The organism is Levilactobacillus fujinensis (assembly GCF_003946335.1).
GTDB classification, from domain to species: domain Bacteria; phylum Bacillota; class Bacilli; order Lactobacillales; family Lactobacillaceae; genus Levilactobacillus; species Levilactobacillus fujinensis.
Genome location: NZ_RHNX01000005.1, coordinates 1 through 57671 on the forward strand (window position 1 = coordinate 1; position 57671 = coordinate 57671).

Consider the following 57671-nt stretch of genomic DNA (forward strand, 5'->3'; position numbering starts at 1 on the left):
TCATTCTCACTTTCAATTAGTTTTGGTCGACGATGTTGATGTGGGGCAGTGTGCCCCTTTTATTATACAGAAAATGGCGTCGACAGATTTCTCTATCAACACCAAATATCATAGAACCAATAAAAGTTGCTCCTTTCAGAGTCGTTATATTCTGAAAGGAGCAATTTTTTTTGAGTTATGGCCCAGTCTCTTTCGTGCTGAAGCTGGAGCAATATTTGCCAAAGTATCAAGCATACATGGCGGTTTCTACCAACTAGACCCAAAGCCGGCATCCAGGTCTTGAATGTAGTGTGGCGACCGATTTGGTTGGAGGTAAGGTTGGAGCTCTGCTGGTTGGAAATCAATCTGGGCTAACCGTTCCGGTGTTTGCCAGAGTAGATGGTCGCCGTTACAGGTGGCTTCCGGTAGCGTTGACGTCGTTTCAACTTGAAATAAAAGCACGATTTGTTGCCACGTTTCTCCCGGAATCGTCACCTGATGATCAGCCGCCGCCAGTAGGTGTATCGGCGTCACAGAAACACCGAGCTCCTCTTGAAATTCACGGGTGATGGCCGCTGCGGCTGACTCATGTAATTTGACGCGACCACCGATCAGGACGGCAGCAGCTGTGGTCGATGTGGTGACAAGAATGCGGCCGGTCGAGTCAAAAATGGTACCGGCTGCGCGATAGTTGAAATTTCCGTTGGCGGTTTCTAGTGTGATATCATTTGGTTCGTGTTCCATGAGTTCTCCTTAGTTGGCCGAGACGTACTTGAGTAGGCCGCGTTGCCATTCAACGTATGAGATAACTAATAGTAAACCAGTGACTAGTGTTGTCCAGAGTAGTAGCCATGTGGGCCGATTGTGGCCGAACTGAGCCGGAACGTTAGTAATAGCCAGTGAGGGGATGACCCACAGAAATAATTGCTGAATCACGCGTGGGTAAATTTTAGCCGGTCTAGCGGAGGCACTCATCAGGTCTTCTGGCAGACCATTGAGTGCGGTCAAGCCGTCAACCCAAAAGGCAAGTGTTACCATGATTTGATTGAGAGTGAAGACAAAGGCGATTCCGACAATCACTGCTACTAAGTAGAGCAGTAGGTTGAGTGGTGTCGGATGTAGTCGAGCTAAGATGACCCCCTCGATGATTCCGGTTAGAAGCAACGTGACTAGTGAGGGAAAGTCTACCCGGTAACAAGCATGGAACCAATAGGAATTTACTGGCCGTAACAGGGAGTAATCCAAGTTACCCGACAAGATTTGGTCGGTGAGGTCCTCATGAGCGGCGACAAATAAGAATTGGTAGCCATAACTGATGAGGTTGGCCGTTGTGATGAGATTTAAGTAATCTAGGAAGCTCCAGCCATAAATAGTTGGTGTAAAGGAAAAGTAGACGCCGCCGGTGATCAATTCAATGACATAGAATAAGATTCCGAACAGTGCGGTCAAAACGGTTGTTACACGGTAGGTCATGGTTTCTGCAAGACTTTGTGTGACTAACACGCGATAAATTTTGAACATTAGCTCCCCACCCCCTCATAGGAACGAATTCCGCGATGCCAGGTTAATTTGAGCAGAGCCAAAGTAACGACGGTCCACAGCATGGCCCAGCTCCCAGCAGTCGCTACTTGACGGAGGGAAAGCTTTCCTAAAAGCAGTAAGGTTAGCTGGTTACCGGCTAAGGAAAAGGGATTATAGATTAACCAGGAAAATGCTGGTGGCAGGACTTGTAACGGAAAGGCTTGACCACCCAAAAGCAAGAAGAGTGCACTTAAAACGGGGCGTAGCGGCCAGACCTGCACTAACCAAAAGGTGCAAAGGCTAATGGCAGTGACTAATAAGAAGAACATGCCATAGGTGATGACCATGAGCAAGAAACTACTGAGGCCGTACAATAGACCCCGGTGAAAGACGGGACTGACAATGGCGGTCGCAAGCCCATAGACGAATAGGTAGGGGATGGCGCGCCCCAGGTAGTCCCAGAAACTTTGAATGAAATAGTTGATCGGTCGCATGAGGACGACTGAGAGGTTACCACTGCGAACCAGACCGCTAAACTTAAAGATTGGCTCCGCGGAGAAAATCAAAGCCAAGACGTTGACGACAATCAGGTAGAGCACCATTTGGTTGGGACGAATACCAGCAATGTCGGAACGTCCACTAAAATTGTAAACGGCTAACCACATAAAAATTGTAACTAAGACATTGATAGCAGTGGTCAACAGGTGTAAAAATAGGTTGCCCCGATAAGCCAATGTCGTCATCAGGGCATTTTGACAAGTTACCCAGTATTTCATCGCTTTGGCGCCTCCTCAGAAAAGAGCTGCGTGAGGATGGCATCCAAATCGCTGTTGCGGCGGTTGACACTCAAAATTTGTCGCGGGTCGATCGGTAAAGTAGCCAGTGTGGTAGCGTCGACTTCGTAATGGGTCGGATCCACTTGGCGGACGTGCACAGGGATGTGTGTCAGGGGACCATCTGTCACGATTTCTAGGATTGGTACAGTAGCATAGCGACTGATCAGACCGGTTGTAGTACCTTCGAAAATCTTTTTGCCATGGTTAACGACGGCCACGCGTTGCGCCAGCGCCTCGATATCCTTGGTATTGTGGCTAGTCAAGATAATCGTCATTTGGGTGTCATGATTCAGCTGTTTCAAGAAACGGTAGATATTGGCTTGACTACTGACATCGATTCCAATCGTGGGTTCGTCCAAGAAGAGAATCTCTGGCCGATGGATTAGCGCGCAAATCAGTTCGAACTTGATGCGCTGGCCTAAAGATAATTTGCGAACCGGAACGTGTAACTGAGGTGTGACTGCCAATTCTTTGGTGAGAAAGGCCAGCCAATTGTTGAACTGGTCGTGGGGAATATGATAGATCTCTCGCAGTAACACCAGGGTATCCAAGGCTGGCAGGTCCCAGGCCAACTGACTCTTTTGACTGAGCATGACGCCAATCCGTTGTAAAAAGGCGGGTTGCTTGCGAAAGGGTACTTGGTCGGTGAAAAGGCGAACGTCACCGGTATTAGCTGGGAGAATGCCAGTCATGAGCTTGATGAGGGTCGTTTTACCTGCACCATTGGCCCCTAGTAGGCCGAGAATTTCGCCCCGGTTCACTTGTAAGGAGATATCTTGAACGGCGGCAACGGTGCTTTTTTGGCGGTGAAATAGGTCGTGCCAAGCACCACTGAAACCGGATTGCTTGGTAAAGGTCACGTAGCTGAAGTTGGCGTGATCAATGGAAATGATGGGTGAGGACATAAATATCGCTTCCCTACTTATGAAATTGTTATGTAATTCTAATCTTTTTTTAATTATATCACTGATTGGGCAACCTGTTTACTTGAAAACAAGTAGAGTGGGCGAAATGGTGAAAGGAAACACCAGGCTTGCAAAACGGTTAGAAAATGGGTAAACTAAGCAATACTGGATTTATGCGACCTTCAAATCGTAGATTCTCCAGAATCTGAGAGAAATGATGGTGATATCATGCAGGACAACAGCCAAACACGGGTTGTCGTTGGTATGAGTGGCGGGGTCGATTCCTCCGTTGTCGCTTTGCGCTTAAAGCAGCAAGGCTATGACGTGATCGGCGTCTTCATGAAGAATTGGGACGATACGGATGAAAATGGTGTCTGTACCGCCACAGAAGACTATAAAGATGTAGCAAAGGTTGCCTCCCAAATTGGCATTCCTTACTACTCCGTCAACTTTGAAAAGGAATACTGGGACCGCGTGTTCACGTACTTCTTGGATGAGTACAAAAAGGGTCGGACGCCGAATCCCGATGTGATCTGCAACAAGGAGATCAAGTTCAAGGCGTTTTTGGACTACGCATTGGAGCTGGGTGCTGACTACATCGCTACGGGTCATTATGCACAGTTGACTCGTGACGAAAACGGCGACGCGCACTTAATGCGGGCCGTAGATCAGAACAAGGATCAGACTTACTTCTTGAGTCAGCTCTCAACTGAGCAGCTGGACCGCGTCATGTTCCCAATCGGGGACTTGGTTAAGCCTCAGGTTCGTGAGATTGCTAAGGCTGCTGGTTTGGCAACTGCTGACAAGAAGGACTCCATGGGTATCTGCTTTATCGGTGAGAAGGGTCATTTCAAGGACTTCTTAAACACCTACCTGCCAGCTAAGCCTGGAAAAATGATGACGGTTGATGGTGAGGTCAAGGGTGACCATGCTGGCTTAATGTACTATACAATCGGTCAGCGTCGGGGCTTAGGCATCGGTGGTGACGGTGAGGATAACGAGCCATGGTTTGTTATCGGCAAGGACTTGACAAAGAACGTCCTGTACGTGGGTAAGGGCTATCATAATGAGCATTTATACGCGACACATTTGTCTGCTTCGGACATTCACTGGGTAAATACCATTGATCGCGGCAGTGATTTCCACTGCACGGCAAAGTTCCGCTACCGGCAAAAGGACACTGGCGTTACCGTTCATCTGAGCGAGGACGGCCAGCAGGTCACAGTTGCATTTGATGACCCAGCTCGGGCGATTACCCCCGGTCAGGCCGTTGTCTTCTACAACGGTGATGAGTGCCTGGGAAGTGCCATTATTGACGCCGCTTACAACAAGGATCGTGAGCTACAGTTGATCTAAACAGGTAAGGGCTTCCCCACTGTAAATGTTGGGGAAGCCCTTTTTGTGGATAACAACTAGCTTCTGGGAGCTAGCAATCATGAGAAAATTGTATTTTCTGGCAGAGTTTCTTTGAAATGAATCACAAAACTGGCATAATATATAGGATGTGTAGTGATGGTTCCTTCACCTTACCGGCCAGAAAATATGGGCTGGAACGGTGCCAACATAATTTGAAATTTCGAAAATGCCAAGCCTACAAGCTTGTTTTCTACTAAGCCAGTGAAGAAAACACCCACTGACTTAGTAGAATGTCGCGCCTAAGTCCATATCTGCTGTCGACCTCTCGGCTTACGTGGCTGTTCTGAGACAGCATATACTTAGGTTCTAGCAACTATTTGGGATTTAGCGCTTGAAATTGACGTGCACAATTTGAGCCAGCGGAGTCTCTGGCGGCCGGAGTGCGGCTGTTTTCACTAAGCTGGCTTTCAATTTTTAGTTTTTAACCTTTACGCAGTAACCAAATAACCAGTGCAAAGTAGTAATGAAGAGAGTGGAGAAGGGAAGATTACACGTTGAAATTATACTTTATTCGTCACGGGAAGACCCAGTGGAACCTGGAAGGTCGTTTCCAAGGTGCCGGGGGAGATTCGCCGCTGTTGACCGAAAGCTATCAACAAATGGTACAGGTCGGCCATTTCTTGCGAGATACATCATTTACGCACGCGTATGCGAGTCCCATCAAGCGGGCACGGGTAACTGCTCGCCGCGTCGTTCGTGAACTTCATCAACGGGTGCCATTGACATTGATGAGCCGACTGGAAGAGTTTCATCTTGGACAAATGGAGGGGATGGCTTTTGAAGACGTCCGGAAACAATTTCCAGCTGAGCTGGATGCCTTCCGTAATCATCCGGATCGGTACGACGCGGCGAGCATTGGTGGGGAAACCTTTACCGAGGTGATCGCGCGAATGACACCTGCGATTCAAACCATTGTGGCAGCCAATTCTCGGCCAACAGATAATGTGTTGGTCGTCAGTCATGGGGCGGCCCTGAACGCTGAAATTAATGCGCTCTTGGGTACGCCGCTCACTGATCTGCGGAAACGCGGTGGCATTCGGAACACCAGTGTGACCATTTTGGAGACCACTGATGGGCAACACTTTGACTTGATTGATTGGAATGATACGAGTTTTCTAACGGCCGCGGCAACGCCGACCGATACAATTTAGGTGATAAATAATGACAGATAAAAATAAAAAGAGCCGTGACGCAGATAAACAGCGTTCAGAACGATTGGTCCACCAATTAGTTCAGAAAATCAATACCAACCCCGGAGACGCCGATGCCTATTATGATTTGGCTACAGTGCTGGTTGATCTCAATTCTTTTGCTCAGGCTGAAGAGCTGCTAATGAAGGCGCTTGGGCTATTCGCCGCTCAAAAGGATGTGGTAGAGAAGCTACGGTATGGTTTGGGTAACGTCTATTATGCTGCTCAAGACTACACCAAGGCGATTCAACAGTTTGACCAGTTAGGTAATCAGTGGAAGGGTGCCGGCTACCTTATGTTGGCCCAGAGTTACATGGCAAATGGGGACCATAAACGGGCATTAGCGTTTGCATTAACGGCACTAACTAGTCAACCACAGGACACGGCAACCATACAAATCGTAGCCGACAACTTGCTGGCATTGGGAAATATGGCGCAAGCAGCACAGTACTATGATCAAGTGTTGGCGTTAGATCCTGAGAACGGTCGAGCAAACTTTGACCGGGGGTTAGTGGCGATGGTTCAAGGTGAGTCCTACGGCACCTACTTTGATTTGGCCAAACGACAGGACCCCACCTACTTTGAGAAGGGGCAGCAGCGGCTGGCTGATATTGAACGGTTTGTGCAGACGCAACAAGGTAAGCCGGATAAATAGCGGAGGGAGGCAAGCAGATGGCAACCGAATCACTGGATTTATTTGCGGCAGATAGTGCTGGACAAGCCGATTATGTGGTCGGCACCGTCAGTGCAGTCTTCTTTGCCAGTAACGATAGTTTTTACAAGGTCATGTTGGTCAAGGTCTCAGAGACGAGCTTGGATTGGCATGAGGACGAAATCGTTGTGACCGGAAATTTCGCGGACATTAAGGATGACGTCACGTACCGATTCACCGGGAAACGGGTTGAGCATCCGAAATACGGTGTACAGTTTCAGGCAGATAATTATCAAAATGAGACGCCGACCTCTCGTAGTGGGCTCATTGCTTATTTGAGTGGCGACGATTTTCCTGGGCTAGGTAAGAAAACGGCGGAGAAAATTGTCGATAGTCTTGGGACGAACGCCATTGAGAAAATTTTAAACGACAGCAGTGTTTTGACACCACTCAGTCTGTCGCCAAAGGTTGTGGCCACACTGGTTAACCAGCTTCAGACCAATAACGGGATGGAACAGATTATCATTGGTCTCAATGGATATGGTTTCGGAAGTACCTTGGCGGCGGCTATTTATAATCGGTACCAGGAAAAAACATTGGACGTGATTCACAACGATCCCTATCAATTGGCCGAGGATATTACTGGGGTCAGTTTCAAGCGGGCCGATCAGATTGCCACGCAGTTAGGCTATGCGGCAGATCGACCAGAACGACTACGGGCGGGACTCTTGCAGACGCTTAATGACTTATCGGTTGCAAATGGGGACACTTACACGACAGCCAAGCCGCTGTTGAACAATGCCTTGAGTCTGCTTGAGAACTCGCGGAATGTGCGGTTAAATCCACAGAGCCTTGCGGACCAATTACTTGAATTAGCCAAGCAGCAGAAGGTCGTTGGTGACGAACAACGAATCTATTTGAAGTCATTGTATGATGCAGAATGGCAGATTGCTGAGCATTTACAGCGATTGCTGCAAGCCGATGATCACCGACCGGAATTTAGCGAGGCGGCCATTAAGAAGCAGCTCCGTATCGTGGAAAAACAGGAGGATATTGTGTACGATGATTCGCAAACTTCTGCTTTAACGGCGGCAATTCGGGCCAAAATGCTGCTCTTAACTGGGGGACCTGGTACCGGCAAGACCACGATTATTCGTGGCCTGGTCAACCTTTATGCCCGCTTGTACGATGTGTCATTGGATATTAACGACTACAAGGACAAACCCTTTCCGATTCTGCTAGCCGCACCGACTGGCCGAGCTGCCAAACGAATGAGCGAATCGACGGGATTACCCGCCAGTACCATTCACCGCTTGTTAGGATTGACTGGTCGTGAAAATGATTTAGATGCCGCGGCAACCAAGGACCTTGAAGGTGGATTGCTGATTGTCGATGAAGTCTCGATGGTCGACGTTTACCTGATGAAGACATTGTTGCGTGCCGTGCCAGATAGCATGCAGGTCATTCTGGTGGGGGATAAGGATCAGCTGCCATCGGTTGGTCCCGGACAGGTTTTCCATGACTTACTGGACAGTGACCACTTGGACAAAATTCAGCTGGATACGATTTACCGACAGGGAGATGGCTCGTCGATCATTCCACTCGCACATGCTATTAAGCAGGGGCAACTCCCAGCCGATTTTACCAAAAATCAACCAGATAGGTCGTTTATTGCATGTCATGCGGGTCAAGTGCCAGATGTGATCGACCAAATCGTTGCGAAGGCCCACGCCAAGGGATTCTCTGCCGCAGATATTCAGGTGTTGGCACCAATGTACCGGGGAACTGCCGGCATTGACCGCTTGAACGTCGTTTTGCAGGACATTTTAAATCCTAAGAAAAGTGAACGGTCCAAGGAAGTTGAGTTCCGTAATCAACATTTTCGGATTGGTGATAAGGTCTTACATCTTGTGAATAGTCCCGAAAATAACGTCTTTAATGGCGATATCGGGACCATCACAGGTATCGAGTTGGCTAGTGACAAGCACAGCGAGGTTAAAACTGACGCGTTGACGATTGCGTTTGAGCAGACCGAAGTGACCTATTCACGGAATGATTGGAACCGGTTGACGTTGGCCTACTGTATGTCGATCCATAAGTCGCAGGGGTCGGAATTCAAGCTAGTCATCTTGCCGATGGTCAATCAGTACAGTCGAATGTTGCAGCGGAACTTACTCTATACGGCAGTGACGCGGGCAGCAGACATGCTGATCTTGATTGGAGAGTCCCAGGCGTTTGAGACTTGTGTCACTAATCTATCGGTCAATCGACATACCACGTTGACCTTACGAATTCAGTCGGTGATTGCACCGGATGAAAAGACAACTGGGAAAGTGCCAGCAACTGAGAAAACTGATGAGGTGACAAGGGCGCCGGTAGTGGCGACACCACAAGTCGTTGAAACCGTTGAAACGCCGTCTGCTGAGGAAACACCGGCTGCTGGGGTGGACGCAAAACCAACCGAGCCACAGAATTATCGGTTGACACCGGCACTCGTTTTGGCGGGAGGTATCGATCCCATGATTGGTATGCAAGGCGTTACCCCACAACAATTTATGCCATCAGACCAAAATAGCTAGCTCAGACGTTGCGTTTCGCGACAAAGATTGCGATAATATAGACAGTAAAAATTAACGAATTGTGGGTAACCCCCACTGGGAGGCTGTTATGGCAGAACACGTCGAAGCTGGTAGAATGAAAGTCTTTGCCTTGAACTCAAACCGACCACTCGCAGACAAGATTGCGAAGGCCGCTGGGGTTGAATTGGGAAAAGCAACGATCAAGCACTTTAGTGACGGTGAAATTCAGATCAGTATTGACGAAAGCATTCGGGGGGATGAGCTGTTCATCATTCAATCCGTCTCTGATCCGGTCAACACCAACCTGATGGAACTTCTGATCATGGTCGATGCAGCACGCCGAGCAAGTGCGGATAAGATCAACGTGGTCATTCCGTATTATGGTTACTCACGAGCTGACAGAAAGGCCCGCTCGCGGGAACCCATTACTGCAAAGTTGATTGCATCACTCATGCAGATGGATGGGGTGAGTCGGGTCATTGCGTTGGACTTACATGCAGCACAATTACAAGGTTTCTTCGATATTCCGGTCGACCACTTACAAAGCGATCGTTTATTGACCAGTTACTTTGAAAATAGCACGATGGCCGATGAAGATATCGTCGTGGTTGCGCCAGATCATGCTGGTGTGAGCCGGGCCCGGCGGTTAGCGGAATTGTTAAGTGCACCAATTGCCATTATTGATAACCGAGACGATGCCGAAAATGCGGCCCATCCAGAAGCCGTTATCGGGGACGTTAAGGGTAAGCACGCCATCTTGGTGGATGATATTATTGATACGGCCGTTCGGATCACTATTTCGGCGGATGCCCTCAAGAAGGCCGGCGCTGCGGATGTGTATGCCTGTGCAACGCACGCCGTATTGTCCGGAGATGCAACTCAACGGATCAATGATTCCGTTTTGAAGAAGGTCGTTATTACCGATTCCATCCAATTGCCAGAAGATAAGCAGAGCGATAAGTTCGTTGTGATGTCTGTGGGTGAGTTATTCGGGAAAGCCATCGATTTGATTTACCATGAGGAACCGGTGGATTCCTTATTTCATCCAGTACCAAAGCGCCAAGAACAGTAAAATGATTTTGAACCAAATAAAAGCACCGAAATTGTCTGAAAAATAATTTCGGTGTTTTTAATTTAGGTTATTATCCAATATAAAATTGAAGACAAGTGTAATGTTGGCTGGCGTTGTACGGCCATTCTTAATTAATACCTGTTTACAACAACTTCAGATGTTCTTTCGGCCGATCATAGTCCAACCAGCGTTCCAATTGATTCTGTCCAGCCGTAATGATGACACAGCAGAGCCAATACAGGATGGCAATCGTGATGTAAATCGTCATGTAATCCTGATTGGCTCCGGCGACAATCTTAGCCTGCATGAACATTTCGGTCACGGTAATCATGGCCGCAAGTGAGGTACCTTTGAACATGTCGAGCAGAATATTGCCGAGGGCAGGAATGCTGATGCGAAAGGCCTGCGGAATGATAATGAAGCGCATGACCTTGCGGTAGGGCAGACCAATCGAATAGGCAGCCTCATACTGACCGGGGTCAATGCCCATAAAGGCGGAGCGAAAGACCTCGGAGATAAAGGCGGCTGCACCAATCGTAAACGAGAGAATGGCAGCCGGCATGGCGTCTAGACCAAAACCAAAGTAGACGATAAACAGAACGACCAACATAGGGACACCGCGCATAAACGAAATATAGGCACGGGCTAGCCAGTGGAGCAGCTTAATGTGACTCAGCTGCGCCAGTGTCAGTAACATCCCAAGAATCGTTGCTAAAACAAATGCCATGGCGGTCAGATAAATTGTCATTGGTAAGCCACTTAGGATTTGGGGGATGGATGACCAAGCTAACCGCGCATTAAAAAAGCCAGGAATTGAGATATATTTTAACATGGGTGACACCCCTCAATTCCTATTGACCAGTCGACGTGGACTTGATCGTAAAGTTCTTGGAGATGTGCACGTTGGGCTTCTTTGTGACGTCGGCGCCATAGTACTTTTCAGAGATTTTCTTGATGGTGCCATCCTTCAGGAGTTTCTTGATTTCTTTATCAATTTCTTGTTTGAGCTTGGTGTTGCTCTTCTTCATCAAGATACCGACACCCTGACCGTCATCGGTGGTCGTGAAGTACATGTTCTTCACGATGTGTAAGCCGTTATTCGGCACGGCGGCTAACGCCAATTTCTGCAGATAATAGTCGTTCATGATGACATCGGTCTTACCTTTTTCCAGGTCTTTTAAGTAGACATCGTTGGAGACGTTGTCGTAGTTCACCAATTTAGCGCCTAGCTGCTGAGCAAGTCGTTGATAACTTGTACCTGCTTCGCCAGCGGCTTTTTTACCCTTGATATCGGCCCAATTATGGATGCCAGAGTCGTCCTTGTTCCGTACGACAATACTGTTAAATGAGTGTTTGTAGACCGTTGATAGGGCAAATTGTTTCTTTCGTGCCGGAGAGAGACCAAAGTCGTTCGCTGCCATGTCAGCCTTACCGGAACTGACCGCCGTTAATTGACCATCGACACTGAGTTCTTGAAACTTGACCTTTTTACCCAAACCTTTGGCAACAGCGCGCACAACCTCCACGTCAAAACCTGTTAATTTACTGTTCTTGGACATGTGAAATGACGTGGGATACAATGTTCCCGAGGTTGCGACAATCAATGTTTTCTTGTCGGCAACCTTGGCATTTGTTGACTTCGACGATGAGGTCTTCCCGCAACCAACGAGACCGAGACTCATCACTAAACTTAACCCTAACCCTAAAACCAACCATTTCTTCGTCTTATTCATCAAGTATTCAGTCCTTTCAATTGTGACCTAAGACGGTTTTAAGTATAACTACTTGAAAACGCTTTTACAACCGGGTATTGTGAAAATTAAATAGGCACTGTTTTTCAGTGAAAATCAGACCAGATTTGATCATTTATGAACATTAGCCGAGTAGCCGAGTCGGTAGCCCAGTAATGATACAGTGGTAATCAACAATCCGTGAAGGGGGTTAGGTTTCTCATTTTACAATGTATTCGCTTAAATTTCACAAAGCGAGTAAATTAAGGCAATTGTTGACTTGACGTGAGGAGTATTTGGGACGTCAACGATACTTGGTGGCCGTAGTGTGATGTTTAGTGGTAATTCACCTTATGTAGTGGTAGGTGTGATCGGGGCCAGTTAACTTTTAGGAGGCTATGGAAATGAGTCAGTTAGAATGGATCGGGGTTCCAGCATTGACGTGGGCCAAACGGGTTCGTAATGGTGAAGTCACCAGCCAGGAGCTGGTGGCAGCGGCGTTTGAAGAGATAGATCGACAAAATCCACAGTTAAATGCGGTCATTACAACGCGTAAAGAAAAGGCATTACAAGAAGCAGCCGCACAGGTCGATACGGGCCAGCCATTTTTGGGTGTCCCGTTGTTACTGAAAGGACTGGGACAACAGCTACAAGGCGCACCGAGCACAAGTGGATCGCGACTCTTACGGGACAACGTGGCGACACAGACAAGTTTCTTCGTTAAAGCATTGCAACGGGCTGGTTTCGTTATTATTGGACAGACCAATTTCCCTGAGTTTGGGTTTAAAAATATTACGGATGCTGAAATTTATGGACCAGCGCGTAATCCGTGGAATTTAAGTTATCAACCGGGTGGCTCGTCCGGTGGTGCTGGTGCCAGTGTCGCTGCTGGGTTTGTCCCAATTGCTGCCGGAAGCGATGGTGGGGGATCGATTCGAATTCCATCTTCATGGTCTGGGACGATTGGGTTAAAGCCAACTCGTGGTCGCGTGCCAGTTGGTCCCAACGATTGGCGTTCTTGGCAAGGAGCAGCAATTGACTTTGCACTGACCCGGTCGATCAAGGATACCGCCGCACTGCTAGATAGTTTACAAACGATTCAACCAGCCGCGGTTTTTCAGACACCATTAGAAAAATCCGGCTATCTGGCGCAACTGAATCAACCCATGAAACACATCAAGGTAGGGTATACGACAGAGTCACCAGTGGAAACACCGGTTAGCCCAGAGGCTATTCATGCAGTCGAAATGGCAGCCCAATTTCTCAGCGAGCAAGGGTTCGATGTCGAGGAGGTCCACGTGCCAATTGATGGGGTAGCGCTCATGGAGAGCTATTACACCATGAATGCTGGAGAAACGGCGGCCTTTATGAGCGAACTCGCAGAGGATATTGGGCGATCACTGAATCGAACCGATATGGAACTTCTGACGTGGGCACTGTATCAGACAGGATTACATACGAGTGCGGCCGACTACAGCTTGGCGTTGAGCAAGTGGGATCAAGCGGCTTGGACAATGGCTAAATTGCACGTGAATTATCCAATTGTTTTGACGCCAACAACGGCTTGGCCAGCACCCAAGGTAGGCGACACGCTGGTTTCAGCGGAAAATGAAATGAAAATGGCTTCCATTGAGAGTTTTAGTCCCCGGTCACAAAAGCAGCTAATCTATGATCAATGGCTACCAGCATTAACACGGTCGCCATTTACGCAGCAAGCCAATTTGACTGGTGAACCTGCCATTAGCTTGCCAACAGCAGTCACCAAGGAAGGATTGCCCCTTGGAATTCAATTTAATGCGGCAAAAGGACAAGAATTGGCATTATTGAGGCTTGGCGCTTTATTTGAAGGCGCCGGAAAGTTAAAATGGTTACATGCAACTAAATTGGAATGAGGAGAGAAGATTTTGAAGGGAAAGCAATTTGGAATTTTAATGGGATTGGCGTTACTGGTTGTGGGCGGATTGGCCGCTTGTGGCAAGGCAACGTCATCAAATGGAAACTCGGGTCAGTTGGCAGCGAAGCAAGTCGTTAAGCTGTCGGCAAAGTCCGAAGTGACCACGTTGGACGTCTCAAAGGCAGCTGATTCGACGAGTCTAACTATGCTCTACCATACGCAAGAGGGATTGTATCGGTTGGGTAAAAATGAGAAGCTCATCAATGCGATGGCAACCAAGACAACGGTGTCTAAGGATGGGAAGACCTACGTCTTTAAGCTCCGGTCGAACAACCACTGGAACGATGGTCGTGCGGTCACTGCAAAAGATTATGTGTATTCTTGGGAACGGACGGTCAACCCAAAGACCGCATCTGAGTATGCTTACCTGATGGCGGGCATCAAGAATTATAACCAGGTGCAGAGCGGTAAAGTGGCCCCGAGTCAGTTGGGCGTTAAGGCGTTGAACAAAAATACGTTACAAGTCACGTTGAGTAAACCGGTGGCCTACTTTAAGTTATTGCTCGCCTTTCCGACGTTCTTCCCACAAGAACAAAGCGTGGTTGAACACTATGGTAGTGATTACGGTCACACGAGTGGTAAGACAGCCTACGATGGGCCGTTTGTTATGACCAAGTGGCAAGGAACCAATCAGAACTGGGAACTCGTTAAGAACACGCACTTCTGGGACAAAAAGCACATCACATTACAAAAAATGAACTTCCAAGTCGTGGCTGATCCATCGACTGGATTAAGCTTATTCCAGAAGAAGGACCTCGACGCCACGATGTTGGATGGCACGCAGGTCGCCAACTTGAAGAATAATTCTAGTCTGAAGACGTTCGTCGGTGGGACAACTTACTACATGCAGATGAACCAGAAAAAGGTCAAGGCTTTACGGAACTTAAAGGTTCGTCAAGCTCTGTCCATGGCCATCGATAAGCAACAGTTAGCCAAGAGTGTTTTGCGTGACGGGTCTAAGGCACCACTTGGATTCGTGTCACAAAATCTGTCGCGGAACCCGAAGACTAAAAAGGACTTTGCGTCAGATGCTTACGTTAAGAGCGGGGTTACCTATAATCTGAAGCAGGCTAAGCAACTGATGAAGGCCGGGTTAAAAGCAACCGGGACGAAGAAATTGAATCTGACATTAATGGCGGATGATATTTCCGTAACTAAAACGGTGGCTCAGTACATCCAGGCCGAACTACAGAAGCTACCAAACGTGAAAGTTACGATCAATACCTTGCCGTACAAGACGCGGCTGAGTCGTTCGAACTCTGGTAACTTTGAATTAGTTCTTTCAAGTTGGGGTGCTGACTTTGCTGACCCCATCAACTTCTTATCATTGATGAGCACGGGAAACACCAATAACAATGGTGATTTCTCCGATGCCCAATATGATGCGGCTATCAAACGTTCCGAGAACCAGGATGCCAATGATCCAACCGCTCGCTATAATGATTTGGTCACGGCGGAAAAACGGCTTATGACGCAACAAGGGGTCGTACCACTGTACCAACCAGCAACGGCTGAGATGTGGAATCCCAAGGTCAGTGGCTACGTATGGAATCCAGCAGGAATGAGTCGTGGTTACCAGTGGATGAAGGTCGAGAAGTAGATTCTTTCGCAAATTGAGTTGTAATGATGCAATCTTTACGTTGAAATTGAACGAATTTTCTTGAAAGCGGACGGCCTTAGTCGTCCGCTTTTTTGCGGCCTTGGAAAATATTTCACCCAGGCAATTTATAAATTCGGAATTGAAATTAGTTATGAAACATGTTATACCAGAGGTAGTCATAATGAAAGCGAATACATATAGAAATAGTTGATGAAACTTGGAGGCTGACACCATGCAATTTGATGACTTACTTACTGAACAACGGAATCACCGCTCGACGCACATTGATCGGGAGTCTACGTTAGAAATGGTTGCAACGATCAACCGGGAGGACCACCGGGTTGCACGAGCCGTACAAAAGCAGTTGCCCCAGATTGCGGCAGCCGTTGATGCTGCGTACCCAAAATTTGATGAGGGTGGACGCCTAATTTACGTGGGGGCTGGAACCTCTGGCCGTTTAGGCGTGATTGACGCAACGGAGTTACAACCAACTTATGGGTTGACAGCACAACAGACATTTGGGTTGATTGCCGGGGGCACTCAGGCTCTGACGACGACGGTTCAAGCCGCCGAAGACTCACCGGAATTGGCACAGGCTGACCTGGGCGCCGTTCATTTGACCAGCAAGGACGTGGTGATTGCCAGCGCGGCATCCGGTCAAACCCCGTATACGTTGGCCGCACTACAGTTCGCGCAGGACCAGGGAGCACTAGGAATTGGTTTTTCTTGTATCGAGGGGAGTCCACTGTCTGAGTTGGCAAACTTCCCAATCACACCAGTTGTGGGGCCTGAAATTATTACGGGAGCCACGTTATTGAAGGCGGGTACTGCGGAAAAGATGGTACTCAATATGCTGTCAACGGGAATCATGATCAAGACAGGAAAAGTTTATCAAAACCTGATGATCAACGTGGTTCCAACCAATGGCAAGACCTTTGAACGAGCTAAGAAGATTATTGCGGAAGCAACTCAAACATCAACGTTAGCGGCAGAACGAGCCCTGGATCGCGCGGGGAACAATGTCCCGTTAGCAATTGTCTTAATTGAAACCAAGGGAACAATTGCGGAGGCCAAGTCTTTGTTGGATGCGACGAATGGTCATGTTTCTCAGGCAGTTAAGCTGAGCGATAAGGGCTAGCTTCAACACATATAGCGTAAGTTAAGGAAGTTCAGAAAATTTTCTGAGCTTCTTTTATTTTGGTGAAAATCCGGTATAATCGCAGCTTTGCATAATACAATTCGCTGATATTGGCTGAAATGACAGCACAACAGAAAGTAGAGACGCTCTGATTTGCTGACGAATCTTGTGGCAAGTACAAGCCAAAACAATGCATGTATTAGACAAGCAAAACGATACTGAGGGCATTTAAGTGGAGACAACCCGGCATTTCACAGTGGTTAGACCAATCTTACGTGGAAACTTGACTGGTCCACACCAATTCTCTATAATTTACCTTAGGTATAACTGGAAGGGAATGTGGCAAGACATGTATTTAGCAAATGAACACCGTTACGAGAAGATGCCGGTTCGGCGCGCAGGGAACACCGGGTTTCAACTACCGGCAATTTCTTTTGGTATGTGGCACAGTTTTGGCGAAAACGCCAATTATGGAGACACACGTGATGTGATTTTGAAGGCGTTTGACGCAGGTATCTTTAGTTTTGACCTCGCCGCCAACTATGGTCCGGGTTCTTACGCAGCCGAAAGTCTCTTTGGTCAAGTTCTTCAGCGCGAATTGATGCCTTACCGTGATGAATTGGTCATCAGTAGTAAGGCTGGTTTCCACATGTGGCCAGGGCCTTACGGACAAATGAGTTCTCGTAAGGCATTGACGGCTTCTCTGGACCGCTCATTGCAGGCTATGCGGTTGGATTATGTTGATATTTACTACAGTCACCGATTTGACCCAGAAACCTCACCAGAAGAAACGGCTGTTGCCTTAGATAACTTGGTTCGCCAAGGCAAAACGTTGTACGTTGGGATTTCAAATTACACGGAACCACAGGCCGCAGCGATGATCAAAATATTTAAGGACTTGCATACGCCATTCGTCGTCGATCAAGTGTCTTACAATATGCTGAATCAGACAGCTAACGATGATGGTCTATTCGACATGTTGACTAAAAACAATGCCGGAGCAATTGCTTACGGTCCCTTGGCGGAAGGTCTCTTGACTGACAAGTATTTGAACGGTATTCCAGAAGACGTGGCTATTCACTGGTCGAATGAGTTTGTCTTGGACAACGGTCGTGACAAGATGGTACAGAAACTACAAGCACTCAATCAGATTGCGCAGAGCCGTGGTCAAAAATTATCTCATATGGCGTTAGCTTGGTTATTACACAATCCGGTTATTACGAGTGTCATTACCGGGGCGTCTAAGCCAGCTCACTTGAAGGAAAACATCAAGGCCGTGCAAAACCTGACCTTTGATGACGATCAATTACAAGCAATCGATAAAATCTTAAAGGCTTAAACATTGAGTCTGGAACATAACCCCAAAAGTTGCTCCTTTCAGAATCTAACGATTCTAAAAGAAGCAGCTTTATTTGCGTTGTAAGGTGGAAACGTTGTAATCAAAGCGTTTGACACTGATGTGGCGTAAACTATGATCAGTATTAGGGATACCGTAAGCATTGGGGGATTCCTGCAAAGGTGTTATCCAACTGGTTGCAAGGGGGCTTTGTGTCAGAGAAGTCCAGAATGAAATCAGTTGTGCGTAAGAAAGTGTGTAAGGAATCCGTTTCTCAGGCTGAAGCAGACCCACAGTCGGCAGAATATTTGGCGACCAGAGTCCGTTAATTTTACACTGACTTTGTGCAACCTTTAGACGAACCTAAATTGACCGTAGATATCGCAGCCTGGTGGGGTATAATAAGATTTAGTATGAAAACGGATGATGGAGGTTGCTATGACACGCAAAGTAACGATTCGGGACCTTGCTGAAGCAGCGGGTGTTTCGGTAACAACGGTTTCACAAATTTTAAATGGTAAAGGTGAACGCTTTAGTCTCGATACGCGGCGGCGCGTCCATCAATTGCAAGAAGAATTGGGTTATGTTCCAGATTTTAATGCCCGGAACCTTATTATGAAGTCTGCGCAGACTATTGGTGTCTTAGTTCCTAACCTGGGGAACCCCTTCTTCAGTATGTTTATTCGGGGTGTCCAAGAGGCCAGTCGTGAACAGCACTTCATTCCTCTTATTTTTGGTGCCAATCACGATGAGAAGCTTGAAAGTTACTACGTAGAAGAGTTGATTAAGCGGGCTGTAGATGGCCTGATCATTGCCAGTGCGTCGATCACGGCGGAGGCTATTGATAACATTCTCAAGAAAAATGGGATTCCTTATCTGTTAATCGACCAGAACGGTGGTCCTAGTTTGGACCGAATTCGAATCGATGACGAACGGGGGGGCCAACTTGCGGCTGAGCACCTACTGTCATTGGGGCATCGTAAAATTGCGGTCGTGATGCCAGAACATCCGACTGACAATTTGGTGATTCGTTTGGCTGGATTTAAGGAACGCCTAGCCGAGTCTGGTGTCATGTTACCAGATTCAGCAGTGGTCATCTCACCCATGACCAAGCTGGGTGGTTATCAGGCGACGGCTGGCGTGATGACCCAAAAGCCAACCGCAGTCTTTGCCATTAACGATGAAACGGCGCTGGGACTGATGCGTGGTCTGCATGAACAGGGGCTAAATGTTCCCACGGACATTTCCGTGATGGGGTACGATGATATTGATTTGGATGAATATGTGGTGCCCAAGTTAAGTAGTATTCGTCAACCGGTAGTTACCATGGGTCAGCAGGCAACGACGTTATTGATCAACCGAATTCAAGATCAACGCCAAGCTGCTCAGCTGGTAGACCTCCCCGTGGAGCTTCGTCAGCGGGAGAGTACAGGACCCGTGAAATAAATTTCATTTTTTTCTTGTAAGCCTTTTCGAAACATGATACGCTAGGGATAAGCAAAAACAGATTGTCCAGCGTGTCGGCAATACGTAAAACGTTTTACAAATGGATAAATTGGTTAAGGAGTGAAGGTTAATTATGTCAAACAAAGTTACGGTTCTAGGTAGTCTCAACGTTGATACGACATTGCGGGTTGCCCGGATGCCACAGCCAGGAGAAACGCTATCCACTGAAAACAAGAGTAGTGCCGCTGGTGGGAAGGGCGCTAACCAAGCCGTTGCTGCAGCCCGTGCCGGTGCTGAAACGCGGTTCATCGGTAAGGTTGGTAACGATGATGCAGGTCGTTTTATGGTTGAGTCTTTAAAAGATGATGGAATCGATACGAGTGCCATCATCACCGACCCAACGATTGGAACGGGGTCTGCTTTTATCTTACTTGACGAAGCGGGTCAAAACAGTATCTTGGTCTATGGTGGGTCTAATCAACAGATCAAGGCTGAAGAAGTTACAGCTGTTGAAGACGAAATTGCTAAGGCTGACTTCTTGATCACGCAATTTGAAACGCCACAAGATGCGACTTTGGCTGCCTTTACGGTTGCCAAGAAACACCACGTGACGACTATCTTAAACCCAGCGCCCGCCGCTAAAATTGATCCTGAAATCTTAAAAGTTACCGATTTAGTGGTACCAAACGAGAGTGAAAGTGCTATCTTAACTGGTATCGAAGTTACCGATGAGGCGTCGATGGACGCTAATGCTGCCAAGTTCCGTGAATTGGGTGTTAAGAATCTTATTATCACCATCGGGAGCAAGGGAGCTTACTACGCAACTGCCGATGGTTCTGGTTTTGTACCAGCCTTCAAGGTCAACGCCGTAGATACCACGGCTGCTGGAGACACCTTCATTGGCGCATTGAGCTCACAACTCAAACCGGACCTCAGCAACATTGCCACAGCCTTGGTCTTCGCACAACGGGCTAGTTCCTTGACCGTTCAGGGACTGGGCGCAATGCCATCGATTCCGACGCTGGCTCAGATTGAAGCAGCCAGCAAGTAATTCTTTTCAGAAAATAAAATAGTTTTTGAGACGACCTATACCAATTTTTATGGTAAAAGGTCGTTTTTTTGTATCTTGAGAACAACCGGTTGCAACATCTTTGAATTGGTATATCCAATATATCTGTTTTTGCAACTCACAAAAGCCCATTTAATAAGTTTTACAAAAGGGGTTGCATGATGACAATTAAATTGGTATAGTTATAAAAGTCGATGGTGAGCGTCGATTCTACCGGTATGATTAACGTATAAAAACTCATCTACCAATAACAGATGATCAGAATGGTCTGGTCACTTAAAGTGAGGTTATTTCGGATGTTGAATGAAAAAGTAATGAAACAAGTAAGTTTTGATGACACGGACAATTTAGCAGTAACGGCGGTCCGGATGTTAAGCATGGATATGATTTCGCGGGCCCGCTCAGGTCATCCAGGACTCCCATTAGGGGCTTCGCCAATGGCTTATGTTTTATTTTCCCGCCATTTACGGGTCGATCCTTCATTTCCACAATGGTTCAATCGGGATCGATTTGTCCTTTCTGCTGGCCACGGTTCGGCTATGCTGTACAGTCTCTTACACCTGAGCGGCTTTTCACTGAGTCGAAGCGACTTGATGAACTTCCGACAATTAGGTAGTAAGACCCCGGGGCATCCAGAGTATGGTGTGACACCTGGAGTGGACGCGACGACCGGTCCTTTAGGTCAAGGTATTGGAATGGCCGTGGGGATGGCCATGGCTGAAGCTCATTTAGCCGCGGATTACAATCAACCGAATCTAAACGTCGTTGATCACTATACATACGCCTTATGTGGGGATGGTGATTTGATGGAAGGGGTTGCGGCTGAATCTGCAAGTTTAGCTGGCCAATTAAAATTAAATAAGTTAATCGTATTGTACGATTCTAATGACATTTCACTTGACGGACCGTTGAGTAATGCTTGTCATGATGATGTAGCGGGGCGTTTCTTAAGCTATGGTTGGAACTATTCACGAGTGGCGGACGGAAATGACCTGGACGCTATCGATGATGCAATTACTGCAGCTAAGCAGAATCAAGACGGGCCAACTTTGATCGAGGTCAAGACACAGATTGGGGCGGGGAGTCCGAACGCCGGCACAAATAAGGTTCACGGTGCACCGTTGAATGCAGCCGATTTAGAGGCTACACGGAATACCTATGGTTGGAACAACGATCCCTTTACAGTACCAGCTGAGGTTCATGAACGATTTATGACGACGATCAAGGCACGGGGCTGGGCCAGCCACCAAGAGTGGTCAAACTTAATCACCCGTTATGCAACGGTTGAGCCAGAACTGGCTAGCCAATTTGCCAAAGGATTGAGCCAAGAAGCACCGGCTGACTTGACAGATCAACTGCCAATCTATTACAAGAAGGATAGTTTGGCTTCTCGGGCAAGTGGCAGCGAAGTTCTACAGAAGCTAAGTGCAGCCCTGCCAAACTTATGGGGGGGATCAGCCGATCTCTTTAGCTCAAACAAGACGGCAATTGCCGAGGATGATCGGTTTAGTGCCGAAAATCCACAAGGTAGAAATTTATGGTTTGGTGTACGTGAGTTTGCCGAGGCCGCTGCCATGAACGGAATCGCTTTGCACGGGGGGAGTCGGGTTTATGGGTCGACATTCTTTGTCTTCTCTGACTACATGAAGCCAGCAATTCGGTTGGCAGCACTCCAAAAATTGCCAATCATCTACGTCTTCACGCATGATTCGTTGGCCGTCGGGGAGGATGGCCCGACTCATGAACCCGTAGAACAGTTAGCTGCTTTACGAGCAATCCCAGGCTTAGCGGTCTTTCGGCCAGCGGATGGGAATGAAACCGTGGCGGCTTGGCAGACAGCACTCCAATCAGTCGACCATCCAACGGCCATCATCCTTTCACGTCAGGGCTTACCAACGCTACCACAAGCAGCTGCGCGTGTTCGTAGCGGTGTAAAGCGGGGTGGCTACGTGGTTCGCGATGCTCAAGGGGATGCGGAAGGTATTTTGATGGCATCGGGGTCAGAAGTTAAATTAGCATTAGGGGCACAAGAACAACTAGCAGAAATGGGTCACGACGTACGGGTCGTATCCGTACCAAGCTTTGAACAATTCAATATGCAGTCCACTGCTTACCGTGAACGTATCATGCCAATTAAGCTGCGCCGTAGAGTGGCAATTGAAATGGCGAGCGGCCTGGGATGGTGTCAATATGTTGGCCTCGATGGCGCGATGCTGACGCAGGAACAGTTCGGTGCTAGTGGTCCTGGTGAGCAGGTCATGGAAATGGCTGGATTCACCGTTGACCGCGTCGTTCAAGCATACTTGGGGTTGAACTGAAGAATGCAGTCGGAATGACTACGCCTCAGCTTAGAATGGTCTTTATCCTAGCAAGGGCTTAATGAAGGAGTCGAATCAACAGGGTTCTATCTGTGGAGTGGTCCCGTGTTCATCTTTAGGATATCCAGTCATATATTTTAGCAAGTAAAATGAGGGACACGAGCAGGCAATAGGTTCGGGTCCCTTTTATGATTCTAACTGAGGTTGAAAGGTCTAAAATACCCATTATGACGGTTATAACAATAATACTGAGACCAAAAATGGACAACTTGGTCGGCTGTTGCCATATTGACCGATGAATATGGGGTGTAGCAACACTGTCCGATAGAACGAAGCCGCCGCGTCCGGCAGTTTTACAAGAAATATTGCAAACGTTTCCCGAAAATCTAGTAAGTTCGTAAAATTATTGGTATATTGGGGGTAAAGGAACTGGAGGCGGTTTTAATGGAAATTCGGCGGATCAAGGTGCCAACGGCGTTAGTGTGGTCAGCACCCTCGGCGGTGACTAAGACCGATCAGACTTATTTGAAAACTGGCGATTTGACGACGTGGCTGGCAGCGCTTAAACCAACGGATAAAGACCGGTTGGCTGACAATGACAGTATCGTCACGGAGGCATTGTTTAACGACCGTGTGGTATTGGATCGCGTTGAGGGTGACTGGGCCCACGTGTTTGTGACGCGGCAAGGTAATCGGCAGGAACGACGAGGCTATCCTGGCTGGGTGCCTTTGGCGCAACTGACGACGGCTGATGAAGAACTGGCCTACCCCACGACAACGGTTCGGCTGGTCCATGCCGAGACGACGTTGTTAAATGAGGACCGCCAACCCGTGTCGATCTTACCATTGGGAACACTGTTGACGACGACTGGTCAGGACAGTGAGTGGATTCAAGTCGTCACGCCTCTAGGCCAAGGGTGGATTGCGGCCGCTGCCGCCAAACTTGGTGTGACGGGGGCCGATGATGGCGACCGGCTATTAGCACTGGGCCAACAGTTCATCGGGACACCCTATCTGTGGGGGGGGGATCACACCGCAAGGATTTGATTGTTCCGGCTTTATCTATGCGTTACACCGGGCACTCGACTACTATATTCCCCGGGATGCGCAGGACCAATTTGCCAATGGATATCCGGTTGCACCGGAAAATTTGGCTGCTGGTGACCTTGTCTTCTTTGCTCGTGAACACGGGACTGGCGAGATTCATCATGTGGGTGTGTATGCGGGGAATGGTAAGATGCTACATGCACCTAAGCCAGGTGCGGCCGTTCAATTGGCACCGCTGACCGGAAAGCTAGCACCAGAATACGTGGGGGCTCGGCGGTTCTGGCAATAAATGGAAGTTGAAGAATTTTGTAAGGTCATGGTCAAACCTCATCCGCTGACTAGGGACATGCTATACTGCTTCATGGGAGCAGTATAATGAAAGCGAAAAGAGAGGGATAACCATGAAATTAAAACAAATTTTGCTTGGGGTCGTAGCCGTAACTTTAGCGATTACTTTGGGCAGTCGCGCGGTATCCGCTGCTGCTGACACCACGGATACAGGGAGTACCAGTAGCTCAGCAACCAGTGGCAGTACCGTTCAAACTAAGGCACTCTCCAAGGCTTATGTGGTCTATGGGGCTGGTTTGGCCAGTGAAGACAAGGATACGGTTGCCTCAGCATTGGGCGTAAAATCGAATTATACGGCATTGACCGCAACCGGGACCGACTACGCAACGTATCTGAACTCGGCTGGAACCACTGATGCCAGTATGATCAGTTCGGTGGCATTGGCACCGGCGGATCCTGGGACTGGGGTTAAGGTTAATATTGCCAAATATAATGGAAATAACAATATTACTGAAGTAACCGCCCAACAATACGCCATGGTCGCAACTATGGCGGGGGTCAAAGATGTCATTATTACGGTGACAGCTGACAAGACCGTTTCTGGAGAATCCGCCTTGACCGGTGTCTACAAGGCTTTAGCAGCAGATGGGTTAACGTTGAATTCAGAAAATACGCAAGCCGCTAACAGCGTCTTGGATGCGACTCAGCCAGCCATTGATTCTAACAATGATGATAGTAAGTATCCCGGTAAATTAATGTCTGCTGTGGGTTCTGTTTCTTCAGATCTGGCTAAGCAACGACAGAACGGAAATGATTTAGCAACTAAGGCCGATATTGAAACGATGTTGCAAAAAGCTTTGGCTAAACAGGGCATTGATGGTAAGACGAGTTCAACTCAGATTACCAACATCTCAATTGCCCTCAGTAAGGTTCAACAAGCACCGGTCTCAACGAGTAAGACGTACGTGACGAATGTCACCAACGTTGCCAATAACCTTGCCAACAGTATTGGGGATAAAATGGCTAGCGTGAAAGATTTCGCCAACAGTGCGGATGCAAAAAAAGCTGAGAATTTCATTGTGCAATTCTGGAATAAAATCGTTAGTTTTTTTAAAGGATTACTAGGCTAAAAGTGAGTAAGAACGGTGAAATAACAAAGTAACGGGAGATTTCTCCCGTTTTTTTTTTGCACTTTTTTTAATTTCACAAGCAGAACAAGACACTTGACAGTTGTAAAATACAAAAAGCGTTTTCAATAATATCTTGTACCGTACAACTGCTTACACTTTGGAAAAGGTGGATAAATATACGCCACCCGCATCGGTTTTGATTGAATCTTACATAGAACAAACGTTTGCTAGCCAACAAACTGGAAATGCTGATATTATCAGATTACAGTAGTACCTGGGAAATTGGAAACGCTTAAGGGGAACATATATTCAGAGCTTAAATTCTGTTAATAATTCCTTAATATTTCACAAGAAACTGGGAAAACGTGTGGTAAGATTAATTTGTGATTCGTATTTACTGTGAACGAACGTAAATGCCACTGGGTCTGAAGAGCAATTTGCGTTTCATGATGAGTTTGAAATCTTAAGTCATAAAAGGACGTGTTGGTGAAGATGAGTACAGGACAACGAAAAACCAAAGCAGTTGTTGGCGTCGTTGGGGCCATTGGTGCTTTAGCGGCTGGAGCATCCATGACCGCTAATGCTGATACCATTCAAGTTAAGCAAGGGGACACCGTTTGGGGTCTTTCACAGCAGACTGGCGTTTCTATTCAAGATTTAGAACAGCAGAATTCGATTGACGCAAAGACCGATTTAATTTTTGTCGGTCAACGGCTTCAAGTAAAATCAGCTAAGACAACGCAGACATATTCGGTTAAATCCGGTGATACGCTTTGGGATTTAGCCCAGACGTATCATTTGACGGTGGCACAATTACAAAAGGCAAATGCCTTAACTGGTGACATGTTAAGCGTTGGCCAAAAACTAGAAATTCCACAAGCTAGTCATGTTAAGGACAATGCCACAACGCAGACAACGACACCAAGCAGCCGACAGCAAGCAACGCAAAAGGCGAGTGCTGTTCAGGCACAGATTGTCGCTGAACAACAGGCCGCAGCTAGCAAGCAAAAACAGCAAACGGCTGCAGCAACCTCTAGTTCAGTAGTTACTGGTAGTCAAGAAGCAAGTTCAAGTACGACGTCACAGACGTCGTCCAAGACCAGTGCGAGTGAGCAGACGCCAGCCGTGACACCTGCAACGGGTCAAAGTACAACACCCAAGGCATCTACCAGCACGACGACAGCTAGCCAAACGAGTTCTTCAACCAGTAGTTCGGTTGTTAGCCAACCTGCAACTAAGATGAGTCAGGCGAGTGCCCAGAGTAAAACCAGTAGCAGCGTCGAAGGCAGTTCGGTCGCTCAGAACAGCTCGGTTAAGAGCCAATCAACGAGCAGTAGTGCAACGGTTGGTCAGACACAGAAGAGCCAAGCACCGGTTAGCTCAACCAGTCAATCCGTAACGACACCAACGCAAAGTAGCAGCTCTGTTACTGAGGCGAGTTCCGATACCACAACGTCAACGTCTCGTGCCACTGCGACGAAAGCCGTACAGCGGAAGCGGGTGACACGTTCGGCGTCTAATGTGACAAGTCAGTCACAGTCCCAGGCGACTAGCAGCAGTCAGGTAACGACCCAGGCCGCCACGACAAGTCAGGCCGTCTCGTCTAGTTCGCAGAGCGCAACGGTCAATCAGGCTAGTGCTGGTGCAACAGCGACGACTAAGGCTAAGAAGACAAAGCGGATTCGTACAACGACCCAAGCGGCCGTCAAGAAAGCCGCGCAGTCAAGCCAACAGACGACCAGTAGCAGTTCCACGTCTTCCGCAACTGCCACCACGAGTAGCAGTAGTGCCAAGGCAACAACGAACAGTAACTTGACCACGGGTTCTGTGACAAGTTTGGCGTTAAAATTGGCATCAGCGAACATTCCTTACGTTTGGGGTGGCTCATCTCTCAGCGGGATGGATTGTTCTGGCCTGGTTGCCTACGTTTACCAGCACGCACTGGGGATTAGTTTGCCGCACAACACGGTTTCGCAAGAAGCACGGGTATCGACACATTCCGTTGCGTCTGCTAAGCCGGGGGACATCTTGTTCTGGGGGTCTAAGGGTGCAACCTATCACGATGCCATCTACATTGGTAATGGTCAGTACGTTGCAGCACCAACGCCAGGTCAAAATGTCGAAGTTGAATCGATCAGTCAATACTTTATGCCTTCGTTTGCAGGAACCGTGAAATAAGTCAAGCGACATGAATCCGCTTTTTTGACCATTTTCGGCAATCCGCCGAAAAAAGTTAAGATAATCGTTAACAAATCCAATGGCAAGTGTTATGATTTCTCGTAGTCATTTAGAGATGAGTCAACATAATTAAATTTTCTTGTTAAAGGAGTTGTCAAAAAGGTGAGTAATCGTATGGAGATTCTGGAAGAGTATCGTCAGGCTAATTCACAGTTGGCTACGTTAAAACGGAAGGAATCTGAGAGCGTTCAGTGGAGCTCGGAGACAGTGCAGATTGAACCGCGCTACGGCAAAGAAATGAACGACTTATCCGATAAGTGCGCTCAGCTCGACATGATTCTGGAAGCAATGGACGCTTCAGAAGACTAAAAATAACCTGCGGGTGGTTTTGATCACACGCAAAAGCCCCACCGCTAAAACTAACGGTGAGGCTTTTTATTGGCTCTAAATGGTGATATCGAACCAGAACGGGTAGGATTTGACGCCAACGTAGACATCAAAGAACCGACCACCCATTTCTTCGCCGTCTAACTGCCCGTATTCGATGGCTGGAACGGTTAGGTGGACTTGTGTAGCTTGATAGTAGTGAACGGCCTTAGACGTTAAATGACGCTTAAATACTAAGCGTAAGGCTAGCCAAAGTAATTTGAAGAAATGTGGTTTTTCAATTACGACCAGATGTAGCTTGTGATCCGTGATGGTTGCGCCAGGAGCAATACCGACACCGCCACCGAAGTAGGGATGATTGGTCGTGGTAACGAGAAAGGCATTGGGATAGATATCCCGTTGATTACCCACGTGAACGGTGAGGGTAAAGCCTGTTTGGTTGTAATAAACATCAAGTGCCGACGCTAAATAGGACAAAGACCCCATGTGATGTTTGTTGAGCCAAACCTTAGCTTTCGACTGATTCGCTTGTGAAATGATGGCCGCATCGAACCCAATGCCTAGGTTGTTGGTGAAGACACCACGTTCTTGCTTGATGGTTTCATCGTAACTGCCAATGTCGTAGTTGGTCGTGTGCGTACACTGAATAATCTGTTTCAGCGCATCTTCCCACTTCAAGGCCATTCCAGCTCCCCGGGCGAAATCGTTACCGGAACCAATGGGTAAGTAAGTCACCGGAATCGGGTATTGTCGTTGGAGCTGCGTTAGACCGTTAAGCGCCTCATGTAAGGTCCCGTCACCGCCAACGGCTAAGACGACCCAGTTTTGCTGGGGGTCATCCGGGATACGTTTGGCAAATTGCTCGCTCAAAAGGACGGCATGATTCGGATATTCCGAAATTGCTAGCTGGTAGGAGACCTGGGCGGCATCGAGCTGCTCTTTGATTTCTGGCCACAGTGTACCGGCGCGGCCACTTCCTGCGTGCTCGTTTAGAATGATATAGAACTGGACACTCACCGTACTGCTCCTCTCAAAATTTAATCCTTTTCATTATAAACGAAAACTTTAGTGGTGCCTAGTGATTCCAGCATAACTTTCCTTGGTCATAAGAAATTATGTAAAATTACACCGGATTTTGCTTAGAATGACTGCAGTCCAACTCGGGTTGGGGGACTGTCACAATCGCGTGGAAAAGTTTAAGATGGTCAGGGGTTCAACACTTGTTGTAAAGAAAGACAAGTTTAAACGTGAGGGGACCAGAGATGAAACCAGATGCAGCTGGAAGGTGTGAACACAAAAAGAGCCTGAGCACTGAACTCAGACTCCTACTAACCAAAATTACTTGGTCATAATAAACATTGGTAAAATCATTGGGTGCCGTTCCGTCTTTTCAAACAGGAAGTTTTGCAGATCATCGATAACGGCGTTACGAATCGAAGCTTCGGTAGCCTTCGGATTGCGCATGGCCCGACGAATCGTCTGGAAGACGCGACGCCGACCTTCGTTAAGGAGCTCACCTGATTCACGCATGTAGACAAATCCACGTGAAAGTAGGTCAGGGCCCGCCTTGATTTCCTGGTTCTTCAAATCGATGGTGGCAACGACAACGACAAGTCCTTCTTCGGACAAGAGTTGACGGTCGCGCAAGACGACATTTCCAATATCACCGATACCGGAACCGTCAATATAGACGTCCCCAGCGGTAAAGTGTCCCGCAACCCGGGCTGAGTCCTGAGTTAATGCCAGAACGTCCCCGTTTTGCAGGATGAAGCTGTGATCCAATGGCACACCGCACTGTTCTGCGAGCTCCGTGTGGATCTTTAACATCCGGTACTCACCGTGAATGGGCATAAAGAACTTAGGCTGCATGAGACGCAGCATTAACTTTTGCTCTTCTTGACCACCATGACCAGATGTATGAATGTTGTTGACCTTACCATGGATAACGTTAGCGCCGGCTTCTTCTAGTTCGTTGATGACCCGGTTGACCGAAATGGTGTTCCCAGGGATCGGGTTACTGGAGAAGACGACCGTATCACCAGGTTGAATGGAAATTTGTCGGTGGGTACCGTTCGCAATTCGTGATAAGGCAGCCATAGGTTCACCTTGCGACCCGGTACATAGGATCATGACCTTGTCAGCAGGAAGGGAACGAATAGCATTTGCATCGACTAAAGCCTCATCGGGGATGTTGAGATAACCCAGTTCCCGACCGTTAACGATGGCAGCTTCCATAGACCGACCAAAGACAGCAATCTTGCGTCCATGGGCCAACGCCGTTTCACAGGCGGTTTCAATCCGGGAAATGTTGGAAGCGAAGGTAGCAAAGATAACCCGCCCTTCAACTTGGTCAAAAATCCGTCGAATCGATTTACCAACCCATTTTTCCGACTTGGTCCAGATTGGTCGTTCAGCGTTTGTGCTATCAGACATTAAGCACAGCACGCCTTCTTCACCCAATCTAGCCATCTTTTGAAGATCAGGCGGCTGGTTCGTAACGGGAGTTAAGTCGAACTTATAGTCTCCCGTTTCCACGATTGTTCCGACCGGGGTATGAACGGCGACACCTAGAGTATCAGGAATCGAGTGAGTGGTTCGGAAGAAGGTGACGCTCATCTTCCGAAATTTGAGCACAGTGTCATCGTCAATTGTGTGTAGTTCAGTCGATTTAAGTAATCCGTGTTCTTCAAGCTTGTTCTTGATCAGTGCCAAGGCAAGCGGACCTGCGTAAACAGGAACGTTGAGTGCCTTTAATAAATAAGGAATACCGCCAATATGATCTTCATGGCCGTGGGTAATCACAAGCGCCTTGATTTTGGCTTGGTTTTCAACGAGGTATTGATAATCCGGAATGACATAGTCAATTCCAAGTAACTCGTCTTCGGGGAACTTAATTCCGGCATCAATCAGGATAATCTCGTCCTGAAATTGAATGCCGTAAGTGTTTTTCCCAATTTCACCAAGTCCACCCACGCCAAAGATAGCGGCTTCGTTATTTTTGACGTTTAACTTGTTCATTCATTGAACTCCGTTAATTTGTAATTCGGATTCTCTTGTTCGTAAGCCAATGTTTTACCTTCGATGGCTTCGATGAATTCGATATTGTGTTCCGTATGAGCTTCCACAAGTGCCCGGGCTTCAACTTCTGCTGGGGCTTCCAGGTAAAGTGAATGCGTATCCTCGCGCTTAGGATTCCGCTTTTTATCATTTTGGTAATAGACTTTGTAAATCACAGACAAAACTCCTTTTAATTTTAAACGATTTAACTCGCTAATCGTGAGTGAACAGCGAATTATTTATGTCCTGCCGAACTGCGGGTTGCTTACACAACAATTAGCACAATTTTAGCATAATTTCAGCCACTTGTATAGAAGTACCCCTAGACGACAAAACATGCTATGATTAAACTAGCGTGAAGTGAACGGAGGAGACGCCATGGCTCTAATAGTAGAAGTCATTATTGGCATCATCATTGCCTTTATTATTTATGAAATGATTCGCCGTATGATTGTTCAGCGAGCGACGCGAATGGTGCGGCGGTCTGCAGAGGATGATACGGATGTGGCAGTTAAAGCAGCTTTACAGCGCCTGGTGAACGATGATGTTTTATCAGAAGACGAGTGTGTACTGCAGCCAACAGAGACGGTCGCCGATGTGTGGGGCCGTGGAGTCATGGCCTTTGAGTACACAATGCCCAGTGGTATCGACACGGAACGGCGGTTGTCCGCACTCGAAGCGGCTTTCAATGAAGCTTTGGCCAGTTTTAGTGCGGATCATCAGGTCAAAGCGGTGGTTGCGGGACCGGCTTTTGTCGTCAGCGATATTTGGGTCTATGAAGGGCACCTCCACGTCGACGTGGCAAACTTAATGAACGAGTCAACGGTTGAATATTTAAAAGACCTCAAGAAGTTAAATGATCCTGCTGTGAAATGATGCACTATATATGGAAGAAACAGGTTTATCTTTTCGTAATAAAAAGAGTTCTGCTATTGAAAATAGGCATCGTAATCGATTGTTCCTAGGGAACTTGATTACGATACCTATTTTTTTAATTGGGAACTGATAACATAGGTGAAAACTTACGCAAGCTAGATCGTGAAACACACAGTAGGGGAATATCCTTACTAAACGGTAGGGAAGTTTACTTACCTACTATGAGATGTAAGCCACCTAAAAATATTGGTGTCAGCCACAAACAATTTGTGCATAAATTACTCAATCATAATCATGTCATCGTCATGTGTAAACGGTTGGTCTTTATTGATGTGATCGTAGAAGAGCATCCCGTGCAAGTGATCGATTTCGTGCTGACAAACGATAGCCGGGTAGTTCTTCAAGCGTAACTGGTGCTTTTCGCCGTTCACATCATAGTAGCGTAAAGTGATGCGATCGTGACGGCGGACAAATCCGGGAACGTCTTTGTCGACGGAAAGACAACCCTCACCTTCAGTCAAAGCACCTTCCTGAACGGATTCAGAGACGATGACTGGATTGATGATGACATCGGTAAAGGGTGACTTGCCATCTTTTTCGGTAGGTGGAACCAAGACGGAGGCCATCTTTTTGGAGACGCCAACTTGCGGCGCTGCCAAGCCAACACCGGCCCGCAAACCGTATTCTTTACATTGTTCGGGGTCCTGAGAGACCACCAAATATTCCATTAAGTCCTTAGCGAGCTGTTGATCTTCCTCTGAGAGAGGGAAGATCACGTCTGCTGCTTCTTGTCGTAAGACGGGATCACCGTCGCGGACAATATCTTTCATGAGAAACAAAAGCATTACCTCCGCAAAAAAATATTGTTAGTTACCATTCATTTTAACATACCCACTGGGAGAAATGAAATGAAAAGAAAACGGTTTCTATTTTCAAAAAAAGTGGAAAGTAAAAAATCACAACGCGCCGTAGGGATTTAGCCTAATCCCTTTATCTGTCCACATGAAAGGGCTTGCATGGCTTCTGAAAAAATGGTACTTTATAAACGTAGTCAGGAAACGCAACGTTAACTCACTCTGGTTAACAATTTCATATCAAGTGAAAGGAAAGTGTTACTTATGGCTAATGGAAGCAAACAGATTGTAGACTTTGCCAAGATCAAAGCTACGATGGCTGACCCATATAAGCACCCAGTTCAAGTCATCGATCGTGAAGGCAAGGTTGTTGATCCAGACACGTTGGCGAAATATTCAGATGACCAACTTGTTGACTTCATGAAGAAAATGGTTTGGGAGCGTACGTTACACGAACAAACAATGAACTTCTCACGTCAGGGTCGCCTCGGTTTCTATGCTCCAACTGCCGGTGAGGAAGCTAGTGAAATGGGAAGTGTTACTGCATTTAAGGAACAAGACTTCCTGTTACCAGCTTACCGTGATTTGCCACAAATGATTCAACACGGGACTACCGTTGCAAAAGGTTTCTTATGGTCCAAAGGTCATGTTGAAGGCAATCAACATGAAAATCCAAACATGTTATTCCCACAAATCATCATTGGCGCGCAATACGTTGAAACCGCCGGTGTTGCTTTAGGGATTAAGAAGAACAAAGATGAAGACCGCGTTGCCTTCGTCTACACCGGTGATGGTGGGACATCACAAGGTGACTGGTACGAAGGGGTTAACTTTACCAGTGCTTTCCAAGCACCAGCTGTCTTCTTCGTTCAAAACAATGGTTGGGCAATTTCCGTACCACGTCGCAAGCAAACCGCAGCTGAGACGTTGGCACAAAAAGCCGTTGCCATGGGTGTTCCTTCCGTCCAAGTTGATGGGATGGATATCGTGGCTGTTCACGAAGTTTCTAAAGCTGCTCGTGAATTTGCTGCAGCCGGGAATGGTCCAGTTGTTATTGAAACATTGACTTACCGTTACGGTGCTCACTCCTCTGCTGGTGATGATCCTTCTCGTTACCGGACTAAGGAAGAAGAAAAGCCTTGGTTCGATGCTGATCCACTGATTCGTTTACGGAAGGTCTTAACTGACAAGGGCGTTTGGTCACAAGATCAAGAAGACAAGTTAGTTGACGAATACAAAGACGAATTTAAGGGAGCAATGAAGGAAGCTGAAGCAGCACCTGCACAAAAGGTTTCTGACTTCTTGAAGTGGACTTACAATGTGCCTACTCCAGCTGTTAAGAAGCAAATTGCAGAATTCGAAGCAAAGGAGTCGAAGTAATCATGGCTAAAATGACGTATATCAAAGCGATCACTTCTGGTCTGGATCAAGTTTTGAAAGACGATCCTAAGACGTTGATCTTCGGTGAAGACGTTGGTAAAAACGGTGGTGTGTTCCGGACAACTGTTGATTTACAAGACAAGTACGGTGAAGACCGGGTTTTCGATACGCCATTAGCTGAATCTGGGATTCTTGGATTAGCTATTGGGTTATCTTTAACTGGTTGGCGGCCAATTCCTGAAATTCAATTCATGGGCTTTACGTTCGAAGCAATGGATGGGATTGTTGGGCAATTAGCTCGTGATCACTACCGTTTTGGTGGCCAAAAGAACTTCCCTGTTACTGTACGGACACCATTTGGTGGTGGGACTCATACCGCTGAAATGCATGCCGACAACTTGGAAAACTACTTCGTTAGTACCCCAGGCCTGCGGGTTGTAACACCTGCTAACCCATACGATGCTAAGGGATTAGTTATCTCCGCTGTTGAAAGCGACGATCCAGTTCTATTCATGGAAAACTTGAAACTTTATCGTTCAATGAAGGATGAAGTTCCAGATGAAAAGTATACGGTTCCGTTAGATACTGCCAAGGTTGTTCGCGAAGGTACTGATGTAACGATCGTTGCTTACAGTGCTGAAGTTAACGAATCCTTAGCCGCTGCTGATGCTTTGGCAAAAGACAACATTTCCGCTGAAGTTATTGACTTACGTTCACTGTCACCAATTGACACGGACACGATCTTTGCTTCTGTTGATAAGACCCACAAGGTTGTTATTGTGCAAGAAGCACAGCGGATGGCTGGTGTCGGTGCCGTAGTGGCTTCTGACATTGCTGAAGAAAAGATCATGTCCTTGGACGCCCCAATCGGCCGGGTAGCTGCGCCAGATAGCATTTACCCATTTGCCCAAGCTGAAAATGATTGGATTCCAAATGCCGATGACATTGAAGCCAAGGTACGCGAAATCGTCAACTACTAATTTAAATCTAATTAAACGATAAAAAACGATGTGGGAGACATCCTGCATTAGATGAAAGAAAGGAAGTTTTCCCATGGCTTATACGTTCAAACTCCCTGAGCTTGGTGAAGGAATGGCCGAAGGTGAAATTTCTTCATGGCTTGTTAAAGAAGGAGACACTGTTAAGGAAGACGACACATTAGTCGAAATCCAAAACGATAAGTCTGTTTCGGAATTACCATCACCAGTTGATGGCACTATTTCACAAATTGTTGCACAAGAGGGGGACACCGTTGAAATTGGTGATCCACTGATTGTGATTGATGACGGTTCAGATACACCACCTGACTTAGGCAAGGGTGGGGATGAAGCCGCTGCTGCTCCAGCTGAAGAAGCTGCTCCAGAACCAGCTGCTGCCCCAGCACCTGCTGCCGCACCTGCTCCAGCTCCAGCCGCTGCACCTACGGGTGTTCCAGCTGCTTCTGACCCGAATAAGTTAGTTTTGGCAATGCCTTCCGTTCGTCAATACGCACGGGACAAGGGCGTTGACATTACCTTGGTTGCCCCAACTGGGAACCATGGTCAAATCTTGAAGGCTGACATCGACAACTTTAATGGTGCCGCTGCACCTGCTGCACCTGCTGCAGCCGCTGCTCCAGCTGCTACTTCTGAAGGCAAAGCCACTACTGGCCAAGCTATCAAGCCTTGGAAGTCTGACCAACCAGATCTGGAAACTCGTGAACCAATGTCAGCTATGCGGAAGATCATTGCCAAGAGCATGCGGACCTCCAAAGATATTGCGCCACATGTTACCTCATTCGATGAAGTTGAAGTTTCTGCTTTGATGGCTAACCGGAAGAAGTACAAGCAAGCCGCTGCTGATAAGGACATTCACTTGACCTTCTTACCTTACATGGTTAAGGCTTTGGTTGCCGTTATGAAGGAATTCCCTGAATTGAACGCATCTATCGATGACACGACTCAGGAAATTGTTTACAAGCACTACTACAACATTGGTATCGCTACCAACACTGATGATGGTCTTTACGTACCAAACATCAAGGCTGCCGATTCCAAGGGTATGTTTGAAATTGCTAAGGAAATTAGTGATAACACCCAAGCTGCTTACGACAAGAAGTTGAGTCCTGCTTCCATGGCCGGTGGTTCAATCACCATCAGTAACGTTGGCTCAATTGGTGGTGGCTGGTTCACACCAGTTATCAACCAACCTGAAGTTGCTATCTTAGGTGTTGGCCGGATTGAAAAGGCACCTTACGTTAACGATGATGGTGACATTGTTGTTGGCCGGATGTTGAAGATTTCCTTGAGTTACGACCACCGTTTGATCGATGGCGCCTTAGCTCAAAATGTTTTGAACAAGTTCAAGGCATTGCTTCACGATCCAGAATTACTGTTAATGGAAGGGTAGGAAAAATATGGCAGATGTTGAAAAAAAGGACACCGTCATCATCGGTGCCGGACCCGGCGGCTACGTTGCCGCAATTCGGGCTTCTGAATTAGGCCAAAAGGTCACTTTAGTCGAAAAATCCGATACGCTTGGTGGTGTCTGCTTAAACGTTGGCTGTGTTCCTTCTAAGGCCTTAATTCAAGCCGGTCACCGTTTGGAACAAGCTAAAGACGGTTCGACTTACGGAATTTCTACGGAATCAGCCGTTATTGACTTTAAGAAGACACAAGACTGGAAGCAGACTAAGGTTGTTGATCGGATGACCAGCGGCGTTAAGATGCTGATGAAGAAGCACCACGTTGACGTTGTTAACGGGGAAGCTGTCTTTTTAAGCGATACCCAATTACGGGTAATGCCTACGGGCGAAAAGCAGTTCATGTCTACTGATACTGGTCAGACTTTCGAATTCAATAATATTATTATTGCTTCCGGGTCACATCCAATCGAAATCCCTGGCTTCAAATTTGATGGCCGGGTTATCGACTCTACTGGTGGTTTGAACTTGCCTGAAATTCCTAAAGAATTCGTTGTTATTGGTGGGGGTTATGTTGGGACCGAATTAGCTGGTGCTTACGCTAGCTTAGGTGCTCACGTAACAATCATTGAAGGAACGAAGTCAATTCTGCCTAACTTCGAAAAGGACATGGTTTCCGTTGTCTTGAAGAAGTTGAAGAAGAAGGGCGTTGATGTCATCACCAGCGCTATGGCTAAGGGTTCTACCCAAGACGACAAGAGTGTTAGTGTGACTTACGCCGTTGACGGTAAAGAATCTACCATCAAGGCGGACTATTGCATGGTTACCGTTGGTCGTCGGCCAAACACTGATGACTTAGGCTTGGAATACACCAAGGTTAAGTTGAATGACCATGGTCAAATCGAAGTTGATAACCAAGGTCGGACTGCCTCAGAACACATCTGGGCAGTTGGTGACGTTGTTCCTGGTGCTGCATTGGCTCACAAGGCCTTTGCTGAAGCTAAGACTGCCGCTGGCGCTATCTCTGGTAAGAAGACGGCTAATGACTGGTTAAGTGTTCCAGCTGTTTGCTTCTCCGATCCTGAAATTGCAACGGTCGGTTACAGCGAAGCTGCTGCCAAGGATAAGGGTATCAAGGTTAAGACTGCGAAGTTCCCATTTGCTGGGAATGCACGTGCCGTTTCATTGGATGCTCCTGATGGCTTTGTTCGGTTCATCTACACGGATGACGACAACAAGAACATCGTGGGTGCCGAAGCGGTTGGCCCTGAAGCTAGCACGATGGCCGGTGAACTCTCAATCATCGTTAACGACGGCTTGAACGTTGAAGACGTTGCGTTGACTATTCATCCACACCCAACGTTAAATGAACCAATCCAAGAAACCGCAGATATCGCGATGGGCTTCCCAACGCATATCTAAAGCGACTATTGAATTTGAAAAGGATCTCCGCTTGCGGGGGTCCTTTTTGTGGTTGGAAATAAAGGCAATTTGGCAACACGTCAACGCTGACTGCGTCAGACATTGAAATTGAGCTACGGCTATGTGCTTCTGCCCTGACAGTTGACAATCATTACGACTATTGGCTTATTATCATGGAATAACAACGTCAGACGAGAGACCGCTTGATGTGGGGCTCAGATATATCCGGAGCAGTCGCCTTCAAATCTTTCAGGGATGAGGCGTGAGCGATGAGCGGTAGATGAGTGTGTAGATTATTTCAGAACTGCAGCGAACAGAATCTTAAAGATAACGGTTACGGCTTGCTATCCCCAATGGTTCACTTATAATGGAGCTATGACGGTATCGACGTGGGATTGAAGAGCATGACGCACGTGGATATTGACACAGTGTTTCGTCAGAAAAGTCGGTTGCTGAGAATCCCTTGATGTGAGTGGTAGCTGACAAATTGGCGCGGCGAAAATCAGGCTTTAGCTTGAAAGAGGAGGTCATCACGATGCCGACGTTACTTATTCAGGGAAACTTTGATCAGGCAAATCAACTGCTTCAGCAATTATTGGTGGCAGACTTGCCACTTGATTGTGTCATCATGCCAAATACGACTGATGACACACCGCGCTATCAACCGTTGGTAGTGGCAAGTGCATTGTGTCCACAACTAACGATTCGAGTAGGAACAACGGCAGATTATGGTCAGGCAACTTGGCTGGTCGTCTTGGATCGGGATTCAGCGGAGGCGCCAGTTAATGAGCGGGTAGCGGATCTCCGGCTCTTGATGAATCGAATCGTTGAGAATGGATTCGGTGGCCAACTGATCTTTTGTGGCCAGCAAGATGAAATTTTGACGTATTTTGCCTGGAAGTTTTCTGGCTTTCCACGACAACAGATTTGGGGACTTGGCACTTATCCGCTGGCACGGTTGATAACAGCACGGCTGGCAGAACGTCTGCATGTGGGGCATTCAATGGTCCAAGCGACCGTAGTGGGGACAGCAAGTGAGCCCATTGTTGCGTGGAGTCGGACATACATTGGGCCGACGCCACTGCTGATGTATTTGGCAAATGCAGATGCGAAATTTGGAGCGGATGACTTATCTAAGATGGGAACCTGGTTAGCGCGTGAGGCTGGGGAGAAGCAAGTCACGTTACGATTTTTGGCGTTGATTCATTTGCTTCAAGCAGCAGTGACTAGCCAGCCAATTATTGCGACGGTGACGCATGTTTATCCTGAAGAACTTGGATTTGCGGCTGCCGCACCCGTATTGGTTGCTAAGACTGGGGTGAAAGATTTGATGCCGTTAGCTCTGTCTGAGGATGAACAGCAGGATTATGCGGCACGGGCAGCTGAATTGCGAGAGACGATTCAAGCGATTGAGAATCAACAGACGGAGGGAAAATAGTGGCAGAAGAAGACTATGCGTACCCGTTGCGAGCAGATTGGTCAACGGCCGAAATTGTGACGGTTACCACGTTTTACCAGATGATAGAAGCAGCTTATGAGCGGCCACAGGGTGTGCAGTCGGCAGATTTAATTGCGGCTTATCGAAAGTTTCAGACCATTGTGCCCCAAAAATTTGAAGAAAAAAGTATAGACCAGGAATTCGAAGCAGTTTCCGGTTATAGCATTTATCACACTATGAAGCAGGCACGACAGCAAGATGGTCAAGTCAAGATGAAAGGGACGACAAGGTAATGAGTTTGGATTGGCAGCAGTTGAATCGAGACGTTACGGCACTATTGAAAGAGGCTCGGCAGCGCGTTCTAGAGAAAATGCAGGTACCATTGACCGTTGACGAGAAGACGGGGCGCAAGGATTTAGTTACCAACGTCGATAAAGGAAATGAGCAATTTTTAATTGCCGGTATTCGACGTATCGATCCTGATGCGAAGGTATTGGGGGAAGAGGGATTTGGAGACCAACTCACAGATGTCAAAGGCCGTGTTTGGATCGTTGACCCCATTGATGGCACCATGAATTTTGTTAAGCAGCAAGATAATTTTGCCATTATGATTGGAATTTACCAGGATGGCGTTGGCCAGCTGGGCTATATTTATGATGTGATGCGTGATGTTTTATACCACGGTGGGCCGCGACTGGGGGGCGTTTGGGCCAACCAAAAGTCGGTTTCAGCACCGGCTGATCTGGCCTTGTGTGACGGCTTGATTGGCGCAAGCGGGCCTCTAGTTATTCACGATGTCGCCCACATGCAGGCCATTGTTCATGCGAGTGCTGGGATGAGGATCTATGGAAGCGCCGGGATTGAAATGATCAACGTGATGTTAGGGAAGACTCTCGGTTACATTTCGCATCTCAAGCCATGGGACTTTGCAGCGGGTCAAGTTTTGCTGAATACCTTGGGTGTTCGGGTCTCAACTATTGACGGCCAGCCGCTGAATATGCTATCATCTAACCTTGTACTAGTAGCGACGGAAAAAGCGCAACGTGATATTCTCCAAATTGAAGAAGATGACGTCTCACTGTGACACCTGTCACAGTTTTTTTATGCGGCTGGCTGGTACGGATGGACTTTACCAGCTAGAAAAGCTACAATAAGCGTACTTACTGAGGTAAGCATGCCGTGATCCATCTAATTTCACCAAGCACGAAAGGAAGAAATACACTTGAAAATCAGAGATGATATCCGCAACATTGCCATCATTGCCCACGTTGACCACGGGAAGACGACCCTTGTTAACGAAATGTTAAAACAATCCGATACGTTGGATGAGCACGCGTCAATCGAGGACCGTGCCATGGATACAAACGCTATCGAAAAGGAACGGGGCATCACGATCTTGTCCAAGAACACCGCTGTGCGGTACGGTGACAAGCAAATTAACATCTTGGATACCCCAGGACACGCCGACTTCGGTGGTGAAGTTGAACGGATCATGCGCATGGTTGACGGCGTTTTGTTAGTTGTCGACGCCTATGAAGGTACGATGCCTCAGACCCGTTTCGTTTTGAAGAAAGCCTTAGACCAACACTTAACGCCAATCGTTGTGATCAACAAGGTTGACCGTGAAGGCGCACGCCCTAGCGAAGTTGTTGATGAAGTCTTGGACCTCTTCATCGAATTAGGTGCTGACGAGGACCAACTGGACTTCCCAGTGGTTTATGCTTCTGCTATGAACGGGACCTCTAGCTACGAGCCAGAACTTGACACGCAGGATCACACGATGAAGCCAATCTTTGACACCATCGTTAAGCACATTCCAGCACCAATCGACAACACTGATGAACCCTTACAATTCCAAGTTGCCATGCTGGACTACAACGATTTCGTTGGTCGGATTGGGATCGGCCGGATTTTCCGGGGTAAGATCAAAGTCGGTGACAGCGTTACTGTTATGAAGCTTGACGGCTCAAAGCAAAACTTCCGGGTTACCAAATTATTTGGTTTCTTTGGTTTGAAGCGTTTGGAAATCAAGGAAGCCAAAGCTGGAGACTTGATTGCCGTTTCTGGGATGGAAGAAATCAACGTTGGAGAAACTGTTGTTGCTCCTGATACGTTGGAACCACTACCAGTTTTACGGATCGACGAACCAACGTTACAAATGACTTTCCGGACTAACGACTCACCATTTGCTGGCCGTGAAGGTAAGTTTGTCACATCTCGTCAAATCGAAGAACGGTTGAAGCGTGAACTGCATACCGATGTTTCTTTACGAGTTGATGATACCGATAATCCTGGTGCCTGGGTCGTTTCTGGTCGTGGTGAGCTTCACTTGTCCATCTTGATCGAAACGATGCGTCGTGAAGGCTTTGAATTACAAGCTTCTCGTCCAGAAGTTATCTACAGAACAATCGATAACGTTCGTTGTGAACCATTCGAATCTGTTCAAATCGATACGCCTGACGAATATACCGGTTCAATCATTGACACACTTTCTCAACGGAAGGGTGAAATGAAGAACATGGAGGCCGTTGGTAATGGTCAAACACGTTTGACTTTCTTGGCCCCATCTCGTGGGTTGATTGGTTACTCAACTGAATTCTTGTCATTAACTCGTGGATACGGGATCATGAACCATACTTTCTCTAAGTACCTGCCTGTTATCAAGAACTGGAACCCAGGTCGCCACAACGGGACTTTAGTTTCCATCAACTCTGGTAAGGTAACGACTTACGCTATCATGGCCGTTCAAGACCGTGGGATCGTGTTTACTGACGCCGGGACTGAAGTTTATGAAGGAATGATTATCGGCCAAAACAGCCGTGATAATGACATTTCTGTTAACATCACGCGTGGTCGTAACCAAACCAACGTCCGTGCCGCTGGTTCAGAAGATATTGCTAAGGTTAAGACGCCGTTGAAGATGTCTCTGGAAGAATCACTTGAATTCATCAACGAAGATGAATATTGTGAAATCACCCCAGACCATGTTCGTCTGCGGAAGCAAATCTTGAACACGAGCGAACGGGAAAAAGCTGCCAAGAAGCGAAAGACTGCTGCTCGGAAGTAAGTCTAAATTTTAAATGAATCTTTACCGGTAGGATAAGTGGGCTAACCACGTGTCCTACCGGTTTTTTTGTCGTAAAATTGCTAGGGAGCTATGCTATAATATAACCATTCGATTATCGCCGTTAACGCGGTAGGCTTGGGGCGACTGAACGTATGCAAAAGTTAAAATATTTAGATTACTGGCTATTGGTACCCTACTTGGTACTCAGCCTCTTTGGAATTGTAATGGTGTATTCGGCCAGTGCCGATATTGGGAGTCAAAATGGGGGGAGTCCCGGAAGCTACTTGGTAAAACAGGCCATTTATGTGCTACTGGGAATCGTGATTGTGACCTTCATGTTCAAGTTGAACTTGAATAAGTTACGTGACAAAACAATCTTAAAATATGCAGGTTACTTGGCCTTGGCGGCGCTATTGCTCCTGCTGGTACGGGGTCAAACGATTAACGGGGCTGCAGGGTGGTTCCGCTTAGGACCAATTGGTATTCAACCCGCTGAATTTGTTAAATTTTATCTTATTGTTTGGCTGGCCAACGTGATTGATCAACGACAGGATGCAATTATTGAGGATGGCTGGTGGTCTACGATGTTGCGGCCAGTTATTATCTGTTTTGGAATTGTTTTCTTGATCTTTTTGCAGCCTGACTTAGGAGGGGCAACGATTAATGCGGCCATTATATTTGTCATGATTCTGGCAAGTGGCTTCAATTGGCATCGGGCAGTTGCCTTCTTCGGCGGTGCCTTCTTGCTGGTAGTCGCGGTGATTTTCCCCTTAGTGGTCAAGGTATCCGAGATGAGTTTTGCTAAGAATGTCTATCAGTTACAGCGAATCGTGGCATTTATAAATCCATTTAAACACTCACAGACGGTCGGCCAACAGTTAGTCAATTCCTATTATGCGCTCAGTAACGGGGGTATCTTTGGGGTTGGCTGGGGAAATAGTATTCAAAAGACCGGGTACTTACCGGAACCGAACACAGACTTTATTATGGCGATACTAGCGGAAGAGCTGGGCTTGATCACAGCATTGGCAGTGATTACGTTGCTTTTCTTGATCATTGTGCGGACGGTACTCATCGGTATCCGTAGTAATTCGGCCTATCAGGCCTTGGTTTGTTATGGGGCAGCAACTTATTTGACGGTTCAGACGCTATTTAACTTGGGTGGCGTCTTAGGCATGTTGCCTATTACCGGGGTGACATTTCCATTTATCAGTTATGGTGGGTCCAGTACCTGGACGCTTGCGCTAGTGATGGGAGTCGTCTTAAATATTAGCGCCCGGCAGAAACATTATCGGGCAAATCAGTAGAGTAATGGAATCCAATAAGGAGGTCAGAGAATGGCATTTGAAATTCAACCACGGCAGAGTTTGATTGTGTATACTTACAGTTTGAAACAAACACGGCAGCTGAAACGCTATGGTACGGTGATGTACGTCTCTAAGAAGATGCGTTATGTCGTCTTGTATGTTAACAGTGACGCCGTTCCAAGCTTGACAGAACAATTGAATCACTTGCGATTTGTAAAACGAGTCGTAGCATCAAAGCGTCCCGAAATTAGTGAAACGTTCAACGGGGTGGCTGAGGAAGTTAACCCGACAATGGCAATAGAGGATGATGACGAATGAGAATTGTAGCGGGAGATTTTGGTGGTCGCCGACTAAAGGCAGTCCCCGGAATGGCAACGCGGCCAACGACGGATAAAGTCAAGGAAGCACTTTTTAATATTATCGGACCGTACTTTGATGGTGGACGTAGTTTGGATTTATTTGCCGGGTCCGGTGGGCTCAGTATCGAGGCTGTCTCGCGGGGAATCGAACAGGCTGTCTTGATTGATCGGCAGTACGCCGCAATTCAAACGATTAAGGATAATGTGGCCGTTACGAAAGCCCCAGAACGCTTTGATATTTTAAAACGGGATGCCAATCGGGCACTAGATGAATTAGCACAGCGAGGTGATCAGTTCAATCTGGTCTTCTTTGATCCGCCGTATGCGCAGCAGAAAATCGTTGATGAGATGGTAAAACTACGTGAATTGAATCTCCTAGCGGTTGATGCACGAATCGTCTGTGAAACGGACCAAAAAGCAGAACTGCCCGATGATGTTCCTGGCTTTTCGTTTATGGAACGGCGGGATTATGGTATCACTGAATTAACTATTTATGCATTGGGAAGTGAAATGGCATGACAATTGCAGTGTTTCCAGGAAGCTTTGATCCTTTAACCAACGGACACTTAGACCTGATTGCGCGGGCAAGCCGGATGTTTGATCAGCTAGTCATCGCGGTTGGTCAGAATACGTCTAAACAGGGCGTTTTTTCACCGGCAGAACGTGTGGCCTTTATTGAAGCTAGTGTGGCGACACTGCCTAATGTGAGCGTTCAGATTGAAAGTGGTCTGACCGTGGCCTTCATGCAAGAGATTCAGGCTACCGTACTGGTTCGGGGGTTGCGCAACAGTGTTGATTTTGAATACGAACAGGGAATCGCGGGAATGAACCGTGCTTTAGATGCTAACATTGATACGGTTTGCTTGATGGCAGACCCCCAATATCAATTTGTTTCCTCCAGTCTGTTGAGAGAAGTGGCCCGGTTTGGCGGTGATTTAACGAAGCTTGTACCACCAGTGGTTGCTCATGCCTTGAACGCCCGTCTAGAAAGCGAGGGGTAGTCATGCGTAACTGGATTCGTTGGTCTTGGCGAGAGCTTGTGTTAACTGCGGTGATTGTGGCTGCGATTTTAGCCTTTTTCTTTCTGCCACTACCCAAGTATATCGAGGGTCCGGGAGAAGCGAACGATTTAAAGACATTCGTGACGATTAAGGATCATCCTGATAAGGATAAAGGGAAGTTTATGATTACGTCTGTAGCGCTATCTCAGGCGCGTCCGGCGACGTATTTGTATGCCAAGTTTAATTCGTACGATAGCATTGAGAGTGTGGACAGTGTTACTGGGGGCGAAAGTAATGCCACCTATGACCGTGTCCAAGACTTTTACATGCAAAGTGCCATCAACGAGGCCATCTATACGGCTTATCGTGCAGCCAATAAGCCCGTTAAGCGGCAATACTTGGGTATCTATGTGTTGAGTGTCGATGCTAAGTCACCGTTTGCAAAGAAACTTAAGGTGGGCGATACGGTTACTAAAGTCGACGGACATCACTTTAATGCGATGACCGGCTACCAACGTTATATTCAAAAACAGCGGGTTGGTAAAATGACGACGATAACCTACCAGCGCAATGGCCATGATCACAAGGCAACGGCTAAGCTGATGCGGTTACCAACGAAGAAGGCTGGCATTGGCATAATTCTGACCGACAACGTGAAGGTGACGGCTAAGCCTAAGGTCAAGGTCGATCCCGGTGAAATTGGCGGACCATCTGGTGGACTGATGTTTAGTTTACAAATCTATAATCAGGTGACGGGAAAAAATTTACGTCACGGCCAGAAGATTGCTGGAACCGGGACCGTCGATGGAGACGGTAACGTTGGCGAAATTGGTGGGATCGATAAGAAAATCATTGCGGCTAAACGGGCTGGCGCGACCGTGTTCTTTGCACCGTATGTGAAGCCATCAAAACTGCTATTGAAATATGAGGAGCACCATATGACCAATTATCAGCTGGCTAAGGCCACTGCTAAGAAGTATGCCCCAAATATGAAGGTAGTTCCTGTGAAAACGTTTAATGACGCTGTTAAGTACTTGGAAACACACAAGTAGTCGCTTAAGTCGCTCAGGCATTGTCTTACCGTTAGTTTGACGGTGACAATTTATACTGTTGCAAGAGTAAAGCGAAGATTTTAGGGTTCAACCGATTGTAGAAGCGAGTTACGGGATTAGCTGTAGCTCGCTTTTTGACGTGGATTGAAAAAAGTTTTGCAGATAAAAAAATATTTCCCCAACTTTTACGGAGTTAAGCGTAAAGGGGGCAAATGCAGATGGAACGACTTATCGAATGGTGGCAGGACTTCTCATGGAGACAGCGTCTATTGGCGGTGAGTGTGGGACTCGCGATTCTGAGCTTGGGGTGGTGGTTAACGGTAGCACGCGCCAGTCCGGAACCGTTACCGGCAGCAATTCCGCCGGCAACCAACGTTGGCTCGCCTGAGAAGAGTGGGAGTCGCGTCGCTAGTAGTGGGCGTGGTTCCAGTCAAGCTAGTTCGCATGATACCCGGGTCTTCGTTGATGTACAGGGGGCCGTGAAGCAGCCGGGACTTTATCAGTTTGGACCGGAGATGCGGGTTGCAGACGCTGTAAAGGCCGCTGGTGGGCTCAGTGCACATGCTGACCGCCAACAGGTCAACTTGGCGACCCGGCTGACGGATCAACAACAACTTTATATCCCAGAAAAGGGGGAGAAAGCAACAGAAACAGTGTCAACGCCAACAGGTGCGGCTAAGGCGACCGGAAGTCAGTCAACGAGTCAGGTGGCAGTAGTGAATTTGAATACTGCGACCGTCGCAGACTTACAACAACTGACGGGGATTGGTGAAAAAAAGGCACAGAAAATTGTGGACTATCGTACAGAACATGGGGCGTTTAAGGCGGTCACTGACCTAACACAGGTCCCAGGATTTGGTGAAAAAACGGTTGCCAATTTGCAGGATCAACTGACGACATAAAGCAGTGGTATACTGGAAAATAAATTTAGAAATGAGGGCATTAACATGAAACGAGAGAGAATTCCTTGGGATCAATACTTTATGTTGCAGGCACTGGTGATTTCGACGCGTAGCACCTGTAACCGGCTGTCAGTCGGGGCGACCATCGTGCGGGATAAACGAATTATTGCTGCTGGTTATAATGGTTCCGTCTCGGGCGATGATCATTGTCTAGATGAGGGCTGTTACCTGGTTGATGGTCACTGTGTCCGCACGATTCATGCGGAAATGAATGCCGTTTTGCAGTGCGCTAAATTTGGTGAAGCAACGGATGGCTCTGAAATCTACGTTACGGATTTTCCTTGTTTGCAATGTACGAAGATGCTACTTCAAGCGGGGATTCGCAAAATTACTTATTTGCGTAATTATCATAATGATCCGTATGCTCAAAAATTGATTGAACTGAAGCACGTGGAATTGAATCAAGTCGAGGTTGATCCTAAGTTGCTTGCGACGCTGTCATTTGATCAACCACAACACGGTTAGTGGCGTCTAACCACTTTTTCTTTATTAGCCTGGGAATAGCGGCCGTTAGTGTCAGTGCTGGCGGCCATCTTTGGGGCGGAATGATCTTACTCTTAGTGGTGATCAGCCGAATTATTCGATTGGATAATCGTGTCACTTGGGGTCTGCTGTTCATGAGCTTAGTGATTTTTGGAAGTCATTTATGGTTACAGGAGCAACGACTCAGTCAGCGACAGTTGCCTTTATTGGCACCGGCACAGACGACGGAACTGGCCGTACGGGTGCAACCGGATGCGATTACGATTCGCGGTTCTCTGTATTATTTAGTTGCCACTAAGATAAGTAATGAGGAACGAGTGATCTTGCGGGGACGACTAACCTCGGCCGCACAATTACAGGATCTTCAACACGTCCAGCGTGCCGAAGTCTGGCAGATTACTGGCCAGCAGCAACGTTTATTGCCAGCGACAAACTTCAATCAATTCGATTCGGCGAACTATTGGCGCCATCGCCAAGTGGTAACTGAAATCATGGTAACAACTTTGACAAGTCGGAAGCCAGCGTTGCGTCATTGGTGGCAGGGCTTTGGTGACTGGTGGCATGCTCGCCGGGCACAGTTGATTCGTTATTGTGAACGGTTGCCAGGGGCACTAAAGGTCTACGCGTTAGGCTTGCTGCCTGGAGCCAAGGCGGCGGAGTCGATGGTGGAATTGCAGGGGATGCAACGGCTGGGGCTACTACATTTGTTTGCAATTTCTGGACTTCACGTAGCCTTACTCTTAACGGCCGCGGAATGGTTACTAGTCCACTTACGTCTGCAACGGGAACATTGGGAATGGGTGTTACTGTTCAGTCTGCCGGGGTATTGGATCTTAGCTGGCGCAAGTAGTGGCGTCTTGCGTGCTTGTTTGATGCGCGGTCTACAGTTGGCTGGTAAACGCTGTCCATTTTATCTGAGTACGTTGGATACGTGGGCAGTAGCACTTGTGGCTGGCCTGTGGTTGAATCCAGGGCTTCTATTTGAACTTGGCGGTCAACTGAGCTATGGGTTGTCGCTAGCGCTTATTTTATTGCAGTCGGAGACCTGGTGGTGGCGTCAGGTGGGATTGACGTTTTTAGGGCTGCCGAGCCTGCTAACGGGCATTTTTCAGTGGCACAGCTTGACATTATTGGCAAATTGGATCGTGGTGCCGCTATTTCCGGTAGTCATTTTGCCAGCGACACTGATTGGCACATTGAGCTATGCTTGGTTACCAGCGCTCAGCCGGGGATGTGCTCAGGTATTGGGGGTGTTTGACACTGGCCTGCAGTGGGTCGCTCAGTTACCGGGAAATGTGTTGTTTGGGCGACCACTCTGGTGGGTGACCTGGATCTGGGTTGCTGGCACGTGGTGGCTGTTTAGTCGGCCGGTGGGGAAAAGGCGTCGGTGGCTAAGTTTACTTGCGGTGAGCTATGCGGTGATGTATGGCGTAATTCATTACCCATTGACGGGGGAAGTCGCGTACTTTGATGTTGGTCAGGGTGACAGCATTTTAATTCGTGAGCCGTTTAATCGGCACGTCACACTGATCGATACGGGTGGGCGATTAGCCTTGCCACAGCCAGAATGGGCGGCTACACCGCCTGTAACCTACAACGCAGAGCGGACGAGCATCAATTACTTAAAGAGTCGGGGTATTGATCACGTGGATGACCTGTATTTAACCCATCATGACGCGGATCATATTGGTGATCTACCAGCATTCTTAAAGGATCTGCAGGTAAAACGAGTGCTGGTTCCGGCGGGGATGGAACAGGAGCCAGGATGGGCACGATTGTTGGCAAATAGTGCGACACCAGTAAGCGTGCAGCCAATTCAGGTCGGTAGTCTGGTTGGGTTACACGTGTTGCATCCGTTTGAAGCAGGACCAGCAGATAACGCGGGGTCATTGGCCCTACAGGGAACTTTTGGTCGCTTGAACTTTATGTTCATGGGCGATTTAGACCAAGCGGGTGAACGGAAAATTCTGACGACTGCCCCACAGCTACGAACGGACGTGTTAAAATTAGGACATCATGGGAGTAAAACAGCTACGGCGCCGGCATTTGTTGCACAGTTACAGCCACGCTTAGCGATAATTTCGGCTGGCCGGCAAAATCGATATGGGCATCCGAATCCAGAAACCTTGGCAACACTTCACCGAGCTACTGTGGCGGCGATGAGCACACAAACGAGGGGGATGATTCGGTATGTGTATACTGATAACCGACAAGGGACTTGGCAAACAAAATTAATTTCGAAGGGGAATGCTCGTGACAATCAATGAACTTTTAAAAACATTAGCGACGGGCGGACATTTGGCTAATGTCTACCTGATTTTGGGTCAGGCAGATTACTTACAACGACGACTAAAGATAGGATTTAAGGCCAGTGTGCCAGTCGATGAGCAGACAATGAATTTCGCAGGCTACGACATGGACACCGTGCCCTTGGCTGTGGCCTTAGATGATGCCATGGCGGCACCATTTTTTGGTGAGCGCCGGGTCGTTTGTATTGATAATCCCCAGTTTTTGACTGGTGAGACCAAAAAGCAGAAGGTTGAGCACGATATCGACAGCTTACAAACGTACTTGGGTGCACCGATGGACAGTACAGTATTAGTCTTCTTTGCACCCTATGAGAAGTTAGATGGTCGTAAAAAGGTAGTCAAACAGTTAAAAAAGGTAGCAACCACCATTGAAATCGACAACTTTTCTGAACGAGATGTCCGCCAATTTGTGAATGATCAGCTGAAGCAGGATGGCTATAGTATGGTACCGGCCGCTCTCAATGAGCTGATTCAGCGGACCGATGCAGATTTAACGCTAATGATGAGCGAATTGCCGAAGCTGGAGCTCTTTACCCATCCCGAAAAGACAATCGCTATGGATGCGGTGACGGGATTAGTGAAGCAGACGTTGACACAGAATGTTTTTGACCTTGTGAACAAGGTGTTGGCTAAGGATACGGCTGGGGCAGTGACGCTTTATCGAGAACTGCTACAGGCCAAAGAGGAGCCCTTGAAAATCAATGCGATCTTACAGGGGCAATTCCGTTTATTGATTCAGACAAAAGTATTGGCAAAACAGGGCTTCAGTCAGGGCCGGTTGGCGAGCGAACTAAAGGTCCACCCGTATCGCATCAAACTAGCACTGCAGATGCATCATCACTTTAAACTGACCGATCTGAACCGTGCCTATCTGGGGCTGTTCCAGGTGGAGCGGCAGATGAAATCGACGGCCATGGCGCCCGAAATGCTATTTTCACTGTTCATGACCCAGTTTGCCGGGTACCAGGTACCAGCTTAGATTTAAAATTAGACAAAAAAAGGGGGTCGACCAAGTTCATGGTCGACCCCCTGATTGCATCATCTAATCGCGTTGATTAATTGATTACTTAGCTAAACGTGCAGCCATCCGTGACTTGTCACGAGCAGCCTTATTGCGCTTGATTAAGCCCTTTGAAGCGGCCTTGTCAACTGCAGCACTAGCAGCGCGGAATAAGTCTTCTACGTTGTCGGCGCCAGCCGTCTTGGCTTGTTCGAAACGCTTAACGGTAGTACGCATCGCACTCAGTTGAGCTGAGTTACGTTCGTTTGCCTTGATGTTCGTCTTTGCACGTTCGATTGCTGATTTGATAATTGGCATGAAAATTTCACCTCCGAATGAGAAATCCTAGTACCGGAAATCTTAATTTCAACGTATGTTATTATACAGAAGCCACGGGGTGAATGCAATAGGTTAGCTCGATAAATGTAAAGTAATTTTACTTGATAGGCAATGTGGCAAAAACGCTTGCTATTTAATCGTGACTCCCGTATGATAGATAACTGTGCTAAGCACAAACCCTTAACTTAGTTTATCTGGCGGCCACCGCCGACTCACTCAGTTTTGGGCACTTATATTGAAGGGTGGTATATTTACCATGGCTATTAGTCAAGCAAAGAAAAACGAAATCATCAAGCAATACGCACGTCACGAAGGCGACACGGGTTCTACTGAGGTCCAAGTTGCTGTTTTGACCGCTGATATCAACGAAATCAACGTTCATATGCAACAACATCGTAAAGACTTCCATTCCCAACGTGGTTTGATGAAGAAGATTGGTCACCGTCGTAACTTGTTAGCTTACTTACGGAAGACTGATCTCCAACGTTACCGTGAATTAATCAAGAGCTTGGGTCTGCGTCGTTAATTCGCCGCGCCACTCGGTCCATTTCCTTTATTGGAGATGGGCTTTTTTGTTGGCCTCAGGCAAGCTTAACCATCTTGGTTCTTTAAAATGACAAAGTATGGTAAAATGAAAGAAGTTTAATCATGGACGAATTTAGGCTATTTGGCCTACAAGAAAACGCTGATTGACTACTGATCAGAGATTGAATTGAAACTATCAAAGATACTTGAGGTGAACTTATGAGTGCAAAGATCAAGATTATCCCGTTTGGCGGTGTTCGCGAAAACGGTAAGAACATGTACGCCGTTGATGTAAACGGTGGAATTTATATTTTAGATTGTGGGTTGAAGTACCCAGAAAATGAGTTATTGGGAATTGATGTCGTTATTCCAGATTGGGCCTATTTACGTGAAAACAAAGACCGAATTGTTGCTGTTTTCTTAACCCATGGTCATGCTGATGCAATTGGGGCACTCCCTTACTTTTTAAGCGAGTTCAATGTCCCTGTGTTTGGTTCAGAGATGACAATTGCTTTAGCAAAGATCGACGTTGCTGCCGAACCTAAAGTGAAAGATTACGATGATTTTCACGTGATCGATGAAAAGACGGAAATTGATTTCGGCGACGTGGTCGTTTCCTTCTTCTCGACGACGCACTCAATCCCAGAATCACTCGGCATTGATTTGAAGACCGATGAAGGTCAAATCATTTACACTGGGGACTTCAAGTTTGATCAGACGGCTAAGCCCGGCTATCAAACTGATTATGCGCGACTGGGAGCCATTGGTCAGGCAGGGGTCTTGGCCGTGTTAAGTGACTCTGCTAATGCTGAAAATCCAGCGATGAACGCTTCAGAACAAACTATTGCGGAATCCATCGAAGAAACGTTCCATTATCGGGACGGCCGCGTCGTTGTCGCTTGTGTTGCGTCGAATATTTTACGGATTCAACAAGTCTTTGACGCTGCCGCTAAGACGGGACGGAAGGTTTGTCTGACTGGACAAGACCTTGAGGCCATTGTGAATACGGCAATGAAGCTGGGAAAGCTGTCCTTTGATGACGATCTCCTGGTTACCACGGAACAATTGGATCAGTTGACGCCATCTGAAATCGTTATTTTACAAACGGGTAAGATGGGTGAGCCCATCAAAGCTATTCAACGGATGGCAAACAAGCAAGAAAAAGATTTGAATATCCAGGAGGGTGACTTGGTCTACATCACGACGACTCCTTCACACGCAATGGACACCACCGTTGCTCAGACACGGGACATGATTTATCGTGCTGGTGGGGAAGTTAAGGCCATTTCTGATGAATTGAATTCATCAGGCCACGCCTACAAACGGGATCTACAGTTAATGCTGAACCTGTTAAAGCCAAAGTACTTGGTTCCTATTCAAGGGGAATACCGGCTATTAAATGCCCATGCTAATGCTGCGATGGAATTAGGCATACCAGCTGATCACATCTTTATCTTGGCTAAAGGGGACGTCTTAACCTATGCCAATGGTGAAATGGGACTCGGCGAAGGTATTGACGTCAGTGATACCATGATTGACGGTATCGGTGTTGGTGACATTGGTAATATTGTGTTGCGCGATCGGAAGGTTTTGGCTGACGATGGGATCTTTATTGCCGTTGTGACGATTGACCGGAAGAAAAAACAGATTGTGGCGGATCCTAAGATTACGTCACGAGGCTTCGTCTACGTTAAGGCCAACAAGGACCTGATGCAGGAGAGTGCCCAAATCATTCGCAAGGCCGTTCAAAACAATTTAGACAATAAGGAATTTGATTGGGGCCATTTAAAACAGGATGTGCGTGAACACTTGAGCCATTATTTGTTTGAGCAAACCCACAGACGGCCAGTTATTTTACCAGTTATCATGGAAGTTAACCAACATCATCGCCGAACGACTGGGAAGGAAAAGGCGCCAGTAGACCAGACGACACCGACTAAGGCAACTAAAGCATCAAAGTCGGCGGATAAGTCGGTGCCCAAAAAAGATGCGGCGGATAAGCCGGCACATAAACCACACCGGAACCGAAAACGTCGGCGGACGCCAAAACCAACGACACCTGATAAAGCATAACTAAATTTGACGGACCGATAGCCATTCAGGCCTCGGTCCGTTTTGAGTCAAAGAAAGGGGAGACTACCATGTCAGAATTCACGAGTCCAGCGGCCCGAGAAAAAGCCCTGGAGGCTGCTCGAGTAGCCTTTGAAACACAAAACTGGTCAGTTGCGGCGGCCGGATTTGAACGACTGTATCAAGATCAACAGACGGCTGAGCTGAATCGGTACTTAGTCGCAAGTTTGTACCATGATCAGCAATATGCAGCCGCTGAGCAGGTGGCCGCTGAACAGGATGGTATTTATTTGCAGTCCAGTCAAACTTTTCAGCTACGGTTAGATGTGGCGTTAAAAAATCAACAGTTTATTTTTGCACGTGAATTTTGTGAACTTCCCGTTGCTCAGGATTGGCGTGCAGGAGGGCTCGCACAGATAGTATCGGCTGAAACGGCCAGCCAGACGACGCTGGGAACCACGCAGCGCGTAATTGCCAAGCAATTCTATCATTTAGGGGATGTGTCGTTTGCAGAACAACGGCAGCGGTTGGAACGGGCTCGGCAATTACCGTTATCGCAATTCATGCAGGGCGTCCAATATTTATTAGTTGATCCCTTTCTGCATCCCTTAATGCGATCGACATTGCTTGAAGAATTATTACGTTTGCGGACCACCGAGCCCGTTCAGTTGCACTGGCTGGATGATCAGGTTTACACTGTACAAACGAAGAACTTACGACCAGTAAATGCAAGTTTAGCTGCTGCTGAGATGCAGCATTTCTTACAGGACCAGTTAGGGCAAAGCAATCCGGTCTTGGCTGCAAACGTCCAACAGGTGGTGACGTTACAGTTGATGATGCTTTATCCGTTTATCGACAAGGTCGTCACACTACCGGTCTTGTGGGTGCAAATTTTAGCAGGGTTACCATTGCCTACTGAAGTATCGTCGACGGATTTGAATCGAATTTCTGACTGGCAGGAGCGTTTAAATCACTATTCGGCGGAACTTTTTGGGGCAATTGGGGACGAAAAACACGAAAAACCGTAAATTCAGCGATTTTTTAGTTTACAAATAATTCCGCAGCATATATACTGGTCAAGGATTCTTTTTTGGGAGGGTTCCAGCTTTCCCTTTCCGAAAAGAAGTAGTATAATTTTACGCAAAGGGTGATTAATTTTCGTTAGAAGGTTAGTTACGCTTGCGATAAAATACAGGAGGGTTTCATTAATGGCTGAAAAAGAACATTATGAAAGAACTAAACCCCATGTAAATATTGGTACTATTGGCCATATTGACCATGGGAAAACGACGTTGACTGCTGCAATCACTAAGGTACTTGCTAGCAAAGGTTTAGCAAAAGCCGAAGATTACGCTGACATTGATGCTGCTCCAGAAGAACGTGAACGTGGTATCACGATCAACACTGCCCACGTTGAATACGAAACTGAAAAGCGTCACTATGCGCATATCGATGCTCCAGGACATGCTGACTACATCAAGAACATGATTACTGGTGCTGCCCAAATGGACGGTGCTATCTTGGTTGTTGCTGCTACTGATGGCCCTATGCCACAAACGCGTGAACACATTTTGCTTGCTCGCCAAGTTGGTGTTGAATACATCGTTGTCTTCTTGAACAAGACTGACCTTGTTGACGATGACGAATTGATCGACTTAGTTGAAATGGAAGTTCGTGAGCTGTTGTCTGAATACGATTACCCTGGCGATGATATTCCAGTTATTCGCGGTTCAGCTTTGAAGGCTCTTGAAGGCGACGAAGAACAAGAAAAGGTTATCCTTCACTTGATGGATGTTGTTGATGATTACATCCCAACTCCAGTTCGTGAAAACGACAAGCCTTTCTTGATGCCAGTTGAAGATGTCTTCACGATCACTGGTCGTGGGACTGTTGCTTCTGGTCGTATCGACCGTGGGACTGTTAAAGTCGGTGACGAAGTTGAAATCGTTGGTTTACATGACGACGTATTGAAGACTACTGTTACTGGTCTTGAAATGTTCCGTAAGACGTTGGACCTTGGTGAAGCCGGGGACAACATCGGTGCTTTGCTTCGTGGGATTAACCGTGAACAAGTTGTTCGTGGACAAGTTCTGGCACAACCAGGCTCGATCCAAACGCACAAAATGTTCAAGGGTGAAGTCTACATCTTGAGCAAAGAAGAAGGTGGCCGTCATACGCCATTCTTCTCAAACTACCGTCCACAATTCTACTTCCACACCACTGATATTACTGGTGTTATTGAATTGCCTGATGGTGTTGAAATGGTTATGCCTGGTGACAACGTGACGTTCACTGTTGAACTGATCCAACCAGCTGCCATTGAAAAGGGTACGAAGTTCACTGTCCGTGAAGGTGGCCACACTGTTGGTGCCGGTACTGTTACGGAAATTGACGACTAATTAATCTAATTAATTAATTGTACCGCGAGGCCCGAAAAGTATATCTTTTCGGGCCTTTTTGTTTACCATGATTCAATTGTGGCAAGTTCACTGAAATTTCTGAAAGCGGGGTCGCTTTCATTTTCAGTTCTTTTGGACTGAAAATTCGAAACAATCCCCCGTCATTCACGGACTTTAGGCAAAAACCATTTTACAATTTGGATAGCATAAGGTACACTAATACAGTATGCAATTGATAGAATTGTAAATAGTAATATCTTTCATTTCGGAGGGAAAATAATGGCTGCAAAGTGGGAAAAAAAGGGCACTAATCAAGGCGAACTGACCTTTGAAATTGCTCCTGATAAGATTAAAGAAGGCTTGGACAAAGCTTTCCAACAGACCAAGAAGAACCTGGCTGTTCCAGGATTCCGTAAGGGCCGTGTACCGCGTCAGATTTTCAACCAAATGTACGGTGAAGAAGCACTCTACCAAGATGCTTTAAACATTGTTTTACCAGAAGCTTACGATGCTGCTATTAAAGAAGCTGGCATCGAACCCGTTGACCAACCCCAAGTGGACGTTGAATCCATGGATAAGGGTAAGGCTTGGGTTCTGAAGGCTGTTGTTACGGTTAAGCCAGATGTTAAGCTAGGCGAATACAAGGGCTTGAGTGTTACGAAGCAAAATACTCGGGTTTACCAAAAAGACATCGATGCTGAATTAGAAAAGCAACGTCAACAACAAGCTGAATTAGTTTTGAAGGAAGACGAAGCTGCTGCTAAGGGCGATACTGTTGTGATCGACTTCGACGGTTACGTTGATGGCAAACAATTCGACGGTGGTAAGGCTGATAACTACTCTTTGGAATTAGGCTCTAACTCCTTCATTCCTGGTTTTGAAGACCAATTAATTGGTCACAAGGCTGGCGAAGATGTTGATGTTAAGGTTACTTTCCCTAAGGACTACCAAGCCGAAGACTTACGTGACAAGGAAGCAACCTTCAAGGTTACCATCCACGAAGTTAAGGAAAAGCAATTGCCTGAATTGGACGATGAATTCGCTAAGGATGTTGACGAAGAAGTTGACAGCTTGGAAGAATTACAAGCCAAGACTAAGGATAGCTTGAAGGATCAAAAGACGACTGCTGCGCACGATGCAATCGAAGACGAAGCCATTAGCGAAGCTGTTGACAACGCTGAAATTGCCGAAGTGCCAGAAGCCATGATCAAGGAAGATATCGATCGTCAAATGGATCAATACCTGGCTAACATGCAACAACAAGGTATCGAACCTAAGATGTACTTCCAATTGACTGGGACGACCCAAGACGACTTGCGTAAGCAATTCACTGACGGTGCTGAAAAGCGGGTTAAGACTAACCTGGTTCTGGAAGCCGTTGTTGACGCTGAAAAGATCGAACCAACGGAAGACGAAGTTAGTGCTGAAGTCAAGGATTTAGCTGGCCAATACGGTATGGAAGAAAGCGCCGTACGGAGTGCCCTTTCCGATGACATGTTAAAGCACGACATCGCTATCAAGAGTGCTGTTGACTTGATTGCTGATTCCGCTAAGCAAGACAAGAAGAAGGATGCCGAAGACGACGAGTAATCGTTAACT

At 47.2% G+C, this 57671-nt stretch carries 51 protein-coding genes; 40 read left to right on the forward strand and 11 right to left on the reverse strand.

Going from position 1 to position 57671, the window contains the following annotated elements; genetic code table 11:
- Nucleotides 1-246 precede the first annotated feature (246 nt).
- From EKM89_RS02820 to EKM89_RS02835, 4 genes are read right to left on the reverse strand one after another with little or no spacing between them, the layout of a single operon-like run.
- The gene (locus tag EKM89_RS02820) at nucleotides 247-723 is read right to left on the reverse strand and encodes an NUDIX domain-containing protein (protein WP_125685648.1); all 477 of its coding nucleotides are present in this window, start codon (nucleotides 721-723) and stop codon (nucleotides 247-249) included.
- A gap of 9 nt (nucleotides 724-732) precedes the next feature.
- Nucleotides 733-1500 carry an ABC transporter permease gene (locus EKM89_RS02825; RefSeq protein ID WP_125685649.1) on the reverse strand — a complete coding sequence of 256 codons (768 nt, stop codon included), beginning with the start codon at nucleotides 1498-1500 and terminating at the stop codon, nucleotides 733-735.
- Nucleotides 1500-2276, reverse strand: a complete 777-nt coding sequence (locus EKM89_RS02830) for an ABC-2 family transporter protein (protein WP_125685650.1) — start codon at nucleotides 2274-2276, stop codon at nucleotides 1500-1502. Before EKM89_RS02830 ends, EKM89_RS02825 begins: the two co-directional genes overlap by 1 nt.
- Entirely contained in the window at nucleotides 2273-3241 is a 969-nt protein-coding gene (locus EKM89_RS02835) for an ABC transporter ATP-binding protein (protein WP_125685651.1), read from the reverse strand. The genes EKM89_RS02830 and EKM89_RS02835 overlap by 4 nt, the downstream gene beginning before the upstream one ends.
- A gap of 228 nt (nucleotides 3242-3469) precedes the next feature.
- Between EKM89_RS02835 and mnmA the strand changes: the two genes are divergently transcribed.
- From mnmA to EKM89_RS02860, 5 genes are all read left to right on the forward strand, one after another.
- Entirely contained in the window at nucleotides 3470-4597 is a 1128-nt protein-coding gene (gene mnmA, locus EKM89_RS02840; RefSeq protein WP_125685652.1) for a tRNA 2-thiouridine(34) synthase MnmA, read from the forward strand.
- Between the two features lie 554 nt (nucleotides 4598-5151).
- A complete protein-coding gene (locus EKM89_RS02845) occupies nucleotides 5152-5808 on the forward strand; it encodes a histidine phosphatase family protein (RefSeq protein WP_125685653.1) in 657 nt (218 codons plus the stop codon).
- 10 nt (nucleotides 5809-5818) lie between these two features.
- A complete protein-coding gene (locus tag EKM89_RS02850) occupies nucleotides 5819-6502 on the forward strand; it encodes a tetratricopeptide repeat protein (protein ID WP_125685654.1) in 684 nt (227 codons plus the stop codon).
- Nucleotides 6503-6519: 17 nt separating this feature from the next.
- Nucleotides 6520-9078, forward strand: a complete 2559-nt coding sequence (recD2, locus tag EKM89_RS02855) for an SF1B family DNA helicase RecD2 (RefSeq protein ID WP_125685655.1) — start codon at nucleotides 6520-6522, stop codon at nucleotides 9076-9078.
- An 88-nt stretch (nucleotides 9079-9166) separates the two neighbouring features.
- Entirely contained in the window at nucleotides 9167-10150 is a 984-nt protein-coding gene (locus tag EKM89_RS02860) for a ribose-phosphate diphosphokinase (protein ID WP_125685656.1), read from the forward strand.
- A 142-nt stretch (nucleotides 10151-10292) separates the two neighbouring features.
- On the opposite strand, the gene EKM89_RS02865 is transcribed toward EKM89_RS02860, so the two are convergent.
- Both EKM89_RS02865 and EKM89_RS02870 read right to left on the reverse strand, forming a co-directional pair.
- A complete protein-coding gene (locus tag EKM89_RS02865) occupies nucleotides 10293-10982 on the reverse strand; it encodes an amino acid ABC transporter permease (RefSeq protein WP_125685657.1) in 690 nt (229 codons plus the stop codon).
- A 19-nt stretch (nucleotides 10983-11001) separates the two neighbouring features.
- Nucleotides 11002-11883, reverse strand: coding sequence for a transporter substrate-binding domain-containing protein (locus EKM89_RS02870; RefSeq protein ID WP_125685658.1), 882 nt, complete (start codon nucleotides 11881-11883; stop codon nucleotides 11002-11004).
- Between the two features lie 401 nt (nucleotides 11884-12284).
- On the opposite strand from EKM89_RS02870, the gene EKM89_RS02875 reads away from it, so the two are divergent.
- The 12 genes from EKM89_RS02875 to EKM89_RS02925 all read left to right on the forward strand — a co-directional run bounded on the left by EKM89_RS02875 (nucleotide 12285) and on the right by EKM89_RS02925 (nucleotide 27753).
- Nucleotides 12285-13772: an amidase gene (locus EKM89_RS02875; RefSeq protein ID WP_125685659.1), complete on the forward strand. Its 1488-nt coding sequence runs from the start codon at nucleotides 12285-12287 to the stop codon at nucleotides 13770-13772.
- Between the two features lie 12 nt (nucleotides 13773-13784).
- Nucleotides 13785-15434: a peptide ABC transporter substrate-binding protein gene (locus EKM89_RS02880; protein WP_125685660.1), complete on the forward strand. Its 1650-nt coding sequence runs from the start codon at nucleotides 13785-13787 to the stop codon at nucleotides 15432-15434.
- Nucleotides 15435-15666: 232 nt separating this feature from the next.
- A complete protein-coding gene (murQ, locus tag EKM89_RS02885; protein ID WP_125685661.1) occupies nucleotides 15667-16572 on the forward strand; it encodes an N-acetylmuramic acid 6-phosphate etherase in 906 nt (301 codons plus the stop codon).
- 349 nt (nucleotides 16573-16921) lie between these two features.
- The gene (locus EKM89_RS02890; RefSeq protein ID WP_125685662.1) at nucleotides 16922-17911 is read left to right on the forward strand and encodes an aldo/keto reductase; all 990 of its coding nucleotides are present in this window, start codon (nucleotides 16922-16924) and stop codon (nucleotides 17909-17911) included.
- 435 nt (nucleotides 17912-18346) lie between these two features.
- Nucleotides 18347-19354: a ribose utilization transcriptional repressor RbsR gene (gene rbsR, locus EKM89_RS02895; protein ID WP_125685663.1), complete on the forward strand. Its 1008-nt coding sequence runs from the start codon at nucleotides 18347-18349 to the stop codon at nucleotides 19352-19354.
- Nucleotides 19355-19487: 133 nt separating this feature from the next.
- Entirely contained in the window at nucleotides 19488-20405 is a 918-nt protein-coding gene (gene rbsK / locus EKM89_RS02900; RefSeq protein ID WP_125685664.1) for a ribokinase, read from the forward strand.
- A 314-nt stretch (nucleotides 20406-20719) separates the two neighbouring features.
- On the forward strand, nucleotides 20720-22741 hold the full coding sequence (gene tkt / locus EKM89_RS02905) for a transketolase (RefSeq protein ID WP_125685665.1): 2022 nt from the start codon (nucleotides 20720-20722) through the stop codon (nucleotides 22739-22741).
- 444 nt (nucleotides 22742-23185) lie between these two features.
- Entirely contained in the window at nucleotides 23186-23788 is a 603-nt protein-coding gene (locus tag EKM89_RS02910) for a hypothetical protein (RefSeq protein WP_225421799.1), read from the forward strand.
- A 13-nt stretch (nucleotides 23789-23801) separates the two neighbouring features.
- Nucleotides 23802-24077, forward strand: coding sequence for a C40 family peptidase (locus EKM89_RS14165; protein WP_263853917.1), 276 nt, complete (start codon nucleotides 23802-23804; stop codon nucleotides 24075-24077).
- A 112-nt stretch (nucleotides 24078-24189) separates the two neighbouring features.
- Nucleotides 24190-25206, forward strand: a complete 1017-nt coding sequence (locus EKM89_RS02915) for a DUF1002 domain-containing protein (protein WP_125685666.1) — start codon at nucleotides 24190-24192, stop codon at nucleotides 25204-25206.
- Between the two features lie 492 nt (nucleotides 25207-25698).
- A complete protein-coding gene (locus EKM89_RS02920; RefSeq protein WP_191988740.1) occupies nucleotides 25699-27384 on the forward strand; it encodes a LysM peptidoglycan-binding domain-containing protein in 1686 nt (561 codons plus the stop codon).
- Between the two features lie 162 nt (nucleotides 27385-27546).
- Nucleotides 27547-27753: a hypothetical protein gene (locus EKM89_RS02925; protein WP_125685667.1), complete on the forward strand. Its 207-nt coding sequence runs from the start codon at nucleotides 27547-27549 to the stop codon at nucleotides 27751-27753.
- 75 nt (nucleotides 27754-27828) lie between these two features.
- On the opposite strand, the gene EKM89_RS02930 is transcribed toward EKM89_RS02925, so the two are convergent.
- From EKM89_RS02930 to EKM89_RS02940, 3 genes are all read right to left on the reverse strand, one after another.
- Nucleotides 27829-28788, reverse strand: a complete 960-nt coding sequence (locus EKM89_RS02930) for a diacylglycerol/lipid kinase family protein (protein WP_125685668.1) — start codon at nucleotides 28786-28788, stop codon at nucleotides 27829-27831.
- 321 nt (nucleotides 28789-29109) lie between these two features.
- On the reverse strand, nucleotides 29110-30789 hold the full coding sequence (gene rnjA, locus EKM89_RS02935) for a ribonuclease J1 (RefSeq protein WP_125685669.1): 1680 nt from the start codon (nucleotides 30787-30789) through the stop codon (nucleotides 29110-29112).
- Nucleotides 30786-31004, reverse strand: coding sequence for a DNA-directed RNA polymerase subunit epsilon (locus EKM89_RS02940; protein WP_125685670.1), 219 nt, complete (start codon nucleotides 31002-31004; stop codon nucleotides 30786-30788). The genes rnjA and EKM89_RS02940 overlap by 4 nt, the downstream gene beginning before the upstream one ends.
- Before the next feature lie 202 nt (nucleotides 31005-31206).
- Here EKM89_RS02940 and EKM89_RS02945 point away from each other — a divergent pair, with 202 nt between their 5' ends.
- A complete protein-coding gene (locus EKM89_RS02945) occupies nucleotides 31207-31704 on the forward strand; it encodes a hypothetical protein (protein ID WP_125685671.1) in 498 nt (165 codons plus the stop codon).
- 278 nt (nucleotides 31705-31982) lie between these two features.
- Here EKM89_RS02945 and def read toward each other — a convergent pair whose 3' ends face one another.
- Nucleotides 31983-32543 (reverse strand): peptide deformylase, encoded by a 561-nt coding sequence (def, locus tag EKM89_RS02950; protein ID WP_125685672.1) that lies wholly within the window; start codon nucleotides 32541-32543, stop codon nucleotides 31983-31985.
- A 279-nt stretch (nucleotides 32544-32822) separates the two neighbouring features.
- Between def and pdhA the strand changes: the two genes are divergently transcribed.
- The 17 genes from pdhA to holA all read left to right on the forward strand — a co-directional run bounded on the left by pdhA (nucleotide 32823) and on the right by holA (nucleotide 50718).
- Nucleotides 32823-33938, forward strand: a complete 1116-nt coding sequence (pdhA, locus tag EKM89_RS02955) for a pyruvate dehydrogenase (acetyl-transferring) E1 component subunit alpha (protein ID WP_125685673.1) — start codon at nucleotides 32823-32825, stop codon at nucleotides 33936-33938.
- Between the two features lie 2 nt (nucleotides 33939-33940).
- Nucleotides 33941-34918, forward strand: coding sequence for an alpha-ketoacid dehydrogenase subunit beta (locus tag EKM89_RS02960; RefSeq protein ID WP_125685674.1), 978 nt, complete (start codon nucleotides 33941-33943; stop codon nucleotides 34916-34918).
- Between the two features lie 73 nt (nucleotides 34919-34991).
- Nucleotides 34992-36326 (forward strand): 2-oxo acid dehydrogenase subunit E2, encoded by a 1335-nt coding sequence (locus EKM89_RS02965; protein ID WP_125685675.1) that lies wholly within the window; start codon nucleotides 34992-34994, stop codon nucleotides 36324-36326.
- Between the two features lie 7 nt (nucleotides 36327-36333).
- Entirely contained in the window at nucleotides 36334-37761 is a 1428-nt protein-coding gene (gene lpdA, locus EKM89_RS02970) for a dihydrolipoyl dehydrogenase (RefSeq protein WP_125685676.1), read from the forward strand.
- A gap of 535 nt (nucleotides 37762-38296) precedes the next feature.
- A complete protein-coding gene (locus EKM89_RS02975; RefSeq protein WP_125685677.1) occupies nucleotides 38297-39199 on the forward strand; it encodes a Rossmann-fold NAD(P)-binding domain-containing protein in 903 nt (300 codons plus the stop codon).
- Nucleotides 39199-39492: a UPF0223 family protein gene (locus tag EKM89_RS02980; RefSeq protein WP_125685678.1), complete on the forward strand. Its 294-nt coding sequence runs from the start codon at nucleotides 39199-39201 to the stop codon at nucleotides 39490-39492. The genes EKM89_RS02975 and EKM89_RS02980 overlap by 1 nt, the downstream gene beginning before the upstream one ends.
- Nucleotides 39492-40283 (forward strand): inositol monophosphatase family protein, encoded by a 792-nt coding sequence (locus EKM89_RS02985; RefSeq protein WP_125685679.1) that lies wholly within the window; start codon nucleotides 39492-39494, stop codon nucleotides 40281-40283. Before EKM89_RS02980 ends, EKM89_RS02985 begins: the two co-directional genes overlap by 1 nt.
- Before the next feature lie 138 nt (nucleotides 40284-40421).
- Nucleotides 40422-42266 carry a translational GTPase TypA gene (gene typA, locus EKM89_RS02990; RefSeq protein WP_125685680.1) on the forward strand — a complete coding sequence of 615 codons (1845 nt, stop codon included), beginning with the start codon at nucleotides 40422-40424 and terminating at the stop codon, nucleotides 42264-42266.
- Nucleotides 42267-42418: 152 nt separating this feature from the next.
- Nucleotides 42419-43573: an FtsW/RodA/SpoVE family cell cycle protein gene (locus EKM89_RS02995; protein ID WP_125685681.1), complete on the forward strand. Its 1155-nt coding sequence runs from the start codon at nucleotides 42419-42421 to the stop codon at nucleotides 43571-43573.
- Nucleotides 43574-43603: 30 nt separating this feature from the next.
- Complete coding sequence (locus EKM89_RS03000) at nucleotides 43604-43891, forward strand: YlbG family protein (protein ID WP_125685682.1); 288 nt, start codon at nucleotides 43604-43606, stop codon at nucleotides 43889-43891.
- Complete coding sequence (gene rsmD / locus EKM89_RS03005) at nucleotides 43888-44451, forward strand: 16S rRNA (guanine(966)-N(2))-methyltransferase RsmD (RefSeq protein WP_125685683.1); 564 nt, start codon at nucleotides 43888-43890, stop codon at nucleotides 44449-44451. The genes EKM89_RS03000 and rsmD overlap by 4 nt, the downstream gene beginning before the upstream one ends.
- Nucleotides 44448-44933 (forward strand): pantetheine-phosphate adenylyltransferase, encoded by a 486-nt coding sequence (gene coaD, locus EKM89_RS03010; RefSeq protein WP_125685684.1) that lies wholly within the window; start codon nucleotides 44448-44450, stop codon nucleotides 44931-44933. The genes rsmD and coaD overlap by 4 nt, the downstream gene beginning before the upstream one ends.
- Nucleotides 44934-44935: 2 nt before the next feature.
- A complete protein-coding gene (locus tag EKM89_RS03015) occupies nucleotides 44936-45985 on the forward strand; it encodes a SepM family pheromone-processing serine protease (RefSeq protein ID WP_125685685.1) in 1050 nt (349 codons plus the stop codon).
- Nucleotides 45986-46203: 218 nt separating this feature from the next.
- A complete protein-coding gene (locus tag EKM89_RS03020; RefSeq protein WP_125685686.1) occupies nucleotides 46204-46887 on the forward strand; it encodes a helix-hairpin-helix domain-containing protein in 684 nt (227 codons plus the stop codon).
- 45 nt (nucleotides 46888-46932) lie between these two features.
- Nucleotides 46933-47412 carry a ComE operon protein 2 gene (locus EKM89_RS03025; RefSeq protein ID WP_125685687.1) on the forward strand — a complete coding sequence of 160 codons (480 nt, stop codon included), beginning with the start codon at nucleotides 46933-46935 and terminating at the stop codon, nucleotides 47410-47412.
- On the forward strand, nucleotides 47412-49697 hold the full coding sequence (locus tag EKM89_RS03030; RefSeq protein WP_125685688.1) for a DNA internalization-related competence protein ComEC/Rec2: 2286 nt from the start codon (nucleotides 47412-47414) through the stop codon (nucleotides 49695-49697). Before EKM89_RS03025 ends, EKM89_RS03030 begins: the two co-directional genes overlap by 1 nt.
- Entirely contained in the window at nucleotides 49684-50718 is a 1035-nt protein-coding gene (gene holA, locus EKM89_RS03035; protein ID WP_125685689.1) for a DNA polymerase III subunit delta, read from the forward strand. The genes EKM89_RS03030 and holA overlap by 14 nt, the downstream gene beginning before the upstream one ends.
- An 84-nt stretch (nucleotides 50719-50802) precedes the next feature.
- On the opposite strand, the gene rpsT is transcribed toward holA, so the two are convergent.
- The gene (rpsT, locus tag EKM89_RS03040) at nucleotides 50803-51057 is read right to left on the reverse strand and encodes a 30S ribosomal protein S20 (protein ID WP_125685690.1); all 255 of its coding nucleotides are present in this window, start codon (nucleotides 51055-51057) and stop codon (nucleotides 50803-50805) included.
- A gap of 277 nt (nucleotides 51058-51334) precedes the next feature.
- Here rpsT and rpsO point away from each other — a divergent pair, with 277 nt between their 5' ends.
- The 5 genes from rpsO (at nucleotide 51335) to tig (ending at nucleotide 57662) form a co-directional block, all read left to right on the forward strand.
- Nucleotides 51335-51604: a 30S ribosomal protein S15 gene (gene rpsO / locus EKM89_RS03045; protein ID WP_125685691.1), complete on the forward strand. Its 270-nt coding sequence runs from the start codon at nucleotides 51335-51337 to the stop codon at nucleotides 51602-51604.
- 218 nt (nucleotides 51605-51822) lie between these two features.
- A complete protein-coding gene (locus EKM89_RS03050) occupies nucleotides 51823-53676 on the forward strand; it encodes a ribonuclease J (RefSeq protein WP_125685692.1) in 1854 nt (617 codons plus the stop codon).
- Nucleotides 53677-53744: 68 nt separating this feature from the next.
- On the forward strand, nucleotides 53745-54701 hold the full coding sequence (locus EKM89_RS03055) for a hypothetical protein (protein WP_125685693.1): 957 nt from the start codon (nucleotides 53745-53747) through the stop codon (nucleotides 54699-54701).
- Between the two features lie 180 nt (nucleotides 54702-54881).
- The gene (tuf, locus tag EKM89_RS03060; protein WP_125685694.1) at nucleotides 54882-56072 is read left to right on the forward strand and encodes an elongation factor Tu; all 1191 of its coding nucleotides are present in this window, start codon (nucleotides 54882-54884) and stop codon (nucleotides 56070-56072) included.
- Nucleotides 56073-56351: 279 nt separating this feature from the next.
- A complete protein-coding gene (tig, locus tag EKM89_RS03065; protein WP_125685695.1) occupies nucleotides 56352-57662 on the forward strand; it encodes a trigger factor in 1311 nt (436 codons plus the stop codon).
- The last annotated feature ends 9 nt before the right edge of the window (nucleotides 57663-57671 follow it).

Excerpts from the sequence above, each read along its gene's own strand:
- EKM89_RS02820 (WP_125685648.1), bottom strand. The coding sequence starts at position 723 with ATGGAACACGAACCAAATGATATCACACTAGAAACCGCCAACGGAAAT.
- EKM89_RS02825 (WP_125685649.1), bottom strand. The coding sequence starts at position 1,500 with ATGTTCAAAATTTATCGCGTGTTAGTCACACAAAGTCTTGCAGAAACC.
- EKM89_RS02830 (WP_125685650.1), bottom strand. The coding sequence starts at position 2,276 with ATGAAATACTGGGTAACTTGTCAAAATGCCCTGATGACGACATTGGCT.
- EKM89_RS02835 (WP_125685651.1), bottom strand. The coding sequence starts at position 3,241 with ATGTCCTCACCCATCATTTCCATTGATCACGCCAACTTCAGCTACGTG.
- mnmA (WP_125685652.1), top strand. The coding sequence starts at position 3,470 with ATGCAGGACAACAGCCAAACACGGGTTGTCGTTGGTATGAGTGGCGGG.
- EKM89_RS02850 (WP_125685654.1), top strand. The coding sequence starts at position 5,819 with ATGACAGATAAAAATAAAAAGAGCCGTGACGCAGATAAACAGCGTTCA.
- recD2 (WP_125685655.1), top strand. The coding sequence starts at position 6,520 with ATGGCAACCGAATCACTGGATTTATTTGCGGCAGATAGTGCTGGACAA.
- EKM89_RS02860 (WP_125685656.1), top strand. The coding sequence starts at position 9,167 with ATGGCAGAACACGTCGAAGCTGGTAGAATGAAAGTCTTTGCCTTGAAC.
- EKM89_RS02865 (WP_125685657.1), bottom strand. The coding sequence starts at position 10,982 with ATGTTAAAATATATCTCAATTCCTGGCTTTTTTAATGCGCGGTTAGCT.
- EKM89_RS02870 (WP_125685658.1), bottom strand. The coding sequence starts at position 11,883 with ATGAATAAGACGAAGAAATGGTTGGTTTTAGGGTTAGGGTTAAGTTTA.
- EKM89_RS02875 (WP_125685659.1), top strand. The coding sequence starts at position 12,285 with ATGAGTCAGTTAGAATGGATCGGGGTTCCAGCATTGACGTGGGCCAAA.
- murQ (WP_125685661.1), top strand. The coding sequence starts at position 15,667 with ATGCAATTTGATGACTTACTTACTGAACAACGGAATCACCGCTCGACG.
- EKM89_RS02890 (WP_125685662.1), top strand. The coding sequence starts at position 16,922 with ATGTATTTAGCAAATGAACACCGTTACGAGAAGATGCCGGTTCGGCGC.
- rbsR (WP_125685663.1), top strand. The coding sequence starts at position 18,347 with ATGACACGCAAAGTAACGATTCGGGACCTTGCTGAAGCAGCGGGTGTT.
- rbsK (WP_125685664.1), top strand. The coding sequence starts at position 19,488 with ATGTCAAACAAAGTTACGGTTCTAGGTAGTCTCAACGTTGATACGACA.
- tkt (WP_125685665.1), top strand. The coding sequence starts at position 20,720 with ATGTTGAATGAAAAAGTAATGAAACAAGTAAGTTTTGATGACACGGAC.
- EKM89_RS02910 (WP_225421799.1), top strand. The coding sequence starts at position 23,186 with ATGGAAATTCGGCGGATCAAGGTGCCAACGGCGTTAGTGTGGTCAGCA.
- EKM89_RS02915 (WP_125685666.1), top strand. The coding sequence starts at position 24,190 with ATGAAATTAAAACAAATTTTGCTTGGGGTCGTAGCCGTAACTTTAGCG.
- EKM89_RS02920 (WP_191988740.1), top strand. The coding sequence starts at position 25,699 with ATGAGTACAGGACAACGAAAAACCAAAGCAGTTGTTGGCGTCGTTGGG.
- rnjA (WP_125685669.1), bottom strand. The coding sequence starts at position 30,789 with ATGAACAAGTTAAACGTCAAAAATAACGAAGCCGCTATCTTTGGCGTG.
- EKM89_RS02945 (WP_125685671.1), top strand. The coding sequence starts at position 31,207 with ATGGCTCTAATAGTAGAAGTCATTATTGGCATCATCATTGCCTTTATT.
- pdhA (WP_125685673.1), top strand. The coding sequence starts at position 32,823 with ATGGCTAATGGAAGCAAACAGATTGTAGACTTTGCCAAGATCAAAGCT.
- EKM89_RS02960 (WP_125685674.1), top strand. The coding sequence starts at position 33,941 with ATGGCTAAAATGACGTATATCAAAGCGATCACTTCTGGTCTGGATCAA.
- EKM89_RS02965 (WP_125685675.1), top strand. The coding sequence starts at position 34,992 with ATGGCTTATACGTTCAAACTCCCTGAGCTTGGTGAAGGAATGGCCGAA.
- lpdA (WP_125685676.1), top strand. The coding sequence starts at position 36,334 with ATGGCAGATGTTGAAAAAAAGGACACCGTCATCATCGGTGCCGGACCC.
- EKM89_RS02975 (WP_125685677.1), top strand. The coding sequence starts at position 38,297 with ATGCCGACGTTACTTATTCAGGGAAACTTTGATCAGGCAAATCAACTG.
- EKM89_RS02985 (WP_125685679.1), top strand. The coding sequence starts at position 39,492 with ATGAGTTTGGATTGGCAGCAGTTGAATCGAGACGTTACGGCACTATTG.
- EKM89_RS02995 (WP_125685681.1), top strand. The coding sequence starts at position 42,419 with ATGCAAAAGTTAAAATATTTAGATTACTGGCTATTGGTACCCTACTTG.
- EKM89_RS03000 (WP_125685682.1), top strand. The coding sequence starts at position 43,604 with ATGGCATTTGAAATTCAACCACGGCAGAGTTTGATTGTGTATACTTAC.
- rsmD (WP_125685683.1), top strand. The coding sequence starts at position 43,888 with ATGAGAATTGTAGCGGGAGATTTTGGTGGTCGCCGACTAAAGGCAGTC.
- coaD (WP_125685684.1), top strand. The coding sequence starts at position 44,448 with ATGACAATTGCAGTGTTTCCAGGAAGCTTTGATCCTTTAACCAACGGA.
- EKM89_RS03015 (WP_125685685.1), top strand. The coding sequence starts at position 44,936 with ATGCGTAACTGGATTCGTTGGTCTTGGCGAGAGCTTGTGTTAACTGCG.
- EKM89_RS03020 (WP_125685686.1), top strand. The coding sequence starts at position 46,204 with ATGGAACGACTTATCGAATGGTGGCAGGACTTCTCATGGAGACAGCGT.
- EKM89_RS03025 (WP_125685687.1), top strand. The coding sequence starts at position 46,933 with ATGAAACGAGAGAGAATTCCTTGGGATCAATACTTTATGTTGCAGGCA.
- rpsT (WP_125685690.1), bottom strand. The coding sequence starts at position 51,057 with ATGCCAATTATCAAATCAGCAATCGAACGTGCAAAGACGAACATCAAG.
- rpsO (WP_125685691.1), top strand. The coding sequence starts at position 51,335 with ATGGCTATTAGTCAAGCAAAGAAAAACGAAATCATCAAGCAATACGCA.
- EKM89_RS03050 (WP_125685692.1), top strand. The coding sequence starts at position 51,823 with ATGAGTGCAAAGATCAAGATTATCCCGTTTGGCGGTGTTCGCGAAAAC.
- EKM89_RS03055 (WP_125685693.1), top strand. The coding sequence starts at position 53,745 with ATGTCAGAATTCACGAGTCCAGCGGCCCGAGAAAAAGCCCTGGAGGCT.
- tuf (WP_125685694.1), top strand. The coding sequence starts at position 54,882 with ATGGCTGAAAAAGAACATTATGAAAGAACTAAACCCCATGTAAATATT.
- tig (WP_125685695.1), top strand. The coding sequence starts at position 56,352 with ATGGCTGCAAAGTGGGAAAAAAAGGGCACTAATCAAGGCGAACTGACC.